This is a genomic window from Dehalogenimonas sp. THU2 (genome assembly GCF_039749495.1).
Taxonomy (GTDB): domain Bacteria; phylum Chloroflexota; class Dehalococcoidia; order Dehalococcoidales; family Dehalococcoidaceae; genus Dehalogenimonas.
The window spans coordinates 1-55,446 of sequence record NZ_JBDLLU010000010.1 but is presented as its reverse complement, the minus strand read 5'-3'; the positions used below and the strand labels follow the sequence as shown (position 1 = coordinate 55,446).

The 55,446-nt window shown below is 57.7% G+C and carries 62 protein-coding genes, 2 tRNA genes and 1 other RNA gene (1 of these 65 only partly in view); 27 read left to right on the top strand and 38 right to left on the bottom strand.

All coding sequences use genetic code 11. The features are described 5' to 3' along the window. Together ABFB09_RS06575 and ABFB09_RS06570 are read left to right on the top strand one after the other, a co-directional pair. Positions 1-457, top strand: partial view of a DUF1295 domain-containing protein gene (locus tag ABFB09_RS06575; protein WP_347000704.1) — the 3' portion only. The gene continues 320 nt to the left of window position 1, outside the view; the window shows 457 of its 777 coding nt (coding positions 321-777); its start codon lies off the left edge, out of view; the stop codon is at positions 455-457. 46 nt (positions 458-503) lie between these two features. Further along, complete coding sequence (locus ABFB09_RS06570; RefSeq protein WP_347000703.1) at positions 504-911, top strand: DUF2177 family protein; 408 nt, start codon at positions 504-506, stop codon at positions 909-911. A gap of 14 nt (positions 912-925) precedes the next feature. On the opposite strand, the gene ABFB09_RS06565 is transcribed toward ABFB09_RS06570, so the two are convergent. Next, the gene (locus ABFB09_RS06565) at positions 926-1,354 is read right to left on the bottom strand and encodes a hypothetical protein (protein ID WP_347000702.1); all 429 of its coding nucleotides are present in this window, start codon (positions 1,352-1,354) and stop codon (positions 926-928) included. Between the two features lie 89 nt (positions 1,355-1,443). Here ABFB09_RS06565 and ABFB09_RS06560 point away from each other — a divergent pair, with 89 nt between their 5' ends. Further along, entirely contained in the window at positions 1,444-1,590 is a 147-nt protein-coding gene (locus ABFB09_RS06560) for a lmo0937 family membrane protein (protein WP_347000701.1), read from the top strand. Positions 1,591-1,720: 130 nt separating this feature from the next. On the opposite strand, the gene ABFB09_RS06555 is transcribed toward ABFB09_RS06560, so the two are convergent. Beyond that, positions 1,721-1,942, bottom strand: a complete 222-nt coding sequence (locus tag ABFB09_RS06555) for a Com family DNA-binding transcriptional regulator (protein WP_347000700.1) — start codon at positions 1,940-1,942, stop codon at positions 1,721-1,723. A gap of 52 nt (positions 1,943-1,994) precedes the next feature. Beyond that, positions 1,995-2,561, bottom strand: coding sequence for a DUF4256 domain-containing protein (locus ABFB09_RS06550; RefSeq protein ID WP_347000699.1), 567 nt, complete (start codon positions 2,559-2,561; stop codon positions 1,995-1,997). Positions 2,562-3,405: 844 nt separating this feature from the next. Here ABFB09_RS06550 and ABFB09_RS06545 point away from each other — a divergent pair. After that, positions 3,406-4,488: a Vps62-related protein gene (locus tag ABFB09_RS06545; RefSeq protein ID WP_347000698.1), complete on the top strand. Its 1,083-nt coding sequence runs from the start codon at positions 3,406-3,408 to the stop codon at positions 4,486-4,488. A gap of 137 nt (positions 4,489-4,625) precedes the next feature. Here ABFB09_RS06545 and ABFB09_RS06540 read toward each other — a convergent pair whose 3' ends face one another. The 6 genes from ABFB09_RS06540 to pyrF form a co-directional block, all read right to left on the bottom strand. Next, complete coding sequence (locus ABFB09_RS06540) at positions 4,626-5,435, bottom strand: patatin-like phospholipase family protein (protein ID WP_347000697.1); 810 nt, start codon at positions 5,433-5,435, stop codon at positions 4,626-4,628. After that, positions 5,432-5,956, bottom strand: a complete 525-nt coding sequence (gene folK, locus ABFB09_RS06535; protein WP_347000696.1) for a 2-amino-4-hydroxy-6-hydroxymethyldihydropteridine diphosphokinase — start codon at positions 5,954-5,956, stop codon at positions 5,432-5,434. Before folK ends, ABFB09_RS06540 begins: the two co-directional genes overlap by 4 nt. Then, positions 5,949-6,803 carry a dihydropteroate synthase gene (folP, locus tag ABFB09_RS06530; RefSeq protein ID WP_347000695.1) on the bottom strand — a complete coding sequence of 285 codons (855 nt, stop codon included), beginning with the start codon at positions 6,801-6,803 and terminating at the stop codon, positions 5,949-5,951. Before folP ends, folK begins: the two co-directional genes overlap by 8 nt. A gap of 39 nt (positions 6,804-6,842) precedes the next feature. Continuing rightward, positions 6,843-8,093: a DNA polymerase IV gene (gene dinB / locus ABFB09_RS06525; RefSeq protein ID WP_347000694.1), complete on the bottom strand. Its 1,251-nt coding sequence runs from the start codon at positions 8,091-8,093 to the stop codon at positions 6,843-6,845. Continuing rightward, positions 8,093-8,281, bottom strand: coding sequence for a DUF951 domain-containing protein (locus tag ABFB09_RS06520; RefSeq protein WP_347000693.1), 189 nt, complete (start codon positions 8,279-8,281; stop codon positions 8,093-8,095). Before ABFB09_RS06520 ends, dinB begins: the two co-directional genes overlap by 1 nt. Positions 8,282-8,351: 70 nt before the next feature. Continuing rightward, positions 8,352-9,149: an orotidine-5'-phosphate decarboxylase gene (pyrF, locus tag ABFB09_RS06515; RefSeq protein ID WP_347000692.1), complete on the bottom strand. Its 798-nt coding sequence runs from the start codon at positions 9,147-9,149 to the stop codon at positions 8,352-8,354. A 140-nt stretch (positions 9,150-9,289) separates the two neighbouring features. Here pyrF and rpsT point away from each other — a divergent pair, with 140 nt between their 5' ends. Further along, positions 9,290-9,553, top strand: coding sequence for a 30S ribosomal protein S20 (gene rpsT, locus ABFB09_RS06510; RefSeq protein ID WP_347000691.1), 264 nt, complete (start codon positions 9,290-9,292; stop codon positions 9,551-9,553). A gap of 446 nt (positions 9,554-9,999) precedes the next feature. Here the strand turns inward: rpsT and dnaA are convergent, their stop codons facing one another. Further along, positions 10,000-11,355, bottom strand: coding sequence for a chromosomal replication initiator protein DnaA (gene dnaA / locus ABFB09_RS06505; RefSeq protein WP_347000690.1), 1,356 nt, complete (start codon positions 11,353-11,355; stop codon positions 10,000-10,002). A gap of 306 nt (positions 11,356-11,661) precedes the next feature. Here dnaA and fmt point away from each other — a divergent pair, with 306 nt between their 5' ends. Together fmt and tsaA are read left to right on the top strand one after the other, a co-directional pair. After that, positions 11,662-12,600, top strand: a complete 939-nt coding sequence (gene fmt, locus ABFB09_RS06500; protein WP_347000689.1) for a methionyl-tRNA formyltransferase — start codon at positions 11,662-11,664, stop codon at positions 12,598-12,600. 63 nt (positions 12,601-12,663) lie between these two features. Beyond that, a complete protein-coding gene (tsaA, locus tag ABFB09_RS06495) occupies positions 12,664-13,134 on the top strand; it encodes a tRNA (N6-threonylcarbamoyladenosine(37)-N6)-methyltransferase TrmO (RefSeq protein WP_347000688.1) in 471 nt (156 codons plus the stop codon). Between the two features lie 132 nt (positions 13,135-13,266). Here tsaA and ABFB09_RS06490 read toward each other — a convergent pair whose 3' ends face one another. Continuing rightward, positions 13,267-13,704 (bottom strand): hypothetical protein, encoded by a 438-nt coding sequence (locus ABFB09_RS06490; protein WP_347000687.1) that lies wholly within the window; start codon positions 13,702-13,704, stop codon positions 13,267-13,269. 132 nt (positions 13,705-13,836) lie between these two features. Continuing rightward, on the bottom strand, positions 13,837-14,187 hold the full coding sequence (locus ABFB09_RS06485) for a PAS domain-containing protein (RefSeq protein ID WP_347000686.1): 351 nt from the start codon (positions 14,185-14,187) through the stop codon (positions 13,837-13,839). A 236-nt stretch (positions 14,188-14,423) separates the two neighbouring features. Here ABFB09_RS06485 and ABFB09_RS06480 point away from each other — a divergent pair, with 236 nt between their 5' ends. After that, entirely contained in the window at positions 14,424-15,713 is a 1,290-nt protein-coding gene (locus ABFB09_RS06480) for a homocitrate synthase (protein ID WP_347000685.1), read from the top strand. A 24-nt stretch (positions 15,714-15,737) separates the two neighbouring features. Here the strand turns inward: ABFB09_RS06480 and ABFB09_RS06475 are convergent, their stop codons facing one another. Further along, positions 15,738-16,481: a hypothetical protein gene (locus ABFB09_RS06475; protein WP_347000684.1), complete on the bottom strand. Its 744-nt coding sequence runs from the start codon at positions 16,479-16,481 to the stop codon at positions 15,738-15,740. Positions 16,482-16,584: 103 nt separating this feature from the next. On the opposite strand from ABFB09_RS06475, the gene ABFB09_RS06470 reads away from it, so the two are divergent. The 4 genes from ABFB09_RS06470 (at position 16,585) to ABFB09_RS06455 (ending at position 21,032) form a co-directional block, all read left to right on the top strand. Further along, positions 16,585-17,382: an MBL fold metallo-hydrolase gene (locus tag ABFB09_RS06470; protein ID WP_347000683.1), complete on the top strand. Its 798-nt coding sequence runs from the start codon at positions 16,585-16,587 to the stop codon at positions 17,380-17,382. Between the two features lie 95 nt (positions 17,383-17,477). Beyond that, entirely contained in the window at positions 17,478-19,325 is a 1,848-nt protein-coding gene (locus tag ABFB09_RS06465; protein WP_347000682.1) for a TIGR03960 family B12-binding radical SAM protein, read from the top strand. Between the two features lie 286 nt (positions 19,326-19,611). Continuing rightward, positions 19,612-20,286 (top strand): zinc metallopeptidase, encoded by a 675-nt coding sequence (locus ABFB09_RS06460; protein ID WP_347000681.1) that lies wholly within the window; start codon positions 19,612-19,614, stop codon positions 20,284-20,286. Between the two features lie 8 nt (positions 20,287-20,294). Continuing rightward, positions 20,295-21,032, top strand: coding sequence for a Crp/Fnr family transcriptional regulator (locus ABFB09_RS06455; protein ID WP_347000680.1), 738 nt, complete (start codon positions 20,295-20,297; stop codon positions 21,030-21,032). Between the two features lie 7 nt (positions 21,033-21,039). Here the strand turns inward: ABFB09_RS06455 and ABFB09_RS06450 are convergent, their stop codons facing one another. Together ABFB09_RS06450 and ABFB09_RS06445 are read right to left on the bottom strand one after the other, a co-directional pair. Next, positions 21,040-21,426, bottom strand: coding sequence for a carboxymuconolactone decarboxylase family protein (locus ABFB09_RS06450; protein ID WP_347000679.1), 387 nt, complete (start codon positions 21,424-21,426; stop codon positions 21,040-21,042). A gap of 45 nt (positions 21,427-21,471) precedes the next feature. Further along, complete coding sequence (locus ABFB09_RS06445; RefSeq protein WP_347000678.1) at positions 21,472-21,642, bottom strand: hypothetical protein; 171 nt, start codon at positions 21,640-21,642, stop codon at positions 21,472-21,474. 332 nt (positions 21,643-21,974) lie between these two features. Between ABFB09_RS06445 and obgE the strand changes: the two genes are divergently transcribed. Both obgE and nadD read left to right on the top strand, forming a co-directional pair. Next, positions 21,975-23,231, top strand: a complete 1,257-nt coding sequence (gene obgE / locus ABFB09_RS06440) for a GTPase ObgE (RefSeq protein ID WP_347000677.1) — start codon at positions 21,975-21,977, stop codon at positions 23,229-23,231. 11 nt (positions 23,232-23,242) lie between these two features. Then, positions 23,243-23,848 carry a nicotinate-nucleotide adenylyltransferase gene (nadD, locus tag ABFB09_RS06435; RefSeq protein ID WP_347000735.1) on the top strand — a complete coding sequence of 202 codons (606 nt, stop codon included), beginning with the start codon at positions 23,243-23,245 and terminating at the stop codon, positions 23,846-23,848. Between the two features lie 101 nt (positions 23,849-23,949). Here the strand turns inward: nadD and ABFB09_RS06430 are convergent, their stop codons facing one another. The 8 genes from ABFB09_RS06430 to recA all read right to left on the bottom strand — a co-directional run bounded on the left by ABFB09_RS06430 (position 23,950) and on the right by recA (position 30,513). Further along, on the bottom strand, positions 23,950-24,675 hold the full coding sequence (locus tag ABFB09_RS06430) for an ABC transporter ATP-binding protein (protein WP_347000676.1): 726 nt from the start codon (positions 24,673-24,675) through the stop codon (positions 23,950-23,952). Positions 24,676-24,760: 85 nt separating this feature from the next. Next, the gene (gene cbiQ, locus ABFB09_RS06425; RefSeq protein ID WP_347000675.1) at positions 24,761-25,540 is read right to left on the bottom strand and encodes a cobalt ECF transporter T component CbiQ; all 780 of its coding nucleotides are present in this window, start codon (positions 25,538-25,540) and stop codon (positions 24,761-24,763) included. Positions 25,541-25,653: 113 nt separating this feature from the next. Next, positions 25,654-25,974, bottom strand: coding sequence for a PDGLE domain-containing protein (locus tag ABFB09_RS06420; protein ID WP_347000674.1), 321 nt, complete (start codon positions 25,972-25,974; stop codon positions 25,654-25,656). 2 nt (positions 25,975-25,976) lie between these two features. Next, complete coding sequence (locus ABFB09_RS06415; protein ID WP_347000673.1) at positions 25,977-26,615, bottom strand: energy-coupling factor ABC transporter permease; 639 nt, start codon at positions 26,613-26,615, stop codon at positions 25,977-25,979. A 64-nt stretch (positions 26,616-26,679) separates the two neighbouring features. Beyond that, positions 26,680-27,093, bottom strand: a complete 414-nt coding sequence (locus tag ABFB09_RS06410) for a Fur family transcriptional regulator (protein ID WP_347000672.1) — start codon at positions 27,091-27,093, stop codon at positions 26,680-26,682. 129 nt (positions 27,094-27,222) lie between these two features. Next, positions 27,223-28,761, bottom strand: a complete 1,539-nt coding sequence (gene rny, locus ABFB09_RS06405) for a ribonuclease Y (RefSeq protein WP_347000671.1) — start codon at positions 28,759-28,761, stop codon at positions 27,223-27,225. 64 nt (positions 28,762-28,825) lie between these two features. Beyond that, positions 28,826-29,410, bottom strand: a complete 585-nt coding sequence (locus tag ABFB09_RS06400) for a regulatory protein RecX (protein ID WP_347000670.1) — start codon at positions 29,408-29,410, stop codon at positions 28,826-28,828. A gap of 77 nt (positions 29,411-29,487) precedes the next feature. Further along, entirely contained in the window at positions 29,488-30,513 is a 1,026-nt protein-coding gene (recA, locus tag ABFB09_RS06395; RefSeq protein ID WP_347000669.1) for a recombinase RecA, read from the bottom strand. A gap of 380 nt (positions 30,514-30,893) precedes the next feature. Between recA and tatA the strand changes: the two genes are divergently transcribed. The 8 genes from tatA (at position 30,894) to ABFB09_RS06355 (ending at position 38,190) form a co-directional block, all read left to right on the top strand. Further along, the gene (gene tatA / locus ABFB09_RS06390) at positions 30,894-31,148 is read left to right on the top strand and encodes a twin-arginine translocase TatA/TatE family subunit (RefSeq protein WP_347000668.1); all 255 of its coding nucleotides are present in this window, start codon (positions 30,894-30,896) and stop codon (positions 31,146-31,148) included. Between the two features lie 63 nt (positions 31,149-31,211). Further along, positions 31,212-31,454 (top strand): twin-arginine translocase TatA/TatE family subunit, encoded by a 243-nt coding sequence (locus ABFB09_RS06385; RefSeq protein ID WP_347000667.1) that lies wholly within the window; start codon positions 31,212-31,214, stop codon positions 31,452-31,454. A 41-nt stretch (positions 31,455-31,495) separates the two neighbouring features. After that, positions 31,496-31,756: a twin-arginine translocase TatA/TatE family subunit gene (locus ABFB09_RS06380; protein WP_347000666.1), complete on the top strand. Its 261-nt coding sequence runs from the start codon at positions 31,496-31,498 to the stop codon at positions 31,754-31,756. After that, positions 31,757-32,524, top strand: coding sequence for a twin-arginine translocase subunit TatC (gene tatC / locus ABFB09_RS06375; RefSeq protein ID WP_347000665.1), 768 nt, complete (start codon positions 31,757-31,759; stop codon positions 32,522-32,524). A 203-nt stretch (positions 32,525-32,727) separates the two neighbouring features. Next, positions 32,728-33,939, top strand: coding sequence for a 4Fe-4S binding protein (locus ABFB09_RS06370; protein WP_347000664.1), 1,212 nt, complete (start codon positions 32,728-32,730; stop codon positions 33,937-33,939). Positions 33,940-34,137: 198 nt separating this feature from the next. Continuing rightward, the gene (locus tag ABFB09_RS06365; protein ID WP_347000663.1) at positions 34,138-35,331 is read left to right on the top strand and encodes a 4Fe-4S binding protein; all 1,194 of its coding nucleotides are present in this window, start codon (positions 34,138-34,140) and stop codon (positions 35,329-35,331) included. Positions 35,332-35,351: 20 nt separating this feature from the next. Then, positions 35,352-37,136 (top strand): FAD-dependent oxidoreductase, encoded by a 1,785-nt coding sequence (locus ABFB09_RS06360; protein WP_347000662.1) that lies wholly within the window; start codon positions 35,352-35,354, stop codon positions 37,134-37,136. 22 nt (positions 37,137-37,158) lie between these two features. Next, on the top strand, positions 37,159-38,190 hold the full coding sequence (locus ABFB09_RS06355) for an FAD:protein FMN transferase (protein WP_347000661.1): 1,032 nt from the start codon (positions 37,159-37,161) through the stop codon (positions 38,188-38,190). Positions 38,191-38,271: 81 nt separating this feature from the next. On the opposite strand, the gene selB is transcribed toward ABFB09_RS06355, so the two are convergent. The 4 genes from selB to ABFB09_RS06335 all read right to left on the bottom strand — a co-directional run bounded on the left by selB (position 38,272) and on the right by ABFB09_RS06335 (position 42,888). Further along, complete coding sequence (gene selB, locus ABFB09_RS06350; protein WP_347000660.1) at positions 38,272-40,152, bottom strand: selenocysteine-specific translation elongation factor; 1,881 nt, start codon at positions 40,150-40,152, stop codon at positions 38,272-38,274. Between the two features lie 3 nt (positions 40,153-40,155). Beyond that, positions 40,156-41,535: an L-seryl-tRNA(Sec) selenium transferase gene (selA, locus tag ABFB09_RS06345; protein ID WP_347000659.1), complete on the bottom strand. Its 1,380-nt coding sequence runs from the start codon at positions 41,533-41,535 to the stop codon at positions 40,156-40,158. 11 nt (positions 41,536-41,546) lie between these two features. Continuing rightward, positions 41,547-42,593 carry a selenide, water dikinase SelD gene (selD, locus tag ABFB09_RS06340; protein ID WP_347000658.1) on the bottom strand — a complete coding sequence of 349 codons (1,047 nt, stop codon included), beginning with the start codon at positions 42,591-42,593 and terminating at the stop codon, positions 41,547-41,549. Between the two features lie 200 nt (positions 42,594-42,793). After that, positions 42,794-42,888: transfer RNA gene (locus tag ABFB09_RS06335), tRNA-Sec, on the bottom strand. Between the two features lie 468 nt (positions 42,889-43,356). Here ABFB09_RS06335 and pheA point away from each other — a divergent pair. Together pheA and ABFB09_RS06325 are read left to right on the top strand one after the other, a co-directional pair. Beyond that, positions 43,357-44,196: a prephenate dehydratase gene (gene pheA / locus ABFB09_RS06330; RefSeq protein ID WP_347000657.1), complete on the top strand. Its 840-nt coding sequence runs from the start codon at positions 43,357-43,359 to the stop codon at positions 44,194-44,196. A 95-nt stretch (positions 44,197-44,291) separates the two neighbouring features. Then, positions 44,292-44,753, top strand: a complete 462-nt coding sequence (locus ABFB09_RS06325) for a hypothetical protein (protein ID WP_347000656.1) — start codon at positions 44,292-44,294, stop codon at positions 44,751-44,753. 31 nt (positions 44,754-44,784) lie between these two features. Here ABFB09_RS06325 and ABFB09_RS06320 read toward each other — a convergent pair whose 3' ends face one another. The 6 genes from ABFB09_RS06320 to ABFB09_RS06295 form a co-directional block, all read right to left on the bottom strand. Continuing rightward, positions 44,785-45,288, bottom strand: a complete 504-nt coding sequence (locus ABFB09_RS06320; protein WP_347000655.1) for an N-acetyltransferase family protein — start codon at positions 45,286-45,288, stop codon at positions 44,785-44,787. A 10-nt stretch (positions 45,289-45,298) separates the two neighbouring features. Beyond that, positions 45,299-45,775 carry a DinB family protein gene (locus tag ABFB09_RS06315; protein WP_347000654.1) on the bottom strand — a complete coding sequence of 159 codons (477 nt, stop codon included), beginning with the start codon at positions 45,773-45,775 and terminating at the stop codon, positions 45,299-45,301. A gap of 151 nt (positions 45,776-45,926) precedes the next feature. Continuing rightward, positions 45,927-46,496 (bottom strand): hypothetical protein, encoded by a 570-nt coding sequence (locus tag ABFB09_RS06310; protein WP_347000653.1) that lies wholly within the window; start codon positions 46,494-46,496, stop codon positions 45,927-45,929. A gap of 189 nt (positions 46,497-46,685) precedes the next feature. Next, positions 46,686-47,038: a transfer-messenger RNA gene (ssrA, locus tag ABFB09_RS06305) on the bottom strand. A gap of 7 nt (positions 47,039-47,045) precedes the next feature. Then, positions 47,046-47,501 carry an SsrA-binding protein SmpB gene (gene smpB, locus ABFB09_RS06300; RefSeq protein WP_347000652.1) on the bottom strand — a complete coding sequence of 152 codons (456 nt, stop codon included), beginning with the start codon at positions 47,499-47,501 and terminating at the stop codon, positions 47,046-47,048. A gap of 58 nt (positions 47,502-47,559) precedes the next feature. Then, positions 47,560-48,114 (bottom strand): DsbA family protein, encoded by a 555-nt coding sequence (locus ABFB09_RS06295; RefSeq protein ID WP_347000734.1) that lies wholly within the window; start codon positions 48,112-48,114, stop codon positions 47,560-47,562. A gap of 210 nt (positions 48,115-48,324) precedes the next feature. Here ABFB09_RS06295 and ABFB09_RS06290 point away from each other — a divergent pair, with 210 nt between their 5' ends. Then, entirely contained in the window at positions 48,325-49,314 is a 990-nt protein-coding gene (locus ABFB09_RS06290; protein ID WP_347000651.1) for a universal stress protein, read from the top strand. A 50-nt stretch (positions 49,315-49,364) separates the two neighbouring features. Here ABFB09_RS06290 and hcp read toward each other — a convergent pair whose 3' ends face one another. Continuing rightward, on the bottom strand, positions 49,365-50,927 hold the full coding sequence (gene hcp / locus ABFB09_RS06285; protein ID WP_347000650.1) for a hydroxylamine reductase: 1,563 nt from the start codon (positions 50,925-50,927) through the stop codon (positions 49,365-49,367). A gap of 166 nt (positions 50,928-51,093) precedes the next feature. Here hcp and ABFB09_RS06280 point away from each other — a divergent pair, with 166 nt between their 5' ends. Then, complete coding sequence (locus tag ABFB09_RS06280) at positions 51,094-51,921, top strand: glutaminyl-peptide cyclotransferase (protein WP_347000649.1); 828 nt, start codon at positions 51,094-51,096, stop codon at positions 51,919-51,921. Positions 51,922-51,988: 67 nt separating this feature from the next. Here ABFB09_RS06280 and ABFB09_RS06275 read toward each other — a convergent pair whose 3' ends face one another. From ABFB09_RS06275 to ABFB09_RS06260, 4 genes are all read right to left on the bottom strand, one after another. After that, positions 51,989-53,974, bottom strand: coding sequence for an ABC-F family ATP-binding cassette domain-containing protein (locus ABFB09_RS06275; protein WP_347000648.1), 1,986 nt, complete (start codon positions 53,972-53,974; stop codon positions 51,989-51,991). 74 nt (positions 53,975-54,048) lie between these two features. Then, positions 54,049-54,351, bottom strand: a complete 303-nt coding sequence (locus ABFB09_RS06270; protein ID WP_347000647.1) for a HigA family addiction module antitoxin — start codon at positions 54,349-54,351, stop codon at positions 54,049-54,051. A gap of 12 nt (positions 54,352-54,363) precedes the next feature. After that, on the bottom strand, positions 54,364-54,645 hold the full coding sequence (locus ABFB09_RS06265; RefSeq protein WP_347000646.1) for a type II toxin-antitoxin system RelE/ParE family toxin: 282 nt from the start codon (positions 54,643-54,645) through the stop codon (positions 54,364-54,366). Between the two features lie 83 nt (positions 54,646-54,728). Next, positions 54,729-54,802, bottom strand: a tRNA-Val gene (locus ABFB09_RS06260). A 66-nt stretch (positions 54,803-54,868) separates the two neighbouring features. Between ABFB09_RS06260 and ABFB09_RS06255 the strand changes: the two genes are divergently transcribed. Continuing rightward, a partial coding sequence (locus ABFB09_RS06255; RefSeq protein ID WP_347000645.1) for a phage integrase N-terminal SAM-like domain-containing protein occupies positions 54,869-55,446 on the top strand: 578 nt, incomplete at its 3' end.

The window sequence follows — 55,446 nt, the reverse complement described above, 5'->3', positions numbered from 1 at the left end:
TCTTCAGGTATTCCTTCTCCAGGGCTTTTTCATGTGGCTGATATCCCTGCCTGTCGTCGTTATCATGGCTGTCTCATCAGACTCGCTGGGATGGCCGGACCTCTTGGGCGGCCTGGTGTGGCTCATGGGTTTCCTTTTTGAAGCGGTCGCTGACCGGCAGCTGGACAATTTCTTGAGTGACGAGACCAACCGGGGCAAGATCTTACAAAGCGGACTTTGGCGTTATTCCAGGCACCCCAACTACTTCGGTGAAGTGTTCCAGTGGTGGGGCATCTTCCTTATCGCCCTAAGTATCCCGGGCGCCTGGTGGACCATCGCCGGCCCGCTCACCATCACATGGCTGATTCTGTTCGTCTCCGGAGTTCCGCTCCTGGAAAAATCCATGCGCCGGAACCCGGAGTTTCGGGAGTATGCCAGCCGTACCAGCGTATTTATACCCTTGCCGCCCAAGCAATAATCATTTAGATCTTATGTAACACCCACTCAGAAGTTGAGGAGGCCGCATGAGTTTTATAAAAATCGCCCTGCTTTACGTCATCACTTTGGTGATCTTCCTGGGAATCGATTTCCTCTGGCTGGCGGTGATCTCCAAAAACTTCTACCGGGAACACCTGGGCAACCTGCTCAAGGATTCCTTCAACCTGGCCCCTGCGCTGATCTTCTACTTCATCTATATCGTGGGTTTGATGGTATTTGTGATCATTCCGGCTATCGATGCCGATTCTTTACTCCGGGCCGCCGGCCTCGGCGTTCTTTTCGGTCTGGTCGCCTATGCCACCTATGATTTGAGCAATCTGGCCACCTTGAAGGGCTGGCCGATGACCGTCGTTGTCGCTGACCTGCTGTGGGGTATGTTCATCAGTGGCATCGTATCTGTAGCGGGTTTCATGGCCGGACGCGCCATTAGCTGAACTGGTTGATCCCGTTACAAGCCGCCGATGCGCCCGAGAGCGGCTTCGACCCCACTTCTCAGCGTCTCCCGGTAATCACCCGACCCGACCCGGTCAAGGGTGGAGGAGGCCAGGTGGTAATATCGCCCGGCCTCCTGAATATCTCCCATATCTTCACAGGATTTGCCCAGATTCAGATATAAAGAGGGATAGAAACTGAAAACCCGCGCATCCCCGGCCGCCTCGGCTGCTTCCAGTGCCCGCCGGTTCCAGAGCATCGCATCGGATGCGGTTTCCTGGTACCTGGCCAGGTAATGCGCGGCGATACACTCCTCAAAGCTGTCCTTCCGGATTTCCCATGCCCGGACGCACAGTTTCATAGCCTCCCCCGTCCGGCCTTCCATTTCCGCCTGGATGCATTCGGCGCACAATTTAACTACCGGGTTGTCAGGATCGATGTCCATACGGTATCCCCTCAGTTGACCTGCCCCGTCGCCTTGCGCTAACCAAAATCCTGTTATATAAAGGATTGAGCGGAAAAAAGGAGATCGCCATGTTACTGACTATCGCCATCATCCTGGTTATCCTGTGGGCCCTGGGTCTCTTCGCCTTCAGCCTGGGGGCGCTGGTCAATATCGCCCTGGCTCTAGCCCTGATACTGATAATCGTCTGGTTGATAAAGAAGATTGGGAGAGTCTGACACCCGCGTTCGAGTGGCGAAGGAATCGAAGGTACCCCCTCACTCCTTCGACTTCGCTCAGGACAGGCTTTAATCCTCTCCCCGTTGGGGAGAGGAAATTACGCGATATCCATCGATAGACAATAGACGCTCAGATCGTCACATTGTTCAAACCACGGCAATGCGGGCACCTTATCACGATATTCTCGATTTTCTCGTCAGCCAAACCTTCGCATAAGACTGTTTTACAGTTGCCGCAAAGCACGTTGATCTGGCCGTTGCTTTTGAATACCGGCGGGGTCTGGGAGCTTAAAATTGTTCGCCGCGTATTCGGCGCCGGTTCGTCGATGAGTACCCCGGTAATATCTGCCACGTATGATCTCCTTATTATTGTGTTATCAGTGTTTATTTGTAAATGAGTCGGGTTAAACGCTAAGCGAGCCCCGAAATCCCCTGGCGCCATAGTATGAGTCCGCCCCGTTGTGATACACGAAGACAGTATCGTAGCGGCGATCGCAAAAGAGGGCGCCGCCGAGTTTTCTGATATTGGCAGGTGTTTTCACCCAGCTCGACGTTTTCAGGTCGAATTTCCCCTTTTGCTGCAACTCCCGGTATTGTGCCTCGGTCAACAGCTCGATGCCCATATCGGCGGCCATATCGATAGCGCTATTTGCCGGTTTGTGCTCTTTCCGCGACTCCAGCGCCGCACGGTCGTAACAAACGTTTCTGCGGCCGTCGGGGCTTTCCGCCGAACAATCATAAAAAATATATTCGCCGGTCTGCTTGTCCCGGCCGACAACATCCGGTTCGCCGCCGGTCCGCTCCATCTCATTGAGCGACCGCAATTTTTCCGGATTGTCTTCCAGCTTGAGCTGCACTTCAGCCCATTCGAGACCTTTATGGCGGTCCATGTTTTTCTCAAAACGGGCCTTCAGTACGCCGAGCAGTTCTGCCCTTCGCTCCTGTGGCAACTCGTTTTTATGTTCACTCATGATCTTTGTGTCCTTTCCGGGTCAGACGGCGTTTACCTTACAACTTACGATTATATTACTCTCCGGGCCATCCGGCCAACCGGCCATTGACCGGGTAACGGAGCGGGGGATTGTTTCTCCCGCAGTGCTTCTTTCGAGAAACAATCCCAATTTTTCACGATTGGGAACCGGCGCTCCAATCGTGGGATTATTTGGAAGAAACAAATAACTCAAATGAAACAATCCCTCTGCCCGCTGGTGCTGCGGGCAACTCACGCGAAAACAATTAATTGAAAAGGGTTGTTTTTCGACAAAACAAATGCCGCCGAGACCTCTTCCCAGCCCTTTTTTGATCGCCGGACGGGCCGGCAGAGGTTGTTCCCGCAAAGCCGACATATGCAGTTTTCAAGGTCCGGTCCGGGGCGTGCGGGGGCAGTCTCCGGCCAACATGCGGGAATTGTTCTTCAAGGCGAAAACAATTGAAACAATTCACCTTTTAAGCTGTCAGCGGTCAGCCATCAGCCGTCAGGTTTCAGTTTACGGACCGCCTGGCGGGAGATACGTGTGCTGTCCGGAAACGAATGAAACGAATCCCATGCCGCGTCAATGGCGACAAAACCTGGGGTATTCCGGATCACGGATTCCAACAATGCGTTCCTTTTCTCCCACATGATCTGCCCTGACGGTTGCTCTCGCGATGCGGGAGAGCATGGCTTGAGCCTTAGTCTGACGGGGAGAACATATGATAACACACCGGTACTCGTGGGCTGTCAATGGGACTTTGGCGGGTTTTCAAAATATTTATTGGGGGGGGTAATTCATCACGTTTGACAGTTCTTCAATCGGAAATTACACTGGTATTGCCATGCAAAGACAGTTAATTGCCTTCGTACTGTCGGCGATATTGATCCTGTTTACCGGATGTACGGAAGTCTCCCGCCCGGACGATGGGAAGCAGCCCCCGCCCCCAACAACCAGCATCCCAACCACATCACCTCCAACATCTTCACCACCCATCTCCACGCCGCCTCCACCTACCACCGCAACGGGTATCGACAGCGACAGGGACGGCATCCCCGATCATATCGAAGCAGAACTGGCTTCGAAATTCGCGCCGGTGGTGATGCTGCATCCTGACGACGCGTACCGACCGGGCGATATCTCCTGGTACCTGGAACGGGTGAGGATGAGGTTCGATGTCAGGATGGGGATTGACGAACAATTGCTGAACTTGGGGCAGGTAAATATCACATCCCTGGTTTCTCAGGCTACAAAGGGGTTTTCGTCAGGACTTTCACCGGCACGGACCGATTTCTTCCTGGAGCAGACGGATGCGAGCGGAGGTGACAACCTCGACGCTTTCCGGAGCCAGACGCGGAGCGGCACAGCGGCGGCGGGCTGGGAGTGCTACGTACACGTGAGGCCTGCACCGGGCATGACGGGGATGATCGACGTCCAGTATATCTTCTTCTATCCCTATAACGGCGACCTTGCCCCAACCGACCAGTTAGAGAGTGCACACGAGGCGGACTTCGAGCATATCACCGTCCGGTTGGAGCGCGGCGGAAGTACGATTTACCGGATATTCTATTCCGCCCATGACACCGAGGGAAAGTGGTACGGCCAGGCGACCTCGGCGGGGGCGCGGGATGGTTACAGTTTGAGCGCAGACGGCAGGCCGGTGGCGTATTCCTCCATCGATTCTCACGCGTCGTACCCGTGGGCGGGAACGTGGGTGAGGAACAACCTGCCCGATGATTTCACCTCTGGCAATGGTCCGGTTTGGGACTGCGGAGTATCGGTGGTGAACTTGGGTGAGAAGGAATTCCCATCTGGAAACGCTGTGTGGATACAGTATTCCGGGCATTGGGGGGAGATCGGGACGGTGAGTTTTACCACCGGGCCTTACGGGCTGGCGTATCAAGGTTGGTGGGAGTTGGATAGGTAGCGGGGTGAAGAGGATGACCCTTCGACAGGCTCAGTGCGAACGTTTTTTTGAAAATCACCAATTATACCTTTTCAGCCATGCTTCATTCTGTTTATTGCGGCATTGGATTGCTTCGGTGGCAGCCGCGCAATGACTGATTATTGGGCTAGAAGTTCCCTAATCTGCGGCATGGCCTTTCTCGCCGCTTTTTCGCCGCACTGGATGGCCTCCCCGGCCAAGTTGAAGTCCGCCAAATGGATGCCGGTCATGTCCGGCTCTATGGCCACGTCGGCCCCCTTCATGCAAGCCTCAGCCAGGTGTGCAGAGGCTATATAGATTACCTGGGTAGCTACCTGAAGAATGTTTGGCGCGTGTCTCGGCAGCGGGTGCTCACGGCTGCGGTGCGGCGGGGTGAGGCCCAGGTTCTTGAGGACATTGACCGCGATGACCTTGTCCGCCCCGAGGTGCTTCAAGGGTTCTACCGGCAGCGGGTCGGAAAGTCCGCCGTCCACCAGGTAGCGGCGGCCGACTCGCGGTACCTTGAAAACCAAGGGCAGTGTCATGCTGGCGATTACGGCGTCAAGCACCGAGCCTCGGGTGAAAACCACCGCCTCGCCGGTGTAGATGTCGGTGGCGACGCAGGCGAAAGGCTTCTTCAGCTCGGAAAAATCGAGGTCGCCGATGAAGTCCACCAGCCGTCTGCGGATGCGCCGGGCGCCTATGAGGCCTGATGGTTGCAGCGGGTTGAGATCCACCAGTGGCACCAGCTTGCGCCAGCCCACGTCGTGAGCTTCAGTTTTAATATCTTCGGCGGACAGGCCGCGAGCGTAGGCGGCGCCGATGATGGCGCCCATGCTGGTGCCAGCTACCATGTCGATCTGGACGCCCTCTCGCTCCAGCACCTCGATGACGCCGACATGCGCCAGCCCCCGTGCCGCGCCGCCTGACAGGGCCAGTCCCAGCTTCACGCCGGCGTCTCCGGGTAGGGTTCGACGCCTTTGACCGGTCCCAGGGCAGAGAGCATCTCCTCGACGGTCTTCTTGTTGCCGGGGTGCTTCAGCTTCGGCGCCAGATCAGCCAGCGGCTTAAGCACGAAGGCGCGGCGGTTCATGCGGGGGTGGGGGATGGTCAGCGTATCGGTGGCTAACTTGAGATTACCGTAGAAAAGGATGTCGATGTCGATAACGCGCGGCGCGTCAGAACCGGCCTTGCCGCGGCCGAGTATCTGCTCAATCCCTTTTATGAGTTTCAAAAGGTCCGCCGGGGCGATATGGGTCTGCGCCTCGACCACCATGTTCAGGAACTTGGGCTGCTCCGGGACGCCCACCGGCTCGGTCTCGTAGACGGGGGAGCGCCGCGTGATCTTGAGCGGCCGGTTCAGCAGGTTGATGGCCCGCTCCAGGTTGGCGGTGCGGTCGCCCAGGTTGGAGCCCAGGCCCAGGTACAGGGTGGTGGCGGAAGTCAGAACCAGTTCGTTGTCGTTATTCATCTTGCCAGCCTCGGGTCACGGCGTCGGTCATGCGGGCCGCCCGGACCGTCTCTTTTACGTCATGCGCGCGGATGATGTCGGCACCGCCCATGATGCCGATGACCGCCCCGGCCAGGCTGCCGCTCAGGCGGTCTTCGACGGACGCGTCGCCAAGCACCCTGCCGATGGTGGACTTGCGGGAGACGCCCAGTAGTACCGGTTTGCCGAGTACCCGGAGTTCACTGAGCCGCCGCAGTATTTCGAGGTTCTGACCCGGCGTCTTGCCGAAGCCGAAACCTGGATCGACGATGATGTTTTCCGGGGCGACGCCCGCCGCCCCGGCCTGCTCGATAGCCCATTTGAGACTGTCGATGACCGCCGGCACGATATCTTCTACCGGCGCGTCCCGCTGGCTGGAGGAGATGACGATCGGCAGCCGGTGCCGCGCGGCGATCACGGCCAGCCGGGGATCGCGTTTCAGACCCCAGACGTCGTTTAAGAGGCTGGCCCCGGCCTGGACGGCGGCTTCGGCCACTTCTGCTTTGTAGGTATCGATGCTGATGGGAACAATTAGTTCGGCAGCCAGGCGCTCGATGACCGGGACAACCCGGGAGATCTCAGCTTCGGCGGAGACCTCCGGCGCCCCGGGGCGGGTGGACTCACCGCCAATGTCGATGATGTCGGCCCCCTCATCGACCATGCGCCGGGCCTGTTCCACGGCGGCGTCGATATCATTGGCCAGACCGTCGCCGGAGAAGGAATCCGGGGTGACGTTCAAGATGCCCATGATGAAGGTGCGCTCCCCCCAGCGGAACACGGTTCCGCCGATGCGGTTGGGGGGCGGGGGGGAGATGTTATGGGTGTTCATTTATGTCATTATCATAGCACAGGGTTGGCGGGGTTAGAACTAAAGGGGGTCGGCGGAACGGCCTTTGTGCTGATCCATGATCCGGCCGGAAAAGCCGTGGCTCTCATGCCCTTCACCGGAGCCCCGGCCCAGGGTCATCACCCGCCCGGTCTGGATGGATGAGAAGCCGTACTTTTTGCGGATGCGGTCCAGCGCCCGGTCGATGGCGGCAAATCCGGCGGCGCCGGCGCCCGAGAGCGGTAGTTGCGTTTCCACGCCGCCCAAATCTCCCACGCCGACGCCCAGGAGGCGTACCGGCAGCCGGCTGTGGTCGAGGGCTTTAGCAAATAGTTTCAGCGCTTCCTCGTAGATGATCTCGTTGGCGTCGGTGGCGAAGCCCAGGCTGCGCTGCCGGGTGATGGTGGTGAAATCGGAGAAGCGCAGGCGGATGTGTATCACGCCACCCTTCTGACCGTAGCGCCGGAGGCGGGCCCCGGTCTTTTCCGACAGGTAGCGCAGGGTGGCTTCCAGGAAATCGCGGTCGCGGGTGTCCTCGTTGAGGGTCGTCTCGTAGCTGACGGACTTGGCCTCAGCCGGGCGTTCGACGGGGCGGCGGTCGATGCCGCGGGCGTGATCGTGCAGCACCTCGCCGTACTTGCCGAAGCGGTCGGCGAGGGTGCTCCGGGGCAGGCGCGCCAGTTCGCCCAGGGTGTGGATGCCCAGGCCGTGCAGGGCTTTTTCCGTCTGCTCCCCGATACCCGGCAGCCGGCCGATAGGCAGGGGCGCCAGGAAAGCGGCCTCCGCACCGTCCGGCACCTCGACGATGCCGTCGGGTTTGGCGGACTTGGAGGCCACCTTGGCCACGATCTTTGCGGACGCCAGCCCGATGGAAGCGCCGATGCCGATCTCGTCGCGGATGTGCCGCCGGATCTTTTCACCCATGGCCTTGAGGGTGCCGTGGAGGGACTCGAACCCGGTCACCTCGAGGTAGGCCTCGTCGATGCCCACCGGCTCCAGGAAGGGTGAGAAATCGGCCAGGATGGCCATGAACTTCCTCGATGCATCCCGGTAGCGCTCGAAGTGGCCGGAGAGGAAGATGCATTTCGGACAGCGGCGTTCGGCTTCCCTGAGCGGCATGCCGGAATGGACGCCGAACTGGCGGGCCTCGTAGGAGGCGGCGGCCACCACGCCCCGGCCATGCCCCGGTATGCCGCCGACGGCGACCGGTTTGCCCTTGAGCGAAGGGTCGAAAACCTGCTCCACCGACACGAAGAAAGCGTCCAGGTCGATGTGCATGATGCGCCGGGTCATCACTCGCCCCTGGAGACGAAGGTCTTGAGGCGCTTCTCCAGGTCGGAGCGCGGGACCAGCAGGCGACGCTGGCAGGTGAGGCAGATGATGCCGATATCGCCGCCCAGCCGGTACACCTTCCATTCGTAACCGCCGCAGGCATGAGGCTTGCGGAGGCGGAGGGTGTCGTTGAGACGAAAGTCGATCATCGTTAAAAATCCCGAATGCCGGATCCCCGACCTGTTTGGTTATTGTATCTTGTAACTTGGAATTTGCCGGTTATACCGGCCGGTACCGGTTCATCTCATCCCGGAGCGCCTGGGCGGCCCGGCGCGCGGCGGCGACGTAGTCCGCGCCCGATGAGGCGTAGAGGATCTGGCGGGAGCTGCTGATGATCGCCAGTTCGCCGGCGGCATCGGTGCCGTACCTGACCGCCAGTTCCAGGCTGCCGCCCTGCGCCCCGACGCCGGGGATGAGGATGGGCAAGAAGGGGTGCGCTTCCCGGATGGCTTTCAGTTCTTCCGGCTGGGTGGCGCCGACTACCAGGCCGAGGTTGCCGTGGTGGTTCCATTCCCCGACCCGCCTGGCGACGCTTCTGTATAGCGGTTCGCCGCCGCATTCAAGCGATTGGAAATCGGCCGAACCGGGATTGGAGGTGCGGCACAGGACGAAAATACCTTTATTCTTGTATTCGATGAACGGTTCGAGGGAGTCGTAACCCATATAGGGATTGACCGTCACCGCGCTGGCGCCCAACTCTTCGAAAGTAGCGCGGGCGTAAGCCCGGGCCGTGTTGCCGATATCACCGCGCTTGGCGTCGAGAATGACCGGGATGTTCTTGGGCACCGCCTCGATGGTCGCCTTCAGCGTGCCCCAGCCCTCGGCCCCCAGCGCCTCGAAGAAGGCGGCGTTGGGCTTATAAGCGCAGACCAGGTCGTAGGTAGACTCGATGATCGAACGGCAGAACTCCAGCACGCCGACACCCGGCGGCAGCTTCTCCGGTTCCGGGTCCAACCCGACGCACAGCAGGCTGCGGTTGTGGCGGCTGGCTCCGGTCAGTTTGGAAAGAAAGTTCATCGATTAATGTTAACAGGATGTCACGCCCCGGACAAGGGGTACTTTTGCCGGAATACGGGAAAATCTCATGTTGCACCCGAAGTCAAGTATCGTGTATAATTTGTACCTTGTCATCAGGTTAATATTTCAGGAGGCGTCCGTTGGCCAATACCAAGAGTTCCAAGAAAGATATTCTTACTTCAGCGAAGAAAACGCTGCGCAATAAATCCGCCATGAGCAGTCTCCGGACCACCATCCGCAAGGCTGAAAAAGCCATCACCGCCGGCAGCGACGAGGCCAAAGTAGCCGTGGTCGCCAGCCAGAGCGCGCTGGATGTCGCCGCCAAGAAAGGCCTCATCCACGCCAACAACGCGGCCCGCCGCAAGAGCCGCATGGCCAAGAAGCTCAACGCCGCCGCCAAGTAAGAAATCTCTAAAGCCGAAATCAGAGAGGGGTGTAATAACCCCTCTTTTCTTTTTTGTCTGAAATTCCATCCGTTGAACGCACGGGATTGTCGATGCCGGGCGAACGTGAACCATAGTAGCCACCGGGAGGGCGACCGGCCGGTCGCCCCTACACGACGATGAACGAGGAGGACACGGCATGGAGACTACCGCATAATCGTGATTTTGAAGAAGCGGACGATAAACATTCACTCTCGCTGAACGTAGAATTGAGATTCTTCGCCACGCTCAGAAAGACAATTTTCTCCTGTTGAGACCTTTTAGACCGGTCACCAATACCGCAAAGGTGTGATGTCGGGTTTACTTGAACTACGCGACGCGTCGCCCATGGGGGGTGCTATTTGGAACGGCCGCCGCCCCGAGGGCGAGGCGTTGCCATCGCCCTTACAGGACGAGGAACGGCGGGACTACTTGCCGCCGAGGCGGTTTTCGATGTCGATTAGTTTGCGCTTCAGCAGGGGATTGAACTCTAGCTCCCGGCCGATCTTGTCGCAGGAGTGGCTGACGGTGGCTGCGGTGCGGTCGCCGACCAGGCGGCCGATCTCACCCAGGGACCACAGATTCTGGCTCTTAAGGACGTACATGGCAACTTGCCGGGCGGTGGCAATTTCCTTGTCCCGGCGGCGGCCCAGGAGATCTTCCGGGGTGATCTCGAAGCATGCCGCCACGGTATCGAGCAGGAGTTCCGGTCCCGTCTCCGGCTTGTTCTCGACAGGCTCGGCGGCCAGGTTTTTAAGCGCCCGCCGGGCCAGGTCCGGGGTGACGGCCGAACGCAGCAGACGGGAGTAGGCCAGCACCCGGTTCAGATTGCCCTCCAGCTCCCGGATATTGCGGATGACCTCAGAGGCCATGTAGTCCAGGACGTCCGGGGTAAGCTCCGCCCCGGCCTGCTCGGCGCGGGAGCGCAGGATAGACAGGCGCATCTTTTCATCCGGCGGCGATATCTCGGCGGTCAGACCCCACTCGAAACGGGAACGCAGACGGTCTTCGAGCTGGGCGATAGCCTTCGGGGGCGAATCCGCGGAAAGCACGATCTGCTTGCCGGAATTGTGCAGTTCGTTGAAGGTATGAAAAAAGCTTTCCTCGGTCTGTGACTTGCCTGCCAGGAACTGGACGTCGTCCAGGAGCAGCAGGTCTACGTTGCGATAGCGTTCCCGGAACTCATCGCCGCGCCTTTCCCTGATGGCGGACACGAATTCCGAGGTGAACTGCTCCCCGGAGACGTAACGCACGGTTTTACCGGCGCGCTCCGCAGTCTGGCCGATGGCCTGGAGCAGGTGGGTCTTGCCCAGGCCGCTCGAACCGTGGATGAAGAGGGGGTTGTAGCCTTCACCCGGTTTCTGGGCGGCGGATAGCGCCGCGGCGTGGGCCAGCCGGTTGGCGTTGCCGACGATGAAGGCGTCGAAGTCATAGCGCGGATTAAAGCGGCAGCCCTCGGAACGGGCGGACGTATCGCCGGGTGCGGGGCGGACGGCGCCCGTTTTGCCCCCCGCCGTCACCTTGAAACCAAGTTGCAGATTGTCCCGGCCGGTGAGCTTGATCAGCGTCTTGGCAATCAGTGAGCGCTGGTTCTGCTCCAGGTACTCGGCGACGAAAGAGTTGGGCACGCCGATGATGAAGCGCCCGTCCTCGAAGCCGAGGCCGGTGGTGCGGGCGTACCATGTGCGGAAATTGGGACGGTTCAGGGAACATTCCAGTTCCCCAAGCGCGGTTTCCCAGATCTTACCGGCGTCAGTGGCAGATTGTATTTCTTCGGTCGGCAAGCGTGATGTCTCCAAACTATTTAAAAAAGGGACATGCCCCATGGGTAATAAAATACCCGGCCCGGCGTCTTTTCAGGGTTTGTTCTCAGCCCGGCGCATGCCGTCGTGAAAACCTTATTCATAGTACCAGCCCGCCTATAACCGGGGCAAGCGCCTGTACCGCCCGCTCCGCCGTATAGCCGCAACGGATTACTCTTTCAAGCTCTTCAGAGCTCTCTATATTGCCCCGGCGTAACCACCGTAAAGCTATTGGGAAAAATAAAAAAATGGTGCTACAATCGCGCATAGGAAAAAGGTACTATTAAAATGAAAATTGTCTTTATGGGTACGCCGGAGTTTGCCGTGCCGGTGCTTGAAGCCCTCGCCGGCGAAGGCTATAAGGTGGCCGCTGTATACACGCGCCGGGACGCCCCCTCCGGTCGCGGCAAAACGCTGACCGCTTCCCCGGTAAAACAGATGGCGGAACAACACGGCCTCACCGTTATTCAGCCCGGTACCCTCCGCAAGCCGGAAGCCCAGGCGGAACTGCGGGAACTTGAACCCGACGTAATCGTGGTTGCCGCCTACGGCCTGATACTGCCGCAGGCGGTGCTGGACATTCCCCGGCTGGGTTGCCTGAACGTCCACGCCTCCCTGTTGCCGAGACACCGGGGCGCGGCGCCCATCGCCGCCGCCATCGCCGCCGGCGACCGGTTCACCGGAGTCAGCATCATGCGTATGGACGCGGGCATCGACACCGGCGCCGTTTATTCCCGCGCCATGATACCGGTTTTCGATTGGGACACTACCGGCAGCCTGTCCGGGCGCCTGGCGATCATCGGGGCCATGAGCCTCATCGATGTCCTGCCCCAGGTCGAACGCGGTACCATCGACGCGGTTCCCCAGCCGGTGGAAGGCTCTACCTATGCCCCGATGCTAGCCAAAGAAGCCGGCCGCATCGACTGGCGGCAATCGGCCGATATGATCTGGCGCCAATCGCGGGCTTTTCAGCCATGGCCGGGGGCTTATACCGCCTGGCAAGGTAAAACCCTGAAACTTATCGAGACGAGACCGGTCGACATAGATACCAAAGCCGAACCGGGCACGGTGGTCCAGGTCCCAAACGCGCCGGCGGTTCCGTTCGGGGTAGCCACCGGCGGCGGGGTGCTGGGCATCCTCAGCCTGCAACTCGAGGGCAAGCGCCCGGCGGCGGCGGCGGAATTCCTCCGCGGCCAGCGCGACTTCATCGGTTCGATGCTGGGCTGAGCCGGTCAACATCGGTGAAAAAATTCGTGGGATCTCACGGCTGACCACGCGAACGGGAATGCGATGACAGAACTCACCATGGAACTTAGACCTATCGGGCGGATTAAAAGCCCGGTCACGGAAAAACCCGCCGACGGCTTCGACTGGCGTGAGGTCGTGGCGGAGATAGAGATCGATCCCGCCCTGGCCGAGGGGCTGGACGGCTTGACGGATTTTTCCCACATCATGGTTTACTGGTGGATGCACCGGGCTACCGACAAGGCCAAGATGGCGCTCAAGGTTTTCCCGCGCGGACGCAAAGACTTGCCGCCGGTGGGCGTCTTTGCCTCCCGGAGCCCGTACCGGCCGAATTCCCTGGGCCGGGCCACGGTGCGGCTGCTGGAGCGGCGGGACAATGTACTGGTGGTGCAGGGGCTGGACGCCATAGACGGCACGCCGGTGCTGGACATCAAGCCCTTCATCCCCGGCTACGATTCACCGGAAGGAGGCGCGACGGCGCCGGAATGGACGACTAGGCACCAGCGCAAAAATTGAAGGCGGTGTACCGGCGGCTCTTTAAGTGCTACGAGCCCCAGGAATGGTGGCCGGCCGAAACCCCTTTCGAGGTCAAGTGTTGTCTCAACGAGGTCTGCGGCGCCCGGTTTACCGGGAACTGCCCTATGTAGCTTATTCCGGCGGAGCCAGATTGGGCTCGATATACTTGTTAAAAATACGGGTCATGCACTCAAAGTTATATCCTACGGCTTTAAATAATAAAACGAAACCGGGATCGCAGCGCACCTCATTGTAAACGTAATCACCGTCAACAAAGGGATAGTTGGTAAACCTTTTGGTGATCGGTAGCAGAAAGATATCGATTTGCCGGGTAAAATCCTTGGCAGTTACGCAGTAGTTGGCAGAGAAGCACATCAAGTCGTCGTATTTGCGTTTCCCGTCCGTCAGAGTTTCGGAAATGAAAATTTCGGCCACCGGTTCCGGCGACATAGCGGAACAGCGCTCGAAAACACTCCGACACCGGTCAACAATTTCCGTTGGCATATCGAGCTTGCTTAGATAAGGTATAAATTCCAGGAACGGTTCCCGGTATCGGTTCTGTGTCGGCATTTTCATCCCCCCCGCGACGTTCATCGGGGTAAATCTTGGCACGCTCGACGTATGATGGGCAATCCGTAAAGATACGTATTTTGGTTCCGCAACCATACGTAAAGAATGTGTTGCGGTTGTCCGGGGCTGGCGTTAGGTCTTTTCGATCTCCTCCGCCATCTCTACCAGCCCCAGGTATTGCTGTGAGGCGTCACGGACGGCCAGATAGAGGATGCGGATCTTTCGCCCGTCGCTTTTATCTATGACGTGTTCCTCCAAGTCGCAGGCGCCGGACTTGAAGTCCGCCACCATCCGGTCGATGGCAGGCCAGCTAGACTCCTGGTGGCACTCCCGGACGTTCTGTCCAAGACACTCGGGTGGACGGTTGAAGATGCGGTGGGCTGAGAACCAGCGGATGCGGTTCCCGGCATCCATGAAGGTCAGGTCGATGGGCAAGGTATCCAGCATGGCCTCGACGGTCGTGACGGGCAGGTTCTCAAGCATGGTTTCGCTCCTCCGGTAAATTTGTTCCCAATATACCAATCAGCAGGCGGGAGGTAAAGTGCCGGTATAAGTGGTCAGCCTGCGGAGTCGCGGAAAGAGCAGTCGTTAAGCCCGGACAATGAAAACTTTCCATGGGAGATTAGGAATCAGGTACCCGGTCATTGCCCCAAAGCGTCATGTTGTGTTACCATAATACGTTATTCCCCCTTCATACAAGTGCTTCATCGAGGTGAAATATGCCCAAGATATATATTATCGACGTTACGAACCGCGACGGCGTGCAGACTGCGCGCCTGGGGCTGTCCAAGCTGGAAAAGACCATGATCAACCTCTACCTCTCGGAGATGGGCGTCTTCCAGTCGGAGTTCGGCTTCCCCACCACTAAACATGAAACCCACTACCTGCGGGCTAACCTGAGACTGGCCGAACTGGGCGTCATTGCCCCGATCCGCCTCGAGGGCTGGCTGCGGGCTATCACCGCCGACGTGGAACTGGCGTTTAAAATGGTGCCGGAACTGAAACACGTCAACCTGTCCATGTCCACCTCGGCGCAGATGATCAACGGCAAGTTCAAGGGCAAAAAGACGCGCCAGGATGTCATTAAGGATATGACCGCGGCGGTAGACGCCGCACATAAGCTGGGGGCCGAGAGCGTCGGTGTTAACGCCGAGGACGCCTCCCGCACCGACGTTGAATTCCTGGTCGAATACGGCCTGGCGGCCAAGGCGCACGGGGCGGTCAGGCTGCGGTATTGCGATACGCTGGGTTACGACGACCCGTTTTCCATTTATCAAACCAGCCGCGCGCTGGCGGAACAGGTGGGTATGCCTATCGAACTCCATTGCCACGGCGACCTGGGCATGGCGGTAGCCTGCTCGGTAGCCGGCGCCCGCGGCGTTATAGACGGCGGCCAGGATGCCTACATCAACACCACCCTGAACGGCATCGGCGAACGGGCCGGCAACGCCGACCTCATCGCCACGGTGCTGGCCCTGACCAAGAGCAAGAGTTTTGCCGGCAAATACGAACTGGGCAACCATATCGATATGTCCAAGAGCTGGAAGATCGCCAAGTTCGCTTCTTACGCATTTGGCGTACCCATTCCCATCAACCAGCCCGGCGTCGGCGCCAACGCTTTCGCTCACGAGTCCGGCATCCACGCCGACGGCATCCTCAAGGACCCGCATAACTACGAACTGTACGGCTGCGAGGAACTGGGCCGCGGCGAACCGGAATATGTCGATACCGGACGCGAAATCTGCGCCGGCGAATACTCCGGCATCTCCGGTTTCTCCCATATCATGGGCGAGCGCATGTCCTGGCGTTTCAAGGACAAGGAAGAAGCGCAGCAGGTGCTGGAGCTGGTGCGCTATGCCAACGTGTTGTCACATAAGCCGCTCGTCGAGGACGAACTGCTTTTCATCGCCCGCTATCCCCATACCGCCAGGCGGCTGCTGACACTGACGCCCCTCGAGGAGGAGGCCGAACCCGATCCCCTCCTGGGTGCGGTTCGATCCGGGGTTTAACCCGAACGATCTTCGGTAATCGCCTCAATTCCTGACGATTACCGACGGCTCCTTCTGGAACGGATGGGTTCGCAGCAGCAGGGAATAAAAATAAGGGTAATGGGCTTTCAGGTGTTCGGCATAGATCAACCACTCGGCCACCAGCCGGTCATAAAAACGGTTGATATCGCCTTCTAGGTGCTTGAGATCGGACTCCGGCAGCGCTGAGAGGTTATCCCTGGCCTCCAGCTCCTCTTCCAGATGAGTTATCGCCCACAGGAGATCAGTGAAACCTTCGCGTTCGAGCAGGCTGGGATTTTCCATCAGGCTCATCAGGAAAGGCCGCTGCTCGCCCAGGAATACTTTAATGCCATTAAGGTCAATGCGATCGAAGTCCACCTCCAGCCGTATCTTGAGCGCCTCAGCGCGGGCACGCCGGAAATCCTGAGGCTGCCACTCCTTGCTTATCTGGAAATGGCCATAGAGCGTTTCCCGCTCGCAAAAATCGGTCAGGAGTTCAGCCAGCAACCGGTTGCCCACCGCCATGAAAAAGACTCCGACGACCATATTGAGCTTGGAATTGAGAGCCTTCTTCTCTCGCTGCGCCAGCAGGCGCTCAATGACGACGACGACCAGAAATACCTCGAGAGGGAGAAAAGCGATATCGTGAAGCGTAAAGATGAAGATGTGGTGGGCGTCAGCGAAGATGACGTAGTGGAGCGCGTACAGCACAACCGATAGCGCTACCGCGAGGATGCCGGCGATCACTAGAAATCGACGGTCGTTCATGCCTGCCTCCATTCGACATCTTTCATAATGCCTAGATAATAGCACGGCGGAGAGTAAATACTGAATAGCGTCGGTACCGGAATCCCGCTATACTTGGACGGTTATGTCTGAATCCGTTAGAGCAGATAACACGATAACGTTCCTTGGCACCGGCGGCGCCCGCATCATGGTGGCTCACCAGATACTGGCCTCCGGCGGGCTGTGGCTGTCTCTCGATGGGAAAAACGTCCTGGTCGATCCGGGACCCGGCTGCATCGTCCAGGTAAACAAGCGCAAGCTGCGGGCGGAAACACTGGACGCCGTCATGCTATCCCACCGCCACCTGGACCACTCCGGCGACGTCAACGTCATGATCGAGGCCATGACCGGCGGCGGCTTCCGCGGCAAGGGCAAATTCTATGCCCCCGCCGACGCCTTCGGGCCCGAGCCGGTGATGTTCTCCTACCTGCGGAAATTCCTGGACGAGGTGATCACGCTCGAAGAAGGCGGCAAATACGACCTTGAAGGACTGAAATTCGAAACACCGCTGCGTCACCGGCATCCGGTGGAAACCTACGGCCTGGTGTTTCACGCGGGGGGCAAATCGATCGCCTATATCACCGACACCCGGTACTTCGATGGGCTGATCGACACCTATAAAGCCGACCTGCTGATCATCAACGTGGTACTGACCGAACCCAGGCCGACCGTGGACCACCTGACGCTGGATGACGCCGAGAAGATCATCGCCGGAATCAAACCAAAAGCGGCTATCCTGACCCACTTCGGCATGAACGTCTGGCGCGCGCATCCGTGGGAAGCGGCGGAGGGGATGACGAACAGGACGGGAATTAAGGTCATCGCCGCGAGGGATGGAATGGTGTTCCAGCTCAGTGAACTTGATAAAAATACTAAATCCTAATTTCTAAGCACTAAACAAGTTTAAATGACCAAAATGCAAAATCTAAAACTGTTTTTAAGATCGGCGCTTTGGATTTAAACAACGAGGAGACAATTTTGGGTTATCCCGACGCTATCTTAAATAAGGTTCAAAAACCAGCCCGCTACACCGGTGGGGAGTGGAACGCCGTCATCAAAGACTTCAGGCAGACACCCGTAAAGGTGGCGCTGGCCTTTCCAGATCTTTACGAAGTGGGCATGGCCAACCTATCACTGCCGATTCTATACGAAATCATAGGCCGCCGCGCCGATGCCCTGGCCGAACGTGTTTATATGCCGTGGTCAGATATGGCCACGGCGATACGGGAACAGGGCCTGAGCCTGCTTACCCTGGAAAACCACCGCCCGGTGAAAGAATTCGATATCGTCGGCTTCTCATTGGGGGCGGAACTGTCGTTCACCACCATGCTGGAGATGCTGGACCTGTCCGGCATACCGGCCTGGGCGTCCGAGCGGGATGAAAATGCCCCTCTGGTTATCGCCGGCGGCACCTCGGTCTTCAATCCGGAGCCGGTGGCTGATTTCATCGACGTTATCTTCGTCGGCGACGCCGAAGACTCGATATCGGAATTCCTCGACATCTTCGCCGGATGGCAGGGTGAAGGCAAACCGGACGGCAAAACCGATCTGCTGCGCCGGTTGGCCGCTATCGACGGCATCTATATCCCTTCGTTCTATAACGTGAGCTATAACGACGACGGTACGGTGGCCGCAGTAGAACCGAATAATCCCGTCGCGCCGGCGAAGATCAAGCGGCGCATCATCCAGAAATTGCCGCCGCCCGTGGTCAAGCCGGTGGTTCCCTATGTGGAAGCGGTGCAGGATCGGGGGGTTATCGAGATCTCCCGCGGCTGTGTCCGGGGTTGCCGTTTCTGCCACGCCGGGGTGGTCTATCGGCCGGCTCGCCAGCGCCCTCACCAGGAAGTGCTGGACGCTGCCGACGCCATCATCCGCAATACCGGTTATGACGAGATATCGCTCCTGTCGTTATCGACATCGGATTACGACGGCATCGAAGAACTGGTGGCCAGGCTGGCGGAGCGCCAAAAAGAGCGGCATATCGCCATCTCCCTGCCCAGCCTGCGCGTTACCCCCGGCTCCGTAGCCCTGGTGGAAAGCCTGCCGGAGAAGCGCCGGAGTGGCCTGACTTTTGCTCCGGAAGCTGCCAGCCCCCGACTGGGGCGGGTGATCAATAAGGTCATCCCTGAGGAAGAGATACTGGACACCGTCGGCGCCGCTTTCGAGCGGGGCTGGACAACGCTAAAACTGTACTACATGCTGGGACTGCCAACAGAATCGCTGGACGACCTCACGGCCATGGCCGAAATGCTGCACCGGGTGTATAGCCTGGGCAGAGGGGCTCCGGGGCGCCGTCCAGCCCTCCGCGTCAGCCTGGCCACCTTCATTCCCAAACCTCATACTCCATTCCAATGGGCCGCGCAGGACGATGAAGAGACCATCATCGCCAAACAGCGCCACCTCCTTGACCGGGTGAAGAACAAGGGCATCCGCATGTCATGGTCTGAACCCAAAGCCAGTTTCTTGGAAGCGGCCATTGCCCGCGGCGACCGGAGAATGTCCCGGGTCATCCACGGCGCCTGGCGGCGGGGCAGCAGCCTGGACGGCTGGACGGAGTTCTTCAGCTGGGAACGCTGGGCGGAGGCCTTCGCCGAGGCCAGCCTGGACCCGGCCTTCTATGCCCAGCGGATGCGGCCCCTGGAAGAAGTTTTCCCATGGTCGCATATCGAAAGCGGGGTAAGCGAGACCTATCTAAAGCGGGAGTACCGGCGCGCCCTGGCGGAGGAAGCCACCGGAGACTGTCACGATAATCCCTGCCTGGCCTGCGGTTTGCATAACCTGGTGGCTGAGTGCGAGGAAACGCTGGCACGGCGAAGTCGGGAGTAGGATCACTGTCGAAGTAATTTCTAAAGGCATAACCCCTGGACAGCGCATGACACATTGATGCCGGTCAGTTGTGATGCAGCAACTTGATGACCCGTTGACAACGTGCGACAGGACAACCGTAACCAGCAGTTTTTCGGCGATCGCCCCACCCCAGGGCCGATCTGAGATCGGCCCCTACAAAAACGGTCGGTTTTCGTGGCGATGACTGATTAAAAAGCCCCGATTGAGCCTTCACGAGTAGTCTGGTATAATACTGATACATCGTTATGTCTAACAGGAGGATGCGATGGGTCTTTATCTAGCCTTTATCATCCCCCCGCTGCTGCTGATGCTTTATGCCCAGTGGCGGGTTTCCTCGACCTTCGGCAAATACAGCAAGGTGGCCAACGACCGGGGTATGACCGGCTTGGCCGCGGCTCGGTGGCTGCTGGACCAGCATAACCTGCAAAACGTCCAGGTGGAACTGTCCAAGGGTAAACTGTCCGACCACTACGATCCCCGAAGCAAGGTATTGAGATTGTCGCCTGATGTCGCTAATAAGGCCTCGGTGGCGGCACTGGGTATCGTAGCTCACGAGGTGGGACACGCCGTACAGCATGCTACCGCCTATGCCCCGCTCAAAGTACGCAACGCCATGTACCCGGTAGCCAGCCTGGGCTCCAAATTCGGCTTCCTCCTGGTATTCGTCGGCCTGATCCTCTCCATTACGAATCTCGCCTGGGCCGGCGTGGCTCTGTTCGGCGCCGCCGTGCTCTTCTCGGTCATCACCCTGCCGGTGGAGTTCAACGCCTCCACCCGGGCCCGAACGATGCTGCGCTCCACCGGCCTGGTCTCGGTTTCCGAAGCCAGCGGCGCCTCAGCGGTATTGTCCGCGGCGGCCCTGACCTACGTGGCGGCCATGCTGCAGGCAGTGATGCAACTGTTGTACTTCGTGATGCTGCTGGTAGGCGGAAGACGCTAGGCGGGCCGATGACCAGACTCGGCTGCATGACCGATATGTGGCTCTTCGCAGCCTTGTCCAATGAAGAGCGGGCGGAACTTCAACGTTCCGCGGTACGGCGACTGGAATACCGGCGCGGCGATTGCCTTTTCAATGAAGGTGATGCCGCCGAAGCCGTATTTCTGGTTACCGCCGGACGGATCAGGCTTTTCAAAATATCTGAAGACGGCCGGGAGATTACCCTGGGTTACCTGGGGTTGAACGACCTCTTCGGTGAGGAAATCCTGTTTGCCGAAAATCGTCGCACCTTCAACGCCGAAGCGGTGGAAGACACCCGGGTTTGCGCCTGTTTTAAGAAGGAACTGGAAGCGATGCTGTCCGGGCATCCGGCCATGGCTACCCGGGTCATCAAGGTTATGGCCGATAAACTCTCGCAATTGACCGAGCACCTGGCCGATGTTGCGATTTATGATGCCCGCGACCGGATTTTGCGGACACTGGGCCGGTTAGCCCGCAATAACGGCGAAATAATACCAAACGGAATTCGACTTGGTTTCCGCCTGACTCATGACGATCTGGGGGCGATGATCGGTACCTCCCGGGTCACGGTGACTAATGTCCTCAAATCGCTCCGGGAAGAGGGTTTGGTTACCACCGACAACGAAATGAGGCGCTTAGTAGTGGCGCCCCACCTGTTGGATATTGAAGCACAGACAGCGCCGGAGCTATTGTCCCGGCGCTGTCTGTGCTTTACTGAAACCGTCTGACAAAACGTTACTGCCCGCCAGCCATTTTCGGGGTGATATCACACGGTATCTGCAGGCTGTCGGCAATCGCGTTGAAGCTGGAAAACAGCTCCACTACCTTTTTCAACTCGACAATCTCTTTCCGGGTGGCACCGGTCATCAATGCCATAGTTTCGTGAGCCAGCGAGCAATACTGACAACGATTGACCAGCGATACGGTCAGAGCGATAAGTTCTTTGGTCTTGCGGTCGAGAGCTCCAGGCGACAGCATGATGGCTTTCTCCCGACTCCAATTCAGCGCCAACCACTCCGGGTCGGCATCAGCCTGGGCTTGAAAGAAATTGGGTACCATACCAAAGGTCTGTCGGATTTCTTCAAGGATCGGGGTTGCGAATTCGGTTTGTACGTTATTCAAGTTATTATTCATGGTTATCTAACGACGGTAAAATCCTTTCAATAACTAAACGGCGGCGGCTACAGCCAGGACGATGGCAGTCAGTCCCAGAAGTATGTGGACGAAGAACAATTTAGGGGTGATGAATCCCTTCACCGGGTTCTGCGGCGCTTTCAGAGTGAAGGCGCAGATACCGGCGGCGATGATGAACACGGCGCTCCAGGTGACCAGTGACATATGACCTCCTTAATTCGATATTGAGACCATTATGAATGAGCAGCGAGAGGAAGTCTGTAAACTGTTTTACAACAAGCTGTCAGTTTTGAAAATCGGGTACCGGAATTAGATGCAAACCCTAACAAGTATTAGACAACCGGCGGGGGCTTTCGATAACCGGAGACAAGCTTACGATTGAAAACACCATCCCGTGAAGAGTCCACGATGGAGACCAGCCTTCTCTTATTACTATAACTGTTAAAGCCTTCTAATTTTGATATACTGTTTTGATAGATACCAATATAAGTTCGATAAGTCACCGGGGAGCGTTTCCCGGGAAAAGGGTGTAAACAGTGATCGACCAGGCAGAAATACAAATCAAGAGCGGCGACGGCGGCCGGGGTTCGTCCGGATTCCGGCGGGAGAAATTCGTGCCGCGTGGCGGACCGGATGGGGGCGACGGCGGACGCGGCGGCGATGTCATCCTCGAAGCCGACAAGGACATGGGCAGCCTGATGAAGTACCGTCATCAACGGCATTTCAAGGCTGGCGACGGCGCCCGCGGCGCCGGGCAGCGGTGTTCCGGCAAGAGCGGCGCGGATATCGTCGTCGGGGTGCCGGTGGGTACCGTGATCCGGGATAAGGAAACCGGAGAGATCGTAGCCGACCTGTCCCGCCACGGCGACCGGGTTGTGGCCGCGCGTGGGGGCAAAGGGGGGCTGGGCAACACCCACTTCGCCACATCCACCAACCAGGCGCCGAAACTGGCCCAGACGGGTGTTCCGGGTGAAACCAGGACGCTGACGCTGGAACTGAAACTCATCGCCGACGCGGGTATCATCGGCCTGCCCAACGCCGGCAAATCTTCGCTGTTAACCGCGATCTCTGCGGCCCGGCCGAAGGTGGCGGCTTACCCCTTCACCACCCTGGAACCGATCCTCGGTCTCGTCGAGGCGGCGGGGCGGCGGTGGGTGGTGGCCGACGTGCCGGGGCTTATCGAGGATGCCCACCTGGGCAAGGGGCTGGGGCACCAGTTCCTGCGGCACGTGGCCCGGACCCGAGTGCTGGTGCACCTCATCGACGGGTCGGCGGCGGAGCCGGTCAACGACATGGTCAAGATCAATACCGAGCTGACGCTCTACGATCCCCTGCTGGGCCAGAAGCCCCAGGTGGTTGCCGTGAACAAGATCGACCTGCCGCTGGTGCGGGACCGGATGCCGGAACTCAGGGATACCTTTGAAGCGGCGGGTATCAAAATCTTATTCATCTCCGCGGCCACCGGCGAGGGCGTCGATGGGTTACTCGCGGAACTCGACCGCCTGCTCCAGGAAAAGGCCGAAGAGAAGGTAGTGGAATCCGAGGACGGAATGAAGGTCTTCAGGCCTTCACCTACTAGGGAAAAGGTTGTCGTAGAGCGTAACGTCGACGGCTGGCACGTGTATTCGGATGAATTCGAACGCCTGGTGGCGGGGTCCGAAACCGGGGATTCCGAGGTCAGACGGCAGCTATTCGGTGAACTCTGGCGCTGGGGCGTCGAACGAGCCCTCCGGGCGGCCAAGCTGAAACCGGGCGACAAGTTCTATATCGGCAACATGGAGTTCTATTGGTAAAAATCGGCATCATGGGCGGCACCTTCGACCCGCCGCACATCGGCCACCTGATGATGGCGGAGGAGGTCAGGCGACATCTTCGCCTCGGCGAGGTCATTTTCATCCCCGCCGGTGAGCCGTGGGTCAAGGCCTCGCAGAAAGTCAGCCCGGCGGCGGAACGGCTGGAGATGGTCAAACTGGCGGTGGTCGGCCGCCCATATTTCAGCGTCAGCGACACGGAGGTCAGGCGCCCCGGACCGTCGTACACCTGGGAAACCCTCGACGAGTTGCACCGGTCTTACCCCGGCGACGAACTGTATTTTATCCTGGGCTGGGACAACCTGACGGCGCTGCCCAAGTGGCATAAACCGGAGCGCATCATCGCCGCCGCCTGCCTGGCTGCGGCGCCGCGGGTGGGTTCTCCGCGTCCCGACCTCAAAGCCCTCGAAGCCGCCGTCCCCGGCATCGGGCAACGGACGGTGATCCTGACCGAACCGGAGATCGACGTGTCCGCCACGGCCATCCGGCAGCGGGTGGAGCTGGGCCAGCCCATCGATCACCTGGTGCCGCCGGGGGTGGCGGAGTATATTTCCGCCAGGGGGTTATACCGGCGTAAGGTGGGAAATTCCAATATCTAAATTCTAAGTAATACCCAAATTTGAAGGTTCGAAACTCATTCGTCCGGAAGTTCCTGGATCGATTGTTCGAGGAGCAAGGAAACAATGCAAGCGCAGGGCGCTTAACGTAACGGAGCCGCTAGACCCCCGGCCACCAATAACCCCCGATCAGCCATAATCTCCACCGTCAAGCCATCGGCAAGGACCCTGCCCTGTTTCATGATGACGAGGCGCGGGCAGAGGGCTTCGATGAGTTCCAGGTCGTGCGAGACGATAATCATGGTGATGTTCAGTGAACGCAGCAGTTCGATCAGTCCCCACTTGGCGGACGGGTCCAGGTTACTGGACGGCTCGTCCAAAGCCAGCACGTCCGGTGACATGGTGAGGACGCTGGCCAGCGCTACCCGCTTTTTTTCGCCCAGGCTCAGGTGGTGTGACGAGCGGCGCTCGAAACCGGCCAGGCCGACGGCTTGGAGGGCGCCGGCGACACGCTGTTTCACTTCCGGCTCCGGGAGTCCCATGTTGATCGGTCCGAAAGCCACATCGTCGAAGACCTCCGGGCAGAAGAGCTGGTCGTCCGGATTCTGAAAGACGACGCCGACTTTTTTCCGTATTGTTTTCAGGTTGGCGATGGTCACCGGGAGGCCGGAGATCTTCACCGCCCCGTTTGCACCGTGGATGATACCGTTCAGGTGGAGCAGGAGCGTCGATTTACCGGCTCCGTTAGCCCCGGCTAGGGCTACGGATTCACCGCGCGCAATCGACAGCCTTACGCCGTCGAGGGCTTTACGGCCGTCCGGATAGGCGTAATGGAGGTTGTCCAGGTGGATGACGGGGGGATCGGTCATAGTGCTTGAGGTGCCCCCTCACCTAACCTCTCCCCGTGGGGGAGAGGGATTTTGAATTGAGGATAAAATGATTTGTTGTCGTATTTCATGACAGCAGGCTCAGGGTTACGGGTAATATCAGCAAGAGCGACAGAGTTATGCCGATGAGGACATCGGCCCGGTCGAAGGTTAGATCGTTGAGGGTACGGGAACTGCCGTCGAAGCCACGGGCTACCATGGCGGCATAGACCCGTTCGCCGCGCTCGAAGGAGCGGATGAAGAGAGCGCCGATCATGCCGCCGACGGTTTTGGCCTGGAAGGCGTTAGATAATCGTCCCACCGTCCGCGAATCCCGTCCCTGCTTCATCCGCAGCACCTCATCGACCAGCAGGAAGAGGTAGCGGTACATGAAGGACAGGATCATCACCAGTACCCTGGGCGCGCCCAGGCGCTCGATGCCTTTGAGAAGGCCGGGCAGTGGCGTCGTCGAGGAGAGCAGGATAAGCGCCAGCACTGACAGCCAGCTTCGGGCAAGCAGCGTGGCGATGAAGACCAGCCCGCCGTCGGTGACGCCGAGGTGCCAGTCGCCGAAATTCAGACCGAACAGCTCGGCGCCGGGGCGGGTGAAGACGTTGATGATGCCCAGCAGCAGGACGAAGGGCAGGATGATCAGCGAGCGCTTGAGGACGTAGCCTAGAGGCAATCTCGATAGACCGAAAATTGAGGCGAGGATGCCGAAGTAAGCGGCGAAGGCCAGCCAGCTTCCGGCCTGGGTCAGTACCACCGCGAGGATAAAGAGTAAAGACAGCAGGAACTTCAGCCGCGGGTCGCGCCGGTGGACTGGGCTGGACAGATGGCTGTATTGGTCTAAAAAGCTGTGACGCATCGAGTCAAATTCCAATAACCAAGATACAAGTTACAAACAAATTCCAAACCTCAATATTCAATGATCAAGCTTATCCAGTTTTGGTGATCGGACTTTGGTTCACCGTGAATAACTCACCATGAATGGTTATTGCCTCTTGGAGCTTGATTGTTTCGGTGCCGGGCTAGAAGCCAACTCAGCGTGTAAACGGCTCCGAATAGGGTCAGCACCCCGATCCAACCCGCCAGTATCGTCGCTAGCGCCTTGTTCTCCACACCGGGGAAGATATAATCGGCGATCACTTGAAATGGCGCCGCCCGGGTGGTTTCGGCGAAACCCTGCTGTTCGGCCACTTTTTCCAGGCCGTCTGGGGAGCCGGAAGCTAGAGGTGATACGGTAACCATGAGAAGCGCCAATCCCAGGGCTATCAGCCACCATTTCTTATAACCGTTCACGGTCAAACCCTCTCCAATCGCAGGATATCAGCCCGGGTGGCCAACACAGCCTGGAGGATGAATACGGTTATCAATCCCTCACCGACGCCGATCAGGGCGTGTACGCCCAGCATGGCCGGTGTCACCACGGCAAACGGCGAGGCGCCTGAGAAGGCCAGTTCGGCGGCGGCGGCGAAGGAGGCCAGCATGACTGAAGCCCAGCCGGCAAGGGCGGCGCCAGTAAGTTGACCGCGGCGGTCGTTGCCAAAGACGGCGATTACCAGTTTATACACCAGGAAGGCGCCGAAAACCGCTACGATGCCCATGTTGAAGATATTGGCGCCCAACGCCAGCAGTCCGCCGTCCTGAAAGATAAGCGACTGGGCGATGAGCACGGCGGACATGATGATCACCCCGGCCCATGGTCCGATCAGGATGGCGCACAACGCCGCGCCGATGAGGTGCCCGCTGGTGCCCCCGGCCACGGGGAAATTGAGCATCTGGGCGGCGAAGATGAAGGCCGCCAGTATGCCCATGAGAGGTACCTGTTTCTCACCGATCTTGTTGGCTGCCACTTTCACGGCCGCGCCCAGCCCACCGGCCGAGGCGATGCCGGTGGCAGCAAGTGTGGTCATGTTCAGGAAACCGTCGGGAATGTGCACGGTATCAAATCCTAATGTCTAATGTCTAAACAAATTCAAATGCTAAAATCTCAAAGGCTCAAAACTATACCCGCTCGCGGCAATCTTGGCACAGTCCGGTAATCACGTGATGATTCAAGTCGGCGGCAAAGCCATGCTTTTCCAAGAGGCTTGTACTGAGTGGCGCCAGGAGTTCTTCCGGCAGTTCCGAGACCCGGCCGCAGATCCGGCATTTCAGGTGATGGTGGTGGCCTTCCTCGGCGTGGTGATAGACGTGGGAGCCGCGAAGCTCGGCTTTGACGGTAAGTCCGAGGCTCTCCAGCAGTTCGAGGGTGCGGTACACCGTGGAGCGGTTGACACCGGCTACTTTGGCCTTCACCTGCTCGTAAATGGCGTCGGCGGTCAGGTGCGCCCCTTCGCCGTGGAGGATGTCCAAGATGACCCGACGCTGCGGCGTCAAGCGGTAGCCCTTGGCTTTTAGTATGTTATTGCAACTCATAGTTATTGCGACTCTTTGCAATAAGAGATTGTATAGGGGAGTGAGGGGTGGGGTCAAGGGGTATCCAAAGATTCGGAAAGAAAAAGGGAGAGGCCAAAGCCTCTCCCTTTTCAAACTAAAAGCGAATTTCTACCGGGCGTAATCCGTAGCTCGGGTCTCTCGCAGCACCGTCACCTTGATCTGGCCGGGGTAGTCCAGGCCGTCTTCGATCTTCTTGACGATGTCGCGGGCCAGGCGCATGGCGCCCAGGTCGTCCACGACCTCCGGCTTGACCATGATGCGGACCTCGCGGCCGGCCTGGATGGCATAAGAGCGTTCGACGCCTTCGAAGCTGTTGGCGATCTCCTCCAGGGCTTTCAGGCGCTTGATGTAGTTCTCAAGGGATTCACGGCGGGCGCCGGGGCGGGCGCTGGAGATGGCATCGGCGGCGGAGACGATGAAGCCCCAGATGGAGGTTTCCGGCTGATCAAAGTGATGCTCGGCCACACCGCGGACCACGTCGGCGGATTTATCCCACTGCTTGACCAGGTCGGCGCCGATGGCGGCATGGGTGCCCTCGACCTCGCGATCGACAGCCTTGCCGATGTCGTGCAGGAAACCGGCGCGCTTGGCGATATTGACGTTGACGCCCAGGTCAGTGGCGATCATGCCGCACAACTGGGCGACTTCCACGCTGTGCTGCAGCACGTTCTGACCGTAACTGGTGCGATATTTCAGGCGGCCCATGATCTTGATAAGTTCAGGACGCAACCCGTGAACACCGGCAGAATAGGCAGCCTGCTCGCCGGCGGTCTGGATGGCGGCATCGACATCTTCCTTGGCTTTGACCACCACTTCTTCAATGCGGGCCGGGTGGATACGGCCGTCGATCACCAGCTTGGTTAAAGCCAGGCGTGCGATCTCGCGCCGCACCGGGTCGAAGCTGCTGACGGTGACCGCCTCCGGCGTATCGTCGATGATGAGATCGACGCCGGTGGCCTGTTCCAGGGCGCGGATGTTGCGGCCTTCGCGGCCGATCAGGCGGCCCTTCATCTCGTCGGACGGGATGGGCACCACGCTGACGGTAGTCTCGACGACCACATCGGAAGCGCATCGCTGGATGGCGTGGATGATGATCTCCCGCGCCTTCTCATCGGCCTCTTCTTTAATCTTTTGCTCCCACTGGCGGACGCGGCGGGAGGTTTCCTGCTGCATCTCGGACTCGACGATCTCCAGCAGGTGATCCTTGGCTTCCTGGGTGGTCAGGCCGGCCACGGCTTCGAGCTTCTGCTGCTCCTGGCCGCGGAGACCCTCGACCCTCTCGAGTTCTTCTTCGATCGACTTCTCGCGGGTCAGCAGGGCGCGTTCGCGCTGGTCGAGTGTCTCCAGCTTGCGTTCCAGAGTCTCTACCTTTTGGGTGACACGGTTTTCCTGCCGTCCAAGCTCGGCGCGGCGTTCCCGGAGTTCGGTCTCGGCGGCCATACGGACCTTGTCGGCCTCGTCCCGGGCTTCCTGGGTGATATTGCGGGCTTCAATCCTGGATTCGGCGATGGTGTGAGAGGCTTTTCGCTGAGCGACCTTCAACTGGCGGGAGATCATGGCGCCGCGGGAGATGAAAATGGCCATACCGCCGAAGATGGCGCCGATGACGAAACTGAAAAAGATGGCTAGTACGTTGTCAAGACCCATTATATTTAAAAACCCCCGATTATATATTTAGTTGGCAGCTGTTACTTGGGGGTAACGGCTTATACTAAGGTGTTGCCTCATTAGTGTCAACCTCAAAGCCGATGCCCTCATCCTTGAGGCGGTTCATCGTCTCTTCCGCCACGCCCCAACTGAAGCCCCGCCTTCTGAGAAAATCGCCCAGCTTGCGCCGGGCTTCTTCCGGCGGCAGTTTAGCCAGCCGGGTGGCACGCGGGATTGCGGCGCGATAGGCTGCCTCGGCGTCATCGAGGCCGGCCACGGCTTCTTCGGCGGTATCTCCGGTGACGCCTTTGCCCCGGAGTTCACGCTTAATGACGAAGGCGGACCGCGGCGAGGAAGCGGCACGGCTGTCGCTCCAGGCCCGGGCGAAGGCGGCATCATCGATCAGCCCGGATGTTTTCAAACGCGCGAGCACCGTATCGATGTCGACGGCTTCAAATCCCTTGCGGGCGAGCCGCTGTCGCATCTCGGTCTCGGTGCGCGCCCGGTAATCCAGGAGTCTCAATGCCGCCTGGTAGCAGACGCCTATCCCGCTTTCGGTTGACCGCGCCGCGGACGGCGGTCCGGATGGCAGTTCACCGGTCTCGTCGCCGTCGTCAAGCGGCTTGGCTCCTGTCAGCCGCTCCGTCATATGATGTTTCCTTTGTTTAAGACACTTTTCGGTATAGGCCCGGCAACGTCAGCCGGATCAGGGCATTGCGACCATAATCAATCAGATTCGACGGCGCTCTGGACGGATCCTGAGGCGCCACGGATATCGGCTTCGATGGCGTCGGCGATATCCTCTCGCTCAACGAGGAACGTCCGGGCTGCTTCCCGTCCCTGTCCCAGGCGCAGGTCGCCATAAGAGAAAAAGGAACCGGATTTTTTGATGACGCCGGCCTCCACGCCCAGGTCGATGAGGTTGCCCTCACGGGAGATACCGGAATCGAACAAAATATCGAATTCGGCGACGCGGAAGGGTGGGGCGACCTTGTTCTTAACTACTCGCGCTTTAACATGGCTGCCGATGGCGACGGTGCCGGATTTCAATGTCTCCACCCGCCGCAGGTCCAGGCGCACAGAGGAATAGAACTTGAGCGCGCGGCCACCGGGAGTGACCTCCGGGTTGCCGAACATGACGCCGACTTTCTCCCGGAGCTGGTTGATGAAGATGACGGCGGTGCCGGTATTGCCGATGGCAGCGGTGAGTTTGCGCAAGGCCTGGCTCATCAGACGGGCCTGGAGACCGACATGTGAGTCTCCCATGTCGCCTTCGAGTTCTGCTTTGGGCACCAGGGCGGCCACGCTGTCTACTACGACCAAGTCGGCGCCACCGCTGCGAACCAGTTTTTCACAGATGTCCAGGGCTTCCTCGCCGGCGTTGGGCTGGGCGATATAAAGCTCATCGAGGTTGATGCCGCAGGTCTTGGCATACTTTGGGTCGAAGGCGTGCTCCACGTCGATATAGAAGGCTTTGCCGCCGCGTTTCTGGCACTCGGCGATGACGTGTTGAGCCAGCGTTGTCTTGCCGGAGCCTTCCGGGCCGTAGATCTCGGTGACGCGGCCGCGGGGCAAGCCGCCCACACCCAGGGCGAGGTCCAGAGCCAGCGAGCCCGTGGGAATGACCTCGACGGCGACGGTCGAGGCGGCGTCAGAGAGTTTCATGATGGCGCCCTTGCCGAACTGTTTCTCGATCATGCCGAGGGCGATTTCCAATGATTTTTGTTTTTCAGTAGTTTTCTCTGTATTCATGTTCACCGTTCCTTAATTATCCGCGGTTATGATACCATATGCCCGGCTATTTACACAAGTGTTCTGGTATAGCAGGTGAATGGCAGGTTATTTTCTGGTCGCTCCAAGGTCTATCGATCCTGCCGTGAGTGGGAGGTTGGAGATTGCACCAGCAGCGGCGGACACTCAATGTGTTTAGATTCCTATGACCGTTAGAATGGGTTTGTCGACGGCGTGGACGATGTCGGAAAATTGAAATTAGCAAACAAAGTAAGAGTTTGCTAATTTATGATGCATTTTAACAATATTATGTCTAGTGAGGATTGACAAATCCGAGCACGGCGTAGTAACATCTATTAAGTTAGTGGAAATTACCTGCACCGAAATTCAGGAGGTATCAAATGCGCTTAGGACCAATGGAGTTAGTCATAATCCTGGTGATCGTTCTTCTAATCTTTGGTGTCGGCAAGTTACCGCAGGTCGGCGAAGCCCTGGGCAAAGGCCTGAAGTCCTTCCAAAAGGCTTCATCCGGTGAGGATGAGGAAGAAGTTAAGGAAGAGAAGAAGGAAGAGCCGGTCGAAGCTAAGACCGAGATCGTAGCCGTCAAACCGGAAACCGAGGAAAAACCCAAGACCGAAACCGCCGATAAGGCATAATACCGGAAAGGCGCTGGAGCGCCTCAGCCATTACGGGGGACACACTCCCGGAGGGGGATCGCCATGCGATTCGGACCTTTTGAAATTATACTGATCATTGTTATTATATTGCTGATCACCGGGGCGGCCTTCGTCCCGGCGGTGGGCAGAACTCTGGGCAAAGGCGTCCGCCAGTTGCGGAGCGCGGTCGGCGGCGAAGACAAAACCGAAAAAACCAAGGTGGTGACCAAACTGGAAGACGGCATTGCCGCCAAAGAGGTCAACCGCAGGGCTCGGGATAGTAAAGAAGGCACGAAGACCGGCTAAGGCGCCGGATCATTCTTGAGCGATAAGGCATAGGTGGCTAGATGAATTTTTTTGGCATGGGCACATTCGAGATCATTACGATCCTCGTCATCGCCACACTTGTTTTCGGGCCTAACAGGATACCCGAGTTCGCCAAAAAAGCCGGTGAGTTCGTACGTAGTTTTCGCAAGATCACCACTGAGATGACTAAGGAGTTTACAAAGGCAATCGACAGCTCCCCGACCAAGTCCACCGGTAAGGCTCCAAGTACCTCCTCAAGCCCTAGCCTCGATAAATTCCTGAGCGGCAGCGATAAAAAATAATTGCCTGAAATTAAGAAGGGCCATACCGATAATATGACCGACCAAGAAAAGCGTCTGCCCATCACCCAACATTTCACCGAGATGCGACAGCGCTTTTTCCGCTCCATCGGCGGTATAGTGGCAGGTACGGTTATCGCCATGTTCTTCGGCGACCAGCTTGTCCTCATGTTGCTGGAGCCTGCAGGTGAACTTGCCGATAACGTTCAGTCAATCGACGTTCTCGAATATATCAGCGTCTATTTCCGGGTCGCCCTGACTGCCGGTTTTATCATAGCCATGCCTTGGGTGCTATACCAATTTTTTGCTTTCCTGTCGCCAGCCTTCACTCCTAAAGAAAAAAAGATAATTTTTACCACTTTCCCATTTATCGTCAGTCTATTTCTTGCCGGCGTCGCATTCGCTTATTTTTTGGCGCTGCCGGTCACTATGTTCTTTCTCTTTGAATTTGGCAGTGATATTGTTACGGTAGCACCCCGCATCAGCACATATATCGATCTGGTACTAAGGCTCTTAGTTGCTATTGGGCTAGCCTTTGAAATGCCGATCATTTTAGGTACCCTGTCGGTGGTCGGCATTGTAAGTTCAAAATGGCTGGCTTCGAAGCGCAAGATATGGTTTGTTTTGGCGTTCGTCCTCTCCGCTTTCATAACGCCAACCCTGGACCCCATCACCCAGACATTGATCGCTGCTCCGTTAATCGTTTTGTACGAAATTTCCATCTGGCTCACCCGTATCATCGGTCGGCGAAAACCGGCTACGGCTGCCTGATTTGTAACCTCCTGGGTGTAGGCATATAATAGCGGCGGTTTTCCCCCAGCCATTACCCGACGGAAAGTCGGGTTTTTTGCTACTACTGGTAACCGGTAAATAATTTACACCTTACTAATTACTGATGAGCATGACAGACGGATTCGAGGGACTTCCCTCAATACTAAAATTACTCGAACGAGACGATGGTGCCAACCGGTAGCTTGTTCAAACGTCATGTCTCCAGGGCAGTCTTCGCTCTGGCGGTGGTGGCGCTGCTGGGCGCCGCCATTTATGGGCAGTTCAGTCACGGTTTATCCGGCTTCGAACCTTTTTTACCGGACAGCGTACCCGGCGCCGTAACTTTTAATGCCTTGCGCTCCAGCGGTGGCACAGTCTTGTTCGTGGCAAGGGACGCCGATGGACAGGATCTGAGTTATGTCACCGCCGCAGAGGGACCCGGTTACGGTGGGCCGATGACGGTGCTGGTCAACTGGACCCTGGACGGCGTCATTACCGGCGTCACGGTTCCGGAACACCACGAGGATATTCCCTGGTGGCGCGCGTTGGAACAGCGAGGCTTTTTTCAACAGTACAACGGGCGCGGTTTCATCGAACCGTTACGGCTGAACGAAGATATCGACGCCGCCACTGGCTCAACTGTCTCCTCCAACGGCGTCGCGGTAGGGGTGCGTGCCGGTCGCGGCGTTTTGGCCAGTCACCTGGGTCAACCTTTCACAGGACCGGGTGACCCCATCCAGTTCGGGACGCCGGAGATCGCCGTTATCGCGGGCATCTTATCGGTTGTGTTACTGCGGACCATACCCCTGTTCAGGCGACTCACATGGGCGCGGGGTACCATGCTTGCCTACAGCCTGGTGGTTTTCGGTATCTGGCTTTCAGTACCCCTGAGTCTGACCAACATCGCCGCATGGCTGGTGGGTTACGCACCTCCTGTGGAAACGTTCATCATGATATACATCATTGTCTTCGGTATATTAGGTCTGGCGGTCGTACTGGGCAAGAATTTTTATTGTTTCTGGCTTTGTCCATATGTAGCAGTTCAGGAATTGATACATTCCATATTCCGTGTAAGAATCCAGCCCGACGTCAAGTGGTTCAAATTTCTGCGGAACGCGCGTTATCTGCTCTTGTTCATCGCTCTGTTCCTGGTCCTGGCACTGAAGAATCCGTCGGTATCGGTTTTTGAACCATGGAACGTGCTCTTTAGTTTGAAAGGTACCGCCGATCAATGGGTGTTGATGATTTTCGCCCTAGGTGCCGCTATCTTTATCTATGACTTTTGGTGTCATTATCTCTGTCCGATCGGCGCGGTCATGGATATCATTTTAAGAGTCCGCCGGGGGGTTATCGAACTATGGCACAAAAACAACAAATCCGCGGCAAGCCACGACGCACCGCGAACATCTTCGTAGCACTATTAGCCGGTACGGGGTTCGTGATAGCGCTCTACGTTATTTTCAATAAAGTGGCGGTCGTGCTGGGGTAGAGGCGGGTTTGACTCCGGAGGAGGCCAGTGCTATCCTTCTTAACCAGTATTGTAATGGCAGATTACAGTGGTATTTTCCTCGGACATGGCGGGGTTATCCGGGGCATAAAAGAGAGGGTTTGAGTTGGCGCGGAACGATTTCTGGACACTCCATGGGAAAAAACTCCTCGTCGCCGGTGTGATTTTTAGTTTCCTCGGTGCATGGTTGTTCGGTGAACTAACTCTCTCAACGGATGTTGAAACCTATCTGCCAGAGACAATGCCGGAGGCAAGCTCTTTTGAGCTTATCTCAAGCCGGCCTGCCGATAATCAGTATCTATTTTCCGCCTTAGCCAATGGTTCCCAGATCGGCTATATCACTGCCGGCCAAGGTCAGGGTTACGGAGGCCCGATGCTGGTGACGGCAGCGTGGGATAACGATGGAACTATTTTAAACATACTTGTGCCAGAAGATCAGGAGACACCTAGTTGGTACGCGCGTATCTTCGATAACGATTATTTCAGCCAGTATATCGGCCGGACATTTACCGATCCCTTTACTCTTGGTGAAGATATCGATAGCGTCGCCGGAGCTACCCGTTCAGCCCGCGGGATTGCCCAGGGTGTGTATGATGGCCGTTTGTTGTTGGCCGAACATCTGGGTCAACCATTCGTCGGCCAAAAAGAACAGATCAAGCTCGGACCGCCGGAGTATCTCCTCCTCATCGGTCTCAGTTTAGTGGTGGCTTTGAGAATAATACCAGGACTTAGAAAGATGCGGTGGCCACGTAACGCAATGCTTTGGTTCGGTCTTATCATCTTCGGTATCGCACTCAAGGGTATGCTGTCTCTGATTAACTTTGTCGTATTCCCTATCGGCTACGCACCCTCACCGGTAACCAACCTGTATCTCTATATCCTGGTTTTCGGTATCATCGGGCTGGCACTGATCTTTGCCAAAAACTTCTGGTGTTTCTGGATATGCCCGTTCTGCGCTCTCCAGGAAGGTGCTTATTTTATCGCTGGCGGTAAAGTTCGTCCGGTGACCCGGCGACAACTGGCGCTACGCAACACTCGGTACGTTATCCTGTGGGCGGTGGTGATACTGGTGCTCGTTTTCCGCCAGCCGCAGCTCTCTGTGTTTGAACCATGGAATACCCTGTTCAGTCTCGAGGGTAATCTTGTTCAGTGGTTATTGGTTGTCGCAATGCTGGGAATAGCAATGTTCATTCATGATTTCTGGTGCCATTATCTCTGTCCGGTGGGCGCCACCATGGACGTAATACTTAAAATAAGGGCCTGGTTTGCCGGCATATTCGGACGGTTGACGGCACGTTAGGCTGCCGCGAAGGAGAATCAATGGCCAAGATAGATACCAAAACCGCCGCCGTGATAGTTCCGGAAGCCCGGGTCGGACGCCGGACGCACAGTTTCGGCCGTCATGAGGAATTCAACTGGTCGGAAGCTAAATGTACAGCCTGCGGGCGTTGCAGCCGCATTTGCCCGGTCGACGCCATCACCCTTGACCGAACCATGGAACTGACCAAAAGGATGCGAGCCGCCCCCTGCTCACAAGCCTGCCCTGCGGGTCTCGACGCTTCCCGTTACGTCCGCTTCATCGCCGAAGGGAAATTTGCCGAAGCCGCAGCGGTGATGCGTGAGCGGGTGCCGTTCCCCCTGGTGCTGGGGCATGTCTGCCGGCGCCCCTGTGAGTCCGAATGCCAGCGGGGCAAGTACGAGGGGTCGCTCCTTCTGCGGGCACTCAAGCGATTTGCCGCGGCCAACGACTCGGGCCTATGGCGGCAGCAGCTTCAAATTGCTCCGCCTACCGGTAAGAGAGCGGCGGTCATTGGGTCCGGACCGGCCGGACTTTCCATCGCCTATTACCTGACGCTGCTCGGTCACCAGGTCACCGTTTTCGAAGCCTTGCCGGACAAAGGCGGCAAGATGCTGTCCAGCATACCGTACTACCAGTTGCCCAAGGATGTGGTAACTGCTGAGATCAACATCATCGAAAGCCTGGGCGTCGAGATCAGAACCAACTCGACAGTCGAATCGGTCGCGGCTCTCTTGGGTGAAGGTTTTGATGGCATAGCTTTGGCTATTGGTGTAAAGGGCTGGGGTAAATCGCTCAAGCTGCCGATCCCCGGTGCCCGGAGCGAAGGGGTCATCGACGGAGAATCATTCATTAAGAACATCGAGACCGGATGGAAGATCGAAACCGGCAAACGGGTCGCTGTACTCGGCGGCGGTTCCGTGGCTTTCAAAGCGGCACTTGCCGCGGTACACAGCGGTGCCGGCGAGGTCCATATTTTCGGCCAGGAACATACCGGCGGCGCCGAAGCCGATCCGTGGGAGATCGACGAAGCCCTGGCTGAAGGCGTCATCACCCACTCTTCATCGCTATTCTACCGGGTGATCGCCGGGGAAGGTCGGGTCTTGGGGGTGGGGGCACGTAAGATACGTGCTCTGGGTTATGATGCGGAAGGTGAACTGGATTACGATCCGTTGCCCGCTGCCGAAGAAGTTTTTACCGCTGACTACGTCGTTTCGGCCCTGGGAGCCGATGGTGCGCCGGTAGGTCCCATGGAAGTCGGTCCCAGCGTTTTCGCTGCCGGCGATGCGGTCAACGAGCAGCGCTCAGTGGTCGAGTCCATTGCCGCTGCCCGCTGGGTTGCCGCCGCCATGGACAGATACTTTGGCGGGAGTGGCGATTTAGACCAGCGATTGGCACCGCCGGAATCAGCCAGGGCGCTTACGCCGATCCGGGAGTTCCGGAGCAAATTCCCGCCCGCCGTCCCGGTCAAACAGATCCGGGCGGACGACGGCAGCCTGGCGGCTTCCGAGCAGACGCTGCCGGCCACCGCGGCCGTGGCCGACGCCGGGCGCTGTCTGAAATGCGATCTGACCTACGAGTTGAAGGACTACCGGCTCGATACCGGCGTCTGCGTGTTCTGCGGCCGCTGCATCGAGACTTGTTATTGGAACGCCATCACACCGGGCGCGGGATATGAAACAGCCAAAAAAGCGGCCGAGATCAAAGATGCCGGCGGCAAGCGCTACGCCACGGTACTGACCGCCCTCGTAGCCGTGGGGGTAGTGCTGATCGCGGCGGTCCTGCTGTCAAAGCTGGGCGAACTGTAATCGTGAAAAAAGGGAAAATGATATGACCAACAAAATGAACCGCCGTGATTTTGTGCGCCTCAGCGCTATCGGCGCCGGGGTATTGGCCCTCGGAGGACTGGGAGTCAAAGAACTCATCGAGTCCGGTGGGGTTCAGGAAGTCGCCGAGACGCGGGCACTTCTCGGCACCTTCATCACCATTAAGCTCATCGATACCGAAACGGACCGGGCAAAAGCAGCGATTGAAGATGCTTTTGCGGAAATAGAGCGCCTCTCAGCGGTGCTGTCCCGCCACGACCCGGCCAGTGAATTATCCATATTGAACAGGACCGGGTTCATCGCCAACGCTTCACCGGAACTGGCTGGCGTAGTGCAGAAAGCCATCGCCTTTTCCGAGCTAACCGGCGGTGCTTTTGATGTTAGCGTGCTGCCGCTGCTGACGCTTTACGGAGACTCCTTCGCCGACGGCGGCCAGCCGCCCTCCGAACGGGCGATCGATACCGCCAGGGAACTGGTCGATTACCGCCACATCGGGGTAAACGGCCGTACTATCAGCCTCCCGGCACCCGGCATGGGACTGACGCTCGACGGCATCGCCAAGGGGTATGTCATCGACCAGGCAGCGGCGCTGCTTAAGGCGCGCGGACTTACCCAGGTCCTGGTGGAAGCCGGTGGCGACATGTCACTTCGCGGCATGCGGCAGGACGGCCAGCCTTGGAAGATCGGCCTGACCCACCCGCGGGCGCTGGCCGGCTACTATGAAGTGTTGCAGACGTCCAATGATTGCATTGCTACTTCCGGCGATTACGAAAACGCCTTCACTGCGGATTATTCGTGGCACCATATCATCGATCCCCGCCTGGGACATTCCCCGCGGGAGGTGGCTTCGGCTACGGTCATCGCCCCGGATACGGCTTATGCTGATGCGATGGCTACGGCTGCCATGGTGCTGGGAGTGACTGATGCCATTGCCCTTTTTGAAAAGTTGCCCGGTATTGAAGCGATGCTCATCGATAAAGGAATGCAGAGCCACGCTACCAGCGGATTCTACGCAACCGCGATCAGCCAAGGATAACCGCAAACAGCCGATCAAACGAAATCTTTATATATCGGCTCGGCTATCGAGCGACGTGGTTAAATTCCGATCCCGGACACATCAATCCAGGTTTCGGGCCGGTACCCGGACGTTCTCCTGCCGGCGGGTGATACCTTCCTGGTCCAAACGGGTGAGGAAGGGGATGCTGTACTTGCGGGAAAAGCCGGTGGCGGCGCTCACATCCTGGATGGCGATCTGCCCCTGGCTCTTAAGGATATCGATGACCTTTTGCCGGATCTCGCGGTACTGTGCCGCGGTCAGGACGATACCTTCAGGCAGCTCTACCAGCTTACCCTGTTCCAGCATATAGCGCAGGACGTTCGTGGCGCCCGGCACCGATTGCAGCAGCTCTGACCGGGTTGGTGGAGCTGCTGGATTTTTCATGACGGCGGCGATAATCCTGCTTTCCAGTTCCGCCTGGCCGCCGGAGAGCTGGGGCTTGTGGGAAGACAAGGCCAGGATATCCTCGGTGCGGGTGATTTTCTTGTTCCGGATGAATTCCTCGATCAGGGCTGTGAATAATTCAGAGGGTAGTTTTAATTTGGCCGCGGCTTCAGCTTGCGGGACGCCTTTTTTCAGCGGCTGCGCCTTGTGTTCCGCCGCAAGTTGATCAAGAAGCGATTTAGTCCGTTCTAGCCAGAAACCGGCATCGATCAGCCATTCGCCGGTGATGACCAGGGCGCCACTTTTGGACATGGTCTCGATTTTTTTAGTTATAGCCGCCGTGCCGAAGGGGCTGGCCTGTAAAAAGCCTCGCCTGGCCGAAAACCCTGTCTTATCGAGCTCGGTGGCGATCAGGCTTTCCAGAGTCAGATCCCTCCGTTTTTCCAGGCGCTCGATCTGACGCGCGGCGTTTTTGAGCTGGTAGCGTTCCGCTGCCGGGTCGAGGATTTTCCCGCCGCCGATGGTCTCCGTGGCAGCGCGGCGCACGATGAAACGCTCGCCGATAAAGGCGGCCACTTCGCCGGGAAGCCGGAACTGCACCAGCGCCGGACCCTCCTCCGGGGCAATTTCCCGGCCGGACAGAGCGATTACCCGCGCCGGCAACTCGGTCGTCTCAAAGAACAGCGTCAGTTCGGTGCCGGTTTTAAGCGGTTGTTTCAACGCCGGCAGGAGGCGCAGTTCGGCGTCCAGGTAACGGGACAGCGGCGTCTCCGCGCCTCGGGTAACGATGACATCGCCGCGTTCCAGGTCTTCTTTCTTGACCCCGGGCAGGTTCAAAGCCACCCGGGAACCGGGACGCGCCCGGGCAAGGTGTTCTTTATAGCTTTCTATGCCGCGGACCTGCGCCCGGGCGCCTCCGGGCAGGATGGTCACCTCGTCACCGACGGAGAGCGTGCCGTGATGTAGCGTGCCGGTGATGACCGTGCCGGCGCCCTTGATGGTGAAGACGCGGTCGATGGGCAGTCGCGGTTTGCCGGTATCGGTCTGCCCAGCGCCGGCCACCAGCCTGCCGATGGCCGTTTTAAGGTCATCGATGCCCAGGCCGCTCTTAGCGCTGACGTCGATAATTGGGGCGTCGGCCAGGGCCGTTCCGGTCAGGTGTTCGGCGATATCGGCCTTGACCATTTCCCGCCAGTCGGCCTCCACCAGGTCGATCTTGTTGAGGACGATGATACCCTTCGAAATACCCAAAAGGTCGATGATCTGAAGGTGCTCCTCGGTCTGGGGCATCCAGCCGTCGTCGACGGCAATGATCAGCATGACGGCGTCGATGCCGGTCAGGCCGGGGATGACGTTGCGAACGAAGTGTTGATGCCCAGGTACGTCCACCAGTCCCACTTTTTCGCCGTTCGGCAGAGCGAACCAGGCGAAGCCGAGGTCGATGGTCATGCCGCGCTCTTTTTCTTCGGGCAGACGGTCGGGGTCGATCGAAGTGAGAGCCTTGACCACGCTCGATTTACCGTGGTCGATATGGCCGGCAGTGCCGAGGGTGATCATGGGTTAGGACCTCAAAGCCGCAATGACAGCCATCGCCAGGTTGCCGTCCTGCGCCGGGAATACCGTCCTGAGGTCAATGACGAAGCGCCCCTCGTTTACTCGGCCCAGCACCGGCGGCGTTCCCAGCCGCAGGCGGCGGCAGAAATCTTCGATATGTCCTTTAACGTTCATGGCGACCAGTTTCGTCGGCAGCGTTTCATCAGGCAGCGAGCCGCCGCCAGCCAGGCTTTCTCCGTCGATGACCTCGGCTTCGATGCCGGATGCGGCTAGCCGCGCCGCCATGGCCTTGCCCCGCTCTTCGAGGCTCTCGACAGAGGTTTGCATCATGGCATAAACCGGCAGTCCGGCGGTATCGCTCTTGAGATAATGTAAAAGAGTGGCCGACAGGGCGATAGCGGCGTACTTGTCCACCCGCACAGCCCGCAGCAGCGGGTGTTTCCGGAGCTGGTCGAGCCAGACCTTCTTACCCAGGATGATGCCGCACTGCGGCCCGCCCAGCAGCTTGTCGCCGGAGACGCAGACGATGTCGGCGCCGGCCTCCAGAGCCTCCCCCACCGTCGGCTCGTGGCACATACCGTAAGCGGCGGTATCGGTCAAAGCCCCGCTGCCCAGGTCGTAAACCAGCGGCAGGCCGAAGTTATTGGTTACTTCCCTGAGTTCGGCCAGTGAGGCGTCGTGGGTGAAGCCGCGCAGGGCGAAGTTGGAGCGGTGGACGGCCATGATCATGGCCGTGTTGTCGTTCACCGCCTGTTCGAAATCGCGGGCGAAGGTCTGGTTAGTGGTGCCCACTTCTCGCATGATGGCGCCGGACTGGGCCATGACCTCCGGCACCCGGAAACCGCCGCCGATCTGCACCAGTTCAGAGCGTGAGACGATGACTTCCCGTCCGTGAGCCAGCGCGGACAACACCAGCAGCACTGCGGCGGCGTTATTGTTGACTACGAGGGCGCTCTCGGCGCCGGTGACCAGCCGCAGCAGCTTTTCCATCTCCCGGGCACGCACGCCGCGCTCGCCGGTGTTGAGGTCCAGTTCCAGGGCGTAATAGCCGCCCAGTATGCCCGCCAGCGTCGAAACCACTTCCGCCGAAAGCGGCGACCGGCCGAGATTGGTGTGCAGGATGATGCCGGTGGCGTTGATGACCGGCTGGAGGAAGCCCGGCCAATCTTCGGCCAGGCGGGTTTTCACAGTATCGATGATGCCTTCGAAGGCCGGCACCGTGCCCCCGGCGGCGACACCCTGGCGGAGTTCTTCGACAACCGCCCGGACCGCCTCGGTGACGACCGGGTGAGAGAAACGTTCGATGGCTGCCGTTAGCGCCGGGTCGGAGAGCACTTTCTCCACGGCGGGCAGTTTACGGAGTTCGTTCTGCGTCTCGTTAGCCATTTTTACCGCCTTTATTCGGTGATGATTATACGCCCGGCCGGTTCAGCCAGCACCTCGCCGATGACGGCGGCCGCCGGAAAACCGCGCTGCCGGATGCGCTCGACCATCTCGTTGGCGACATTCTCCGGAGCAGCGATGAGCAGGCCGCCCGAGGTCTGCGGGTCGAAGATGACATCCAGCATCCAGTCCTCGACCAGCGGCAGGTCCATATCCAGTATATCCTCGCGGTACCCGCGGTTGGAATAGGCGCCGCCGGGTACCAGCCCCGCCTCCGCCCATTGCCGCGCCCCATCCATCAGCGGTATCGCTTTAAAACTCATCTTGAAGCTGACCTCGCCCAGCCCAGCCATCTCGGCGGCGTGGCCTATCAGCCCGAAGCCGGTGATGTCGGTGGCGGCGTGAGCGCCAAGTTCGGTCATGACTTCGGCGGCGGCCTTGTTCAGGGCCGTCATCTGGCCGATGACCATCTGCACCGCCGCCGGTTCCAGCAGGTCGGCCTTGAGGGCGGTGTTCAAAATGCCGGTGCCCAGGGGCTTGGTCAGTATCAGCCGGTCCCCCACCCGGGCGCCGCCCTTGGTCAGCACCTTATCGGGGTGAATGATACCGGTGACCGACAGGCCGAACTTGATCTCGACATCCTTGACGGAGTGGCCGCCCACCAGGGCGCAACCGGCTTCGTCAAGCTTGTTCAAAGCCCCTGCCAGCATCAGTCGCAGCACTTCCACGTCGATCTCGCCCATGGGAAAACCCACGAAGCTCATGGCCGTTACCGGGCGCCCGCCCATGGCATAAACATCGGAAAGGGAATTGGCTGCGGCTACCTGGCCGAAGGCGAAGGGGTCGTCGATAACCGGGGTTATGACGTCGATCGTTTGCACCAGGGCGATTTCGGGCGTGAGCTGGTAGACCCCGGCGTCATCGGCCTTTTCCAGACCGACCAATACCTCAGGGTAAGCTTTGACGGGCAAGCCGCAGAGCGCTTTAGCCAGGTCACCCGGACCTATCTTGGCTGCTCAGCCGGAGTACGCGGAGTATTCGGTCAGGCGTTTTTCTGTCATGCGGCTCACCACCTTCCGCCCGGCAACCTGCGGATTGCCGGGAAATCCGAAGCACGAAATCCGAAATCCGAAAAAATTAAAAAATTTCGAATGTCCAAAAAATTATTCAGGCTTTCATGTTTCGGTCATTCGCATTTTTGGCTCGAATTTCGATCCCCGCCGCCGGGGGGACAGGCATTCGGATTTTGAATTTTTAAAAGTGGCGGAGGGGGAGGGAATCGAACCCCCCGCGACGGTTTGCGCCGCCGCCTACGGTTTTGAAGACCGCGAGGCCCACCAGAGCCTATCCGCCTCCACTAGAGGGGTATTATAGCATAAGAGATTGCGATTGGCTCCAGTTTTCCGCGTCTTTTTGTTAGAAATATGAGTGATACGTAGATGTTTCGGTGAAAAATAATTCTATTCGTTTCCCAAAGTGCAGAAACGAACCCTTTTTTCAGCTGTCAGTTGCGATTGACATATTAGAACCCATGTTAAGGGTAAGGCTAAATAATTATCGAGGAGAGCATATCTTACCACGACGCCACTCGTGGGCTGTCAATAGGAGTTTGGCGGGTTTTGGGGGATTTTCAAAATAAAATTCGGGGGCGGCCGGTGATTAACGCCAGCGGGCTGGACCCGGTGAAAATCCCTCATAATCTCCCTTTTGCGAAAGGGAGAGACGCGAATTGTGGCGAGGAGAAAAACTGTTGCCATTGGGCCGGTTTACAGCTATCATTAAAACAAATCTCGACTATTTGAATACTTCCAGGGAGGCTGGTCCATGTATAAGATCTCAATCCAGGGTTCTCGAGGGTCCTTTCATGATATCGTTGCTCGGAAGAAATTTCCCGGCGATTCGGAGATCATCGAAAGCGAGACTTTCAAACAGGTCTTCGAGGACGTGCACAAGGGAGTCTCGGATTACGGCGTGGTGGCTATCGAGAACTCCAATTACGGCTCGTTCCTGGAGAACTATGATCATCTGCTTAAATACGATACACGCATCGTTGGTGAGGAATACCTGCGAATCGTGCTGAACCTCATCGCCCTGCCAAATACCAAGATCGATAATATCACCGACGTCTATACCCACCCCATGGCCATGAACCAGTCCGAGGAATTCCTGGAGAAGCATCCGAAGATGCGGCGCATCGAGACCGACGACACCGCCGCCGCCGTCCGGCTCATCAAAGAGGACGACATGCATACCGCCGCGGCCATCGGATCGGCGCTGGCGGCGGAGATCTACGGTTTGAAGATACTGGCCAAGGACATTGAGACGGAAAAACGGAATTACACCCGCTTCCTGATCATCGCCCGGCCCGACACTCCGTATGATCTAGCCGCTGATAAGACCTCCCTGGTCATCCGGGGCAAGAACATCCCCGGTGCGCTGTATCAGGCCTTGAAATGCTTCAATGACGAGGATATCAACCTGTCCAAAATCGAAAGCCGTCCCATTGTCACCGGGCGCGCCTGGGACTATTATTTTTACCTCGACTTTGAAAAGGGCTTGAACGTCCCGGCGACACAGCGGGCGATGAAGGAACTGGAGAAGGTCACCAGTATGGTCAAGGTGCTGGGTACATATAAAAGGGATGATAAGGTGGACGAGGAGTAGGCTGACGGGGCGTAAGTTTTAGGTTTTTTCTCGTCTGCCGATGGGATCCTCATTTGCGGACGGATCATCAAAATTTGTGAAATTCAGGAGGAATTATGAAAGATCGACTTCATGGTGAAATCTCTGCCGAACTCGAACAGACTACGAAAACAGATAAAACGACGGTTGTCGTCGCAATTATTTTGAACATTGTCTTTCTTCTTGCTAATATCGCATTTGCCGCCGGGGCCTGGTCGACGAACTACGATTACCGAAACGATGGTTCCTTTACTACGTTCACCGAGTTCAACTTCAGCCTGTTCGCAGCTTTTTCGATATTGCTCGGAGTCACAATTGTGTTTGATTATTTGGTTTATCAGGCTCTGTCGAAAGGTGTCGAGCGGCGCGTCAAGCTGACTGAAGGTCTTGTTAAAATGTACCAGGAGGAAGGCCTCGACAAATATTATGACCCGGCCATTGTCCAGGGATACCGGTCAAGATATGGGTTGTATAAAAACATCGTATTGATCATGGGAGTTTTAGCGGTAGCGATCCCGCTGGTGTTTCTTGGAGTTTAAGCCCGAAATAACCTAATTGGTCTATTGTTTTTCAAGAGAGAATCAGTTCCATATAGATCACATCCAACCATCGCCCGAACTTAAAGCCGACCTGCTGGAAATGACCGGCCTCGGCGAAGCCAAACCTTCGATGCAGGGCGATGCTTTGTTTCTGATCACCGTCGATAGCGGCAATGATCACATGGTATCCAATCCGCTGGGCACGGGCGATAAGATCATTCAGGATGGTCGAGCCTATTCCCTGCCGGTGCAACTCATGATGAACGTAGATGGAAATTTCCACCGTATGGCGATAGGCGCAGCGGGCATGATAAGGTGAGAGCGAACCCCACCCCACGACCCTGCCGTCCAAGATCGCGACGATGATCGGGTGCACTTCCGGCTGGTGATCCTCGAACCACCGTTGCCGGGCCGCTATCGTCTCAGGTTCCTCCTGGTAAGTGCAGGTAGAGAGCTGGACGTAGTGGTTATAGAGGCTGTTGATGGTCTCCAGGTCAGCCTCTTCAGCCGGTCTTAACAGGATTTCCCGATTCATGAAGGGCGTCCTATCGACTCGAAGATTTGGTATTAGACTCTATCTGTTGAATATGCTCGGCAATATGGCTTACGCTTCCAAGGAGGAGGTCTTCAAGGGTCAACCTGCCCCGCTCGGAATGCTGCACCGGATTGGACCAGGTTTTTTCAGGCAGTTGAGCCAGCAACCGATAACTCGAAGCTCTCAGCAGTCGAAACAGTGCCAAAGCCTCATCGGTGCTGCGATCCTCGTAGGCCAGGGAATTATCCCACAGGTTTTGATCATAGGCTACGACCACGCCGCCCGGTTCGGCTATCGCCTTGCGGAGACGAAGATAGTAGTTGGCTTCACTGTCCGCAATATGAAAAATAATCTGGCGGATGCTCCATTCGTTCGGCGCCGGAGTCATGTGCCACTTTGCCGGGTCAGTGGCGTCCAGAACCGCTTGCAGTTGCTGAGACGCGGCGCCAAAGGAATCCAGGACTAGTTTTCTCGTTTCTGAATCCATTTACGGTCCTCTCTCTCCGATCTATTGGTGAGCGACGGGGTCCGGTCCGATTACCGCTTAATAATAAACGAGCCGCTGGCTGAATGCCAGCGGCTGATTGGTAGTCACCTCTCGTCGTTGTCCGGTTGCCGAGTGGAAAGAAAGGCGTCAGTTAAAGATCTGCGCCGACGAAGATGATATGGTCCCGGTTGACCGCGCCGAAATCAAAGCGATTCTCACCGTCTCCCGTGTTTAGATCCAACTCCACATCGGTCAGGGGCAGGAATATCTCATCCCGATGAAGAGCGCCGGGCAAATCCTGCCAAGTTTCGGCGTACATGGCTCCTTTGAGGATGACTCCGGGCATTTTAATCTCGGCGCGTATGGGTTTCTTCTCCCGCATCGGGTGGGTCAGTTCCTTCCGGCAACTGTCGATGCACTGCTTCTCACCGATGAAAATGATATTGCTCCGGCGGGCGTAACCGATATCCAGGTGCCGGGAAGGCTCGCTGGAACGGTTATCGAAAATATCGACATCCCTGATCTCCAGGAAGTCACGGTTCAATGTGGTGTTCAGGCTTGAACCCGAATTGAGAACGTCGAGGAGGCGCTGGTGAGGCTTGCACAGGATATACCCGTTGAACCGGGCGTTTATGGTGAAGACCGAGACTTCAATGCGCTGGGCGCCCGCGGCGACATCCCGCTCCGGCTTAAGAAGTATTTCCCCCTGCCTGGTGATCATCCATCCCCCCACATAATGTCAATTTCCAGGGTAATTGTTATGCCCGCATATAGTATCATTACTTGAACGATTATTCAATACAAATTTTAATTATCATCACCCGGGGATTGATTGAGAACCAGCTAAAGTGCTGTTGTCCAACTAATAAACGAGCCGCCGGGTTTTTCGCCCGGCGGCTCGATCGATTTCTGGTGGAGACGGGGGAGAGTCGAACTCCCCGTCCAGAGAAGACTGCCCGAAATATGCTACAGGTTTAGCCGGATCTTTGTTCTTGCCCTTTGAGCTTCAACCGGCGGAATATCGCCGGGCAAGCCGATTTTTCTTTCGCTTCCCATATCGGCATCAGGTCAGCGGCACCCCGGCTGTCGGCACCCGATTCGCGCCCGTCAGGGTAAGGCGCGGCGGATGCGCTAGCGTTATTTAGCCAGCGAGAACGAGTTCACGTTCGCCAGTTGTTTTTTGCCGCCAGGATTAATGAGCTTAGCGACAAGCTCAACCTGCAATTCCGTAACTAACCTCCACTGTCGAAACCACGCGTCCCCAGGTTATTTAGAGCCGGCTCTTAAGGACCCGGCCGAGCTCGCGGTCAGACTCGCGCTTTTGGATGACCTCCCGCTTGTCGTAGAGCTTCTTACCCTTGCCCACGGCGATTTCCACCTTGGCGATATTGCCCTTGATGTAGATCTTGGTCGGCACCAGGGTCAGGCCCTGCTCCTTGATGCGGGAGAGCATCATGCGCATCTGCTTTTTATGGATGAGAAGCTTGCGGCGGCGGGTCGGCTCGTGGCTCATGTAAGAGCCCGGGTCGTACCGGGCGATGTGGGCGTTCAGGAGCCACATCTCGCCGTTATCCGGCCGTACGTAGGCATCTCCCAGATTGACGCGGCCGCCGCGGAGAGACTTGATCTCCGTGCCGGTCAGCACCAGTCCCGCTTCCAGCGGGTCGCTGATGTAGTAGTTATGGTACGCCTTCTGGTTGGTGGCGACGACCTTTATCTCAGCCATATGCCATATTATACCATAGAAGCGTTATGTTCAGTAAGTGCGTTGAGGTCGGCGGACGCTATTCCCGGTTCTCGACCTTGCGGAAAATCTCCCGAAATGTCTCCAGGGGCTGGGCGCCGGTGATCTTGTAACTGTCGTTGACGATAAAGGTCGGTACGCCGGTGACCCTGAGCTGTCGCCCGAGGTCATGCGATTTCTTCAGCCTCTCCTCATACCGGTTCTCATCGATGGCTTTTAACATATCGGCGCCGTCCAAGCCGGCGCGGTGGGCAGTGTCGGCGATAACTTCCCGGAGTCCGATATTCTGTCCCCGGGCGAAGACCGCTTCCAGCATTTCCCGGTGGAATTCCTCGAAACGATTGTTATCGCGGGCGTATTCCGCCGCGGCCAGCGCCAGGGCGGAATTGGCCAATATAGGCGCCGGATCGTAAGGCAGACCCAGTTCTTCGGCCCGCTGGTTCAACATGAGTTTCATTTGGGCAATGTCTTCAGGATCGTATCTCCCGCTTACATCAGCCCCTTCCGGCGGCGTTTCCGGGTGGATCTCAAAGCCGAGCCAGGTATCTTCGATGTCGAATTCATCACGCAAACTGTCGACAAGTCCCTTGCCGATATAGCAGAACGGTCAGATATAGTCGGAAAACACAGTCAGTTTAATATTCATATACCCAGTATAGGGTTTCGCCGTCAAAACGCCAAACCTGGCTGATGAGATTTTCCAGTCGCAGACATGATCCTGTGACCATTCCCGCATCCCGGGTTCTTTACGACAGTGCTATCATTGATATGGGGAGAATCACAACCGGATAAGGGGGTGAAAACCATGTTCAGGAAAATACTGGTTCCGCTCGATGGATCACCGACCGCTGAAACAGTGCTTCCCTGCGCCGAGGAGATAGCGGGGCGGATGGGCTCGCAGATCACGCTGCTGGGCGTGCTTGATTATGGCGCCGTGCGCTATGAACACCTTTACCGCTGTTATCTGGAAGGCCGTGCCGGGGCGCTGGAACGGCGCATCCGGGAAAGCGGCGGACCTGATGTTACGGTAACTCCGCTCCTGGTACGGGAAAAAGTGGATGAAGACCTGGTTTGTGAGGAGCCGCCGGGGATAACACTGGGGCATCCGGCCGGAGATATCGTCGGCGCCGCGGCGTCCCAGGGTACGAGCCTGATCCTGATGGCCAGTCACGGTCATTCCGGCTTACGTCGCCTGGCGCTTGCCAGCGTTACCGACGCTATCGTGCGCGGTTGCGGGCTGCCGGTGTTAATCGTGAGGCCCGAATCCCGGGTCTCTGAAAAGCGCGGCGAAATATGCCGCAATATCGTGGTGCCGCTGGATGGCTCGGCGATGGCTGAGAAAGCCTTGCGGGTCGTTGAAGAAATGGCCGATAAAATGTGCGGCCAGGGCATGAAGGTGAATCTGATCCACGTGGCGCCGGAGCGCCGGGTGGCCACCACAGATGAGCCCAGTCCGGATTTTCTGGAGCACGTGGCCGATCCCGCCTGGTGTAAGGCCGGCGATAAGGCCGAGTTGTATTTTAAACAGGCGGAAGAGTATTTGAAGAAGGCTGGCGGAAAACTCGAAGCCGGAGGCGTGGCGGTCAGCCATGTGGTACGCATTGGCAAACCGGATGAAGAGATTTCCCGGCTGGCAGCCGAAACCGGTTCCTCGATGGTAGTTATGACCTGCCATGCCCGCACCGGCCTCTCCCGCTACCTGATGGGCAGCGTAGCCGACCGCATCCTCCATTCGGTGGAAGCCTCGGTGCTGCTGCTGCGGCCGGACAAGCCGCAGCCGGCGGGGTTGGAATAAGTGTCGAGCAAAACGAGAGCCCGCTTTTTAAAGCGGGCTCTCGTTTTAGTCTAGCTCAAGATCGCCGCGAGATCGGCTTCCGGTGTGGAGATGGGCTTCAGGCCGAACTGTTCGACCAGCACTCCGAGCACGTTTGGCGAGACGAAGGCCGGCAGCGTCGGCCCAAGGCGGATGTTCTTGATACCCAGGGCGAGCAGCGTCAGCAGGATGCAGACCGCTTTCTGCTCGTACCATGACAGCACCAGCGACAGGGGCAGGTCGTTGACGCCGCATTCGAAGGCATCAGCCAGGGCCAGGGCGATCCTGATTGCCGAATAGGCGTCGTTGCACTGGCCGACGTCCAGGAGCCGCGGCAGCCCGCCGACGGTACCCAGGTCAAGGTCGTTGAAGCGGTACTTGCCGCAGGCCAGGGTCAGGATCACCGTATCGGCGGGGGATTTCTCGACCAGTTCGGTGTAGTAGTTGCGGCCGGGGCGGGCGCCGTCGCAACCGCCGACCAGCAGGAAGTGCTTCACCGCGCCGCTCTTGACCGCCTCGATGACGGCGCCGGCCACACTCATGACCGCCTCCCGGCCGAAGCCGGTGGTCAGTACCTGGCCGCCGTTGATGCCGGTGAACTCCTGCCGCTCCTTGTAGCCGCCGAGTTCCAATGCTTTTTCGATGGCCGGTCCGTAGTCGATCTGATCACCGGCACCGGGCAGGTTACGCAGACCGGGATAAGCGACGACGGCGGAGGTGAAGACCCTGTCGGCATAGGAACTCTTCGGCGGCATCAGGCAGTTGGTATTGAAGACGAAGGCGCCGGGGACGCCGGCAAACTCCTTCTGCTGGTTCTGCCAGGCGGTGCCGAAGTTGCCTTTGAGGTGGGCATACTTGTTCAGTCCGGGATAGCCGTGGGCCGGCAGCATCTCGCCGTGGGTGTAGATGTTGATGCCCTTACCCTCGGTCTGCTCCAGGAGTTCCTTGAGGTCCAGCAGATCATGGCCGCTCATGACGATGAACGGACCGGACTCGACGGCGGTGGTAACTTTAGTGGGCACCGGGTGGCCGTAAGCGCCGGTGTTGGCGGCGTCCAGCAGTTCCATGCACTTGAGGTTGATGTGGCCGAATTCCATGAGCAGTCCCAGCCACTCGGCGACGGAATGCTCAGCGGCGATCTCCCGCAAACCCTTGTAGAACCAGGCGGTGACCGCATCGTCGGTCTTGCCGAGGACGAAGGCGTGCCAGGCGTAGGCGGCCATGCCGCGCAGACCGAACAGCAACGTCGAACGCAATGAAACCACATCGGCATCGCCCTGCCATAGTGTGGAGGCGTCGAACGTTTCGACGCCGCCCAGGCGGCTGGTCCCGGCGCGCACTTCCGCGGTAAGTTCATCGAGGCGGGTATCGTCGAAGTTGACGTTGGTAACGGTGGCGAAAAGCCCCCGCATCACCAGCCGGTCGGTATCGGAGCCGGGCGTTTTGCCTTCCGCCGCCCGCGCCAGATCGATCAGCGCCGCCGTCAGTTCATCCTGCCGGGCTGAAGTTGTCGGGGTTTTACCGCAGGCGCCGACCTTGGTGCAGGCCTTGCCGCCGACCGCCTGTTCACACTGGAAACAAAACATTTCGCTCAATAGAAAATCTCCCTCTGAAAAATGTTCGCGTCCACCTGGAACGCGACGTAACCAGTATATTACAGCGGACGGCAGTTTGAGTATGATATGGGTCAAGTTGACGATTTCCGGTTTTAAGCTTCTCGGGGTTATGATATGAGTACGGAGGCGGGTTATAAAGACATCGATGATGTGGCATCGCCTCGGCGCGGGTTTACTGATCGCCGTTATGATCGCGATCGGGCCGGTTGCCTGCGGCCAGGGCGAACCGCCTCCAGAGACCACCCAGGCGCCGCAGACAACCCCGCCGCCGGAGGGGGATTACAGTTATCGCATCGTCAACACCTATCCGCATGACCGCACCGCATTCACTCAAGGGTTGGTCTATGACGGCGGTTTCCTGTATGAAAGCACCGGGTTGTACGGCAGTTCATCAGTGCGCAAAGTCGATCCTGCCACTGGCCAGGTGTTGCAGTCATTCTCTCTATCGTCGCAGTATTTCGGCGAAGGTTTGACGCTTTGGCAGGATTCCCTTATCCAGCTGACCTGGCAGTCGAAAGTCGGTTTCGTTTACGACAAAGATACCTTTGACCTGCGGCGCGATTTTGCCTACACCACCGAAGGCTGGGGTCTCACCCACGACGGCAGCCGACTGATCATGAGCGACGGCACGGCGACGCTGTATTTCCTCGATCCGGCGACATTCGCGGTGCTCGGCCAGGTCAATGTCCATGACGGCGGGACTCCGGTGGTCCGGCTCAACGAACTGGAGTACATCGAAGGCCGGGTCTTTGCCAACATTTGGCAGACCAATAAGATCGTCATCATCAATCCCGCGGATGGGGAAGTTACCGGCTGGATAGACCTAACCGGACTACTGACACCCGAGCAGGCCGGTGGTGTGGCGGTGGATGTGCTGAACGGCATCGCCTGGGATGCAGCGGGCGGCAGGCTGCTCGTCACAGGGAAACTATGGCCGCTGCTTTTCGAGATCGAACTCGTACCTGTATCTTAGAGCCGTGCTGCTGAAAAACCGGGTGGAGCGCTACAATCGGAATATTGTTCGATTTTAACTGGATATCCTACGTTTCAGATTCGAGCCGTGCCAGAGCATTTTCTAACTCAGCGCGAAGTTGTTCTTCCTCGGCGGCCAGTTTTTCCCACTCGCCGGTCAGGCGTTTTATGGTGTCTTTGAGGGTTTTGTGGCGGTCGATACGGGCCACCACTGCCTGCGAATCGCCGTAGGCATCGGGGCTGGTGAATTCGACCTCGATGGCCGCCAGTTCGGCCTCGTCGCGAGCCAGAGCAGCCTCGATCTGTTCTATTCGTTTTTTGAGCGGGCTGATCTTCCGGTTTGACTCGTTTCTGAGATTAACGGCGGCGGCGCGGCGCTGGCGCTGGTCCACCGACGACAATGTCGCCGCCGCTTTTTGGGCGGCTGCTTTTCCGGACGGCGCTGATGCCGTAACGGAAGCCTGGTGGTAGAGATATTCGTCGTAGGTGCCGGGGTAATCGATAGCCCGGCCGTCTTTCACCTCGATAATCTTGTTGGCTACCTGACGGATCAAGGTGCGGTCATGGGTGATGAAGCACAAGGTGCCGTGATAATCGTCCAGCGCGTCGGCCAGGACTTCCCGTGAGGCGATGTCCAGGTGGTTGGTCGGCTCATCCATGAGCAGCAGGTTGGCCGGCTGGGCCAGCATCTTGGCGATGGCCAGGCGGGCCTTTTCACCGCCGGAGAGCACCGACACCTTCTTTTTGACGTCATCGCCACTGAAAAGAAAGCCTCCCAGGATGGCCCTGAGCCGTTGCTCCGGCTCCGCAACCGCCGCCCGCCGCAACTCTTCCAACATGGTATTGTGCCGGTCCAAAAGTTCCAGCTGGTGCTGGGCGTAGTAGGCGGTGACCACGTTGTGGCCCAGGCGGCGCTCGCCTTTATCAAAGGGCAACACCCCGGCCAGCATCTTGAGAAGAGTGCTTTTGCCGGCGCCGTTGGGTCCCACCAATGCCGCCCGATCCCCCCGGCGCAGCAACAGGTTCAGGTCGTTATAAACCACATTATCGCCATAGGCTTTGCGAATGTGGGTCAGATTGATGACCTCGTCACCGGAACGCGGCGGCTCCGGGAAGGAGAATTTTATCTTCTTAACCAGGCGCGGCACTTCTATGCGCTTGATCTTGTCCAATGCCTTGATGCGGGACTGCACTTGGCTGGCCTTGGTGGCTTTGGAGCGGAAACGCTCGATGAAGCGGGTTTCTTTTTCCAGTTTTACCGCCTGGCGGCTGGCCGCCGCCTCCAGCGCCTCGATCTCGCGCTGACGCGCCAGCACGTAGGCATCATGGTTGCCAGGATAGACGGAAACCTCACCATTCTCCAGCACGATGACGCGCCGGACGACGCGGTTCAGGAAGGCGCGGTCATGGGAGGTCAGGAGCACCGCGCCCTGGTACTGGGTGAGGTAATTCTCGAACCAGATCTGGGTCTCAAGGTCAAGGTGGTTGGTCGGTTCGTCCAGGAGCAGCAGGTCGGGGTTTTGAAGCAGTATTTTGCCCAGCTCCGCCCGCATTATCCAGCCACCGCTGAAACTGGACATCGGTTTTTTGAAATCGCTTTCCTTGAATCCCAGGCCGGTCAGGATGACCTCGGCTTCATGTTCCAGGTCGTAACCGCCGCTGGCCTCGAACCGGTGCTGCAACTCGCCGAGTTCCCGGAGCAGGGCGTCCTGATCCACATCGCCGTCGTCTTCGCCGATCGCCGCTTGAAGGACCTTGATGCGGTGCTCCAGCGAGGCGATATGCACCGCGGAAGCGACGACATGTTCCAGCAGGGGTTTAGGGGAATGGTTATCCACTTCCTGGCGCAGGTAGCCGATGGTGATATCCTTTGGACGGGTGACGGTGCCGCCGTCCGGGATGACGTCCCCGGCGATGATCTCGAACAGAGTGGTTTTACCGGCGCCGTTCGGGCCAAGGAGCGCCGTCCGGTCGCGGGCGCCTATGTGGAAGCTCACGCCGCTGAAGAGCGTACGTGCGCCGAATGATTTGGAGATGTTGTTTGGACTAAGCATGGATCAACAGTGTACTCCGATGAACTGGAATGTTATCGATGATGGATGAGACTTCACCTGGATGGTTCAGCCGGTTATCCGGCGATAGCATAAGAAGCCACTTCACGCGTCAAACGCTCACCTAATTCATCGGCTGTGGTATCCAAATCATAATCCGTCTGCAACCCCAGCCAGAATTTTGCAGTGGTGCCGAAATACCGTGCCAACCTGAGCGCGGTATCCGCAGTGATGCGGCGCTTACCCAGGACGATTTCATTTATGCGGCGGGCAGGCACCCCTATTTTGAGGGCCAGATGATTCTGGCTGATACCCATAGGTTTGAGAAATTCTTCCAGTAATACTTCTCCCGGATGGACAGGAGCTAATTTCATATCCATTTTTCGTGTCTCCTAGTGGTAATCCGCGATTTCCACATTGTAGGCGGTATTGCTTCGCCACTCGAAACATATCCGCCATTGATCATTGATGCGAATGCTGTATTGTCCCGCTCTCTGACCTTTGAGTTTTTCCAGTTGGTTAGCCGGGGGAATGCTCAAATCCATAATCGCATGAGCGTTGTGAATCATACGCAACTTCCGCAGGGCTACTTGCTGGATATCGGACGGCAGCTTACGAGAGAACTGCCGATAAAAGACTTTTTCAGTTTCCTCGTCTTTGAAAGTCTTTATCACGCGCCAATTATATAACGCTTTGCGTTAAACGTCAAGCGTTATGGGATATCGATTATTGTGCAGGAGTTCGCAAAAGAGGAAACTGGGCAGTACAGGATTCGAACCTGTGACATCCTGCGTGTAAAGCAGGCGCTCTAACCAGCTGAGCTAACCGCCCGTGAAAGAGTCATTATAACTGAACGTAAATTCATTGTAAATCAGCTAATTCCGATGTCAAAACAACATGGTACAAACTACTGTAGACGCCCTAACTATCAATCATCTCGTCGCAATGGACTCACTTCAATCCATGGCTAAAGGTTATCTACTTAATTGTCGCTGCGAGAACAAATCCCCCAAAACCATTGAAATTTACGGAATGGTGCTTGATAACCTAATTTGGTTTTTTGAGCATAAAAACCTTCCCACTCAGGTTCAAAACATAACCACAACGAACATTCGGGAATTCCTCTGGTACCTGGCTAGTGAAGAGCACCGTTGGGGTAGTTCTAACCCCTCAGCGTGGCGCAAGGCAAGCCCTACAACGGTTCACATCTACTATCGTTCCATGAAAACGTTCTTCAATTGGTTGAAAAGAGAAGACCTAATCTCAAACAACCCCTACAGCCTCATTAAACCACCAAAACAAGAGAAGAAGGTCATACAAGCACTTGCCACAATCGAAATTCAGCGACTTTTTGAGGCGTGTGAGGGTAAAACCATGTACGATGTCAGGAATAAAGCAATACTCTCAGTGTTGCTTGATAGCGGATTGCGTATCTCTGAATTGACCAATCTCAAGTATGAAGACTTTGACCAAAC

Bases quoted from the DNA above. Each gene is read 5' to 3' on its own strand.
- ABFB09_RS06570 (WP_347000703.1), top strand. From the start codon at position 504: ATGAGTTTTATAAAAATCGCCCTGCTTTACGTCATCACTTTGGTGATC.
- ABFB09_RS06565 (WP_347000702.1), bottom strand. From the start codon at position 1,354: ATGGACATCGATCCTGACAACCCGGTAGTTAAATTGTGCGCCGAATGC.
- ABFB09_RS06560 (WP_347000701.1), top strand. From the start codon at position 1,444: ATGTTACTGACTATCGCCATCATCCTGGTTATCCTGTGGGCCCTGGGT.
- ABFB09_RS06550 (WP_347000699.1), bottom strand. From the start codon at position 2,561: ATGAGTGAACATAAAAACGAGTTGCCACAGGAGCGAAGGGCAGAACTG.
- ABFB09_RS06545 (WP_347000698.1), top strand. From the start codon at position 3,406: ATGCAAAGACAGTTAATTGCCTTCGTACTGTCGGCGATATTGATCCTG.
- folK (WP_347000696.1), bottom strand. From the start codon at position 5,956: ATGAATAACGACAACGAACTGGTTCTGACTTCCGCCACCACCCTGTAC.
- folP (WP_347000695.1), bottom strand. From the start codon at position 6,803: ATGAACACCCATAACATCTCCCCCCCGCCCCCCAACCGCATCGGCGGA.
- dinB (WP_347000694.1), bottom strand. From the start codon at position 8,093: ATGACCCGGCGCATCATGCACATCGACCTGGACGCTTTCTTCGTGTCG.
- ABFB09_RS06520 (WP_347000693.1), bottom strand. From the start codon at position 8,281: ATGATCGACTTTCGTCTCAACGACACCCTCCGCCTCCGCAAGCCTCAT.
- pyrF (WP_347000692.1), bottom strand. From the start codon at position 9,149: ATGAACTTTCTTTCCAAACTGACCGGAGCCAGCCGCCACAACCGCAGC.
- fmt (WP_347000689.1), top strand. From the start codon at position 11,662: ATGAAAATTGTCTTTATGGGTACGCCGGAGTTTGCCGTGCCGGTGCTT.
- tsaA (WP_347000688.1), top strand. From the start codon at position 12,664: ATGACAGAACTCACCATGGAACTTAGACCTATCGGGCGGATTAAAAGC.
- ABFB09_RS06490 (WP_347000687.1), bottom strand. From the start codon at position 13,704: ATGCCGACACAGAACCGATACCGGGAACCGTTCCTGGAATTTATACCT.
- ABFB09_RS06485 (WP_347000686.1), bottom strand. From the start codon at position 14,187: ATGCTTGAGAACCTGCCCGTCACGACCGTCGAGGCCATGCTGGATACC.
- ABFB09_RS06480 (WP_347000685.1), top strand. From the start codon at position 14,424: ATGCCCAAGATATATATTATCGACGTTACGAACCGCGACGGCGTGCAG.
- ABFB09_RS06475 (WP_347000684.1), bottom strand. From the start codon at position 16,481: ATGAACGACCGTCGATTTCTAGTGATCGCCGGCATCCTCGCGGTAGCG.
- ABFB09_RS06470 (WP_347000683.1), top strand. From the start codon at position 16,585: ATGTCTGAATCCGTTAGAGCAGATAACACGATAACGTTCCTTGGCACC.
- ABFB09_RS06460 (WP_347000681.1), top strand. From the start codon at position 19,612: ATGGGTCTTTATCTAGCCTTTATCATCCCCCCGCTGCTGCTGATGCTT.
- ABFB09_RS06455 (WP_347000680.1), top strand. From the start codon at position 20,295: ATGACCAGACTCGGCTGCATGACCGATATGTGGCTCTTCGCAGCCTTG.
- ABFB09_RS06445 (WP_347000678.1), bottom strand. From the start codon at position 21,642: ATGTCACTGGTCACCTGGAGCGCCGTGTTCATCATCGCCGCCGGTATC.
- nadD (WP_347000735.1), top strand. From the start codon at position 23,243: ATGGGCGGCACCTTCGACCCGCCGCACATCGGCCACCTGATGATGGCG.
- ABFB09_RS06430 (WP_347000676.1), bottom strand. From the start codon at position 24,675: ATGACCGATCCCCCCGTCATCCACCTGGACAACCTCCATTACGCCTAT.
- cbiQ (WP_347000675.1), bottom strand. From the start codon at position 25,540: ATGCGTCACAGCTTTTTAGACCAATACAGCCATCTGTCCAGCCCAGTC.
- ABFB09_RS06410 (WP_347000672.1), bottom strand. From the start codon at position 27,093: ATGAGTTGCAATAACATACTAAAAGCCAAGGGCTACCGCTTGACGCCG.
- rny (WP_347000671.1), bottom strand. From the start codon at position 28,761: ATGGGTCTTGACAACGTACTAGCCATCTTTTTCAGTTTCGTCATCGGC.
- ABFB09_RS06400 (WP_347000670.1), bottom strand. From the start codon at position 29,410: ATGACGGAGCGGCTGACAGGAGCCAAGCCGCTTGACGACGGCGACGAG.
- recA (WP_347000669.1), bottom strand. From the start codon at position 30,513: ATGAATACAGAGAAAACTACTGAAAAACAAAAATCATTGGAAATCGCC.
- tatA (WP_347000668.1), top strand. From the start codon at position 30,894: ATGCGCTTAGGACCAATGGAGTTAGTCATAATCCTGGTGATCGTTCTT.
- ABFB09_RS06385 (WP_347000667.1), top strand. From the start codon at position 31,212: ATGCGATTCGGACCTTTTGAAATTATACTGATCATTGTTATTATATTG.
- ABFB09_RS06380 (WP_347000666.1), top strand. From the start codon at position 31,496: ATGAATTTTTTTGGCATGGGCACATTCGAGATCATTACGATCCTCGTC.
- ABFB09_RS06360 (WP_347000662.1), top strand. From the start codon at position 35,352: ATGGCCAAGATAGATACCAAAACCGCCGCCGTGATAGTTCCGGAAGCC.
- ABFB09_RS06355 (WP_347000661.1), top strand. From the start codon at position 37,159: ATGACCAACAAAATGAACCGCCGTGATTTTGTGCGCCTCAGCGCTATC.
- selB (WP_347000660.1), bottom strand. From the start codon at position 40,152: ATGATCACCCTCGGCACTGCCGGCCATATCGACCACGGTAAATCGAGC.
- selA (WP_347000659.1), bottom strand. From the start codon at position 41,535: ATGGCTAACGAGACGCAGAACGAACTCCGTAAACTGCCCGCCGTGGAG.
- pheA (WP_347000657.1), top strand. From the start codon at position 43,357: ATGTATAAGATCTCAATCCAGGGTTCTCGAGGGTCCTTTCATGATATC.
- ABFB09_RS06325 (WP_347000656.1), top strand. From the start codon at position 44,292: ATGAAAGATCGACTTCATGGTGAAATCTCTGCCGAACTCGAACAGACT.
- ABFB09_RS06320 (WP_347000655.1), bottom strand. From the start codon at position 45,288: ATGAATCGGGAAATCCTGTTAAGACCGGCTGAAGAGGCTGACCTGGAG.
- ABFB09_RS06315 (WP_347000654.1), bottom strand. From the start codon at position 45,775: ATGGATTCAGAAACGAGAAAACTAGTCCTGGATTCCTTTGGCGCCGCG.
- ABFB09_RS06310 (WP_347000653.1), bottom strand. From the start codon at position 46,496: ATGATCACCAGGCAGGGGGAAATACTTCTTAAGCCGGAGCGGGATGTC.
- smpB (WP_347000652.1), bottom strand. From the start codon at position 47,501: ATGGCTGAGATAAAGGTCGTCGCCACCAACCAGAAGGCGTACCATAAC.
- ABFB09_RS06290 (WP_347000651.1), top strand. From the start codon at position 48,325: ATGTTCAGGAAAATACTGGTTCCGCTCGATGGATCACCGACCGCTGAA.
- ABFB09_RS06280 (WP_347000649.1), top strand. From the start codon at position 51,094: ATGATGTGGCATCGCCTCGGCGCGGGTTTACTGATCGCCGTTATGATC.
- ABFB09_RS06275 (WP_347000648.1), bottom strand. From the start codon at position 53,974: ATGCTTAGTCCAAACAACATCTCCAAATCATTCGGCGCACGTACGCTC.
- ABFB09_RS06270 (WP_347000647.1), bottom strand. From the start codon at position 54,351: ATGGATATGAAATTAGCTCCTGTCCATCCGGGAGAAGTATTACTGGAA.